The 56,208-nt window shown below is 59.4% G+C and carries 55 protein-coding genes (1 of these 55 only partly in view); 23 read left to right on the top strand and 32 right to left on the bottom strand.

Features of this window, described 5'->3' with window-relative positions; all coding sequences use genetic code 11:
- Together M5B43_RS00275 and M5B43_RS00270 are read left to right on the top strand one after the other, a co-directional pair.
- Positions 1 to 339: the 3' portion of a cytochrome c oxidase assembly protein gene (locus tag M5B43_RS00275; protein WP_248748275.1), read on the top strand. 213 nt of this gene lie to the left of the window's left edge; the window shows 339 of its 552 coding nt (coding positions 214-552); the start codon falls outside the window, past its left edge; it ends in the stop codon at positions 337 to 339.
- 35 nt (positions 340 to 374) lie between these two features.
- On the top strand, positions 375 to 1,262 hold the full coding sequence (locus tag M5B43_RS00270) for a cytochrome c oxidase subunit 3 (RefSeq protein WP_248748274.1): 888 nt from the start codon (positions 375 to 377) through the stop codon (positions 1,260 to 1,262).
- Positions 1,263 to 1,268: 6 nt separating this feature from the next.
- On the opposite strand, the gene M5B43_RS00265 is transcribed toward M5B43_RS00270, so the two are convergent.
- Complete coding sequence (locus M5B43_RS00265; RefSeq protein WP_248748273.1) at positions 1,269 to 1,472, bottom strand: twin transmembrane helix small protein; 204 nt, start codon at positions 1,470 to 1,472, stop codon at positions 1,269 to 1,271.
- A gap of 46 nt (positions 1,473 to 1,518) precedes the next feature.
- On the opposite strand from M5B43_RS00265, the gene M5B43_RS00260 reads away from it, so the two are divergent.
- From M5B43_RS00260 to M5B43_RS00240, 5 genes are read left to right on the top strand one after another with little or no spacing between them, the layout of a single operon-like run.
- On the top strand, positions 1,519 to 2,283 hold the full coding sequence (locus M5B43_RS00260) for an SURF1 family protein (RefSeq protein ID WP_248748272.1): 765 nt from the start codon (positions 1,519 to 1,521) through the stop codon (positions 2,281 to 2,283).
- Positions 2,249 to 2,833, top strand: coding sequence for a hypothetical protein (locus tag M5B43_RS00255; protein ID WP_248748271.1), 585 nt, complete (start codon positions 2,249 to 2,251; stop codon positions 2,831 to 2,833). Before M5B43_RS00260 ends, M5B43_RS00255 begins: the two co-directional genes overlap by 35 nt.
- A 10-nt stretch (positions 2,834 to 2,843) precedes the next feature.
- Positions 2,844 to 3,923: a COX15/CtaA family protein gene (locus M5B43_RS00250; RefSeq protein WP_248748270.1), complete on the top strand. Its 1,080-nt coding sequence runs from the start codon at positions 2,844 to 2,846 to the stop codon at positions 3,921 to 3,923.
- Entirely contained in the window at positions 3,911 to 4,810 is a 900-nt protein-coding gene (cyoE, locus tag M5B43_RS00245; protein WP_248748269.1) for a heme o synthase, read from the top strand. Before M5B43_RS00250 ends, cyoE begins: the two co-directional genes overlap by 13 nt.
- Positions 4,807 to 5,442 (top strand): SCO family protein, encoded by a 636-nt coding sequence (locus M5B43_RS00240; RefSeq protein ID WP_248748268.1) that lies wholly within the window; start codon positions 4,807 to 4,809, stop codon positions 5,440 to 5,442. Before cyoE ends, M5B43_RS00240 begins: the two co-directional genes overlap by 4 nt.
- 133 nt (positions 5,443 to 5,575) lie before the next feature.
- Here the strand turns inward: M5B43_RS00240 and M5B43_RS00235 are convergent, their stop codons facing one another.
- The 3 genes from M5B43_RS00235 to M5B43_RS00225 are packed head-to-tail and all read right to left on the bottom strand — an operon-like array spanning position 5,576 to position 8,081.
- Positions 5,576 to 6,349, bottom strand: coding sequence for a MetQ/NlpA family ABC transporter substrate-binding protein (locus M5B43_RS00235; RefSeq protein ID WP_248748267.1), 774 nt, complete (start codon positions 6,347 to 6,349; stop codon positions 5,576 to 5,578).
- A gap of 50 nt (positions 6,350 to 6,399) precedes the next feature.
- The gene (locus M5B43_RS00230; protein WP_060756501.1) at positions 6,400 to 7,074 is read right to left on the bottom strand and encodes a methionine ABC transporter permease; all 675 of its coding nucleotides are present in this window, start codon (positions 7,072 to 7,074) and stop codon (positions 6,400 to 6,402) included.
- Complete coding sequence (locus tag M5B43_RS00225) at positions 7,074 to 8,081, bottom strand: methionine ABC transporter ATP-binding protein (RefSeq protein WP_248748266.1); 1,008 nt, start codon at positions 8,079 to 8,081, stop codon at positions 7,074 to 7,076. The genes M5B43_RS00230 and M5B43_RS00225 overlap by 1 nt, the downstream gene beginning before the upstream one ends.
- 148 nt (positions 8,082 to 8,229) lie before the next feature.
- Between M5B43_RS00225 and katE the strand changes: the two genes are divergently transcribed.
- Entirely contained in the window at positions 8,230 to 10,488 is a 2,259-nt protein-coding gene (gene katE, locus M5B43_RS00220; protein WP_349292340.1) for a catalase HPII, read from the top strand.
- Between the two features lie 53 nt (positions 10,489 to 10,541).
- On the opposite strand, the gene M5B43_RS00215 is transcribed toward katE, so the two are convergent.
- The 4 genes from M5B43_RS00215 to M5B43_RS00200 are packed head-to-tail and all read right to left on the bottom strand — an operon-like array spanning position 10,542 to position 13,359.
- On the bottom strand, positions 10,542 to 11,261 hold the full coding sequence (locus tag M5B43_RS00215) for a PA5502 family lipoprotein (RefSeq protein ID WP_248748264.1): 720 nt from the start codon (positions 11,259 to 11,261) through the stop codon (positions 10,542 to 10,544).
- A gap of 37 nt (positions 11,262 to 11,298) precedes the next feature.
- A complete protein-coding gene (znuB, locus tag M5B43_RS00210) occupies positions 11,299 to 12,087 on the bottom strand; it encodes a zinc ABC transporter permease subunit ZnuB (RefSeq protein ID WP_058421933.1) in 789 nt (262 codons plus the stop codon).
- Positions 12,080 to 12,865, bottom strand: coding sequence for a zinc ABC transporter ATP-binding protein ZnuC (gene znuC / locus M5B43_RS00205; RefSeq protein WP_248748263.1), 786 nt, complete (start codon positions 12,863 to 12,865; stop codon positions 12,080 to 12,082). Before znuC ends, znuB begins: the two co-directional genes overlap by 8 nt.
- Positions 12,865 to 13,359, bottom strand: coding sequence for a Fur family transcriptional regulator (locus tag M5B43_RS00200; protein WP_248748528.1), 495 nt, complete (start codon positions 13,357 to 13,359; stop codon positions 12,865 to 12,867). Before M5B43_RS00200 ends, znuC begins: the two co-directional genes overlap by 1 nt.
- Positions 13,360 to 13,405: 46 nt before the next feature.
- Here M5B43_RS00200 and M5B43_RS00195 point away from each other — a divergent pair, with 46 nt between their 5' ends.
- Complete coding sequence (locus tag M5B43_RS00195; RefSeq protein ID WP_248748262.1) at positions 13,406 to 14,335, top strand: zinc ABC transporter substrate-binding protein; 930 nt, start codon at positions 13,406 to 13,408, stop codon at positions 14,333 to 14,335.
- A 58-nt stretch (positions 14,336 to 14,393) separates the two neighbouring features.
- Here the strand turns inward: M5B43_RS00195 and M5B43_RS00190 are convergent, their stop codons facing one another.
- Positions 14,394 to 15,347 carry a homoserine kinase gene (locus M5B43_RS00190; RefSeq protein WP_248748261.1) on the bottom strand — a complete coding sequence of 318 codons (954 nt, stop codon included), beginning with the start codon at positions 15,345 to 15,347 and terminating at the stop codon, positions 14,394 to 14,396.
- A 56-nt stretch (positions 15,348 to 15,403) separates the two neighbouring features.
- Entirely contained in the window at positions 15,404 to 15,694 is a 291-nt protein-coding gene (locus M5B43_RS00185) for a DUF2782 domain-containing protein (RefSeq protein WP_248748260.1), read from the bottom strand.
- A 74-nt stretch (positions 15,695 to 15,768) separates the two neighbouring features.
- Here M5B43_RS00185 and polA point away from each other — a divergent pair, with 74 nt between their 5' ends.
- Positions 15,769 to 18,564: a DNA polymerase I gene (gene polA / locus M5B43_RS00180; RefSeq protein ID WP_248748259.1), complete on the top strand. Its 2,796-nt coding sequence runs from the start codon at positions 15,769 to 15,771 to the stop codon at positions 18,562 to 18,564.
- A 268-nt stretch (positions 18,565 to 18,832) separates the two neighbouring features.
- Here polA and yihA read toward each other — a convergent pair whose 3' ends face one another.
- Positions 18,833 to 19,474 carry a ribosome biogenesis GTP-binding protein YihA/YsxC gene (gene yihA / locus M5B43_RS00175; RefSeq protein ID WP_248748258.1) on the bottom strand — a complete coding sequence of 214 codons (642 nt, stop codon included), beginning with the start codon at positions 19,472 to 19,474 and terminating at the stop codon, positions 18,833 to 18,835.
- A gap of 192 nt (positions 19,475 to 19,666) precedes the next feature.
- Here yihA and M5B43_RS00170 point away from each other — a divergent pair, with 192 nt between their 5' ends.
- The 6 genes from M5B43_RS00170 (at position 19,667) to M5B43_RS00145 (ending at position 25,233) form a co-directional block, all read left to right on the top strand.
- Positions 19,667 to 19,969 carry a c-type cytochrome gene (locus M5B43_RS00170; RefSeq protein WP_248748257.1) on the top strand — a complete coding sequence of 101 codons (303 nt, stop codon included), beginning with the start codon at positions 19,667 to 19,669 and terminating at the stop codon, positions 19,967 to 19,969.
- Between the two features lie 33 nt (positions 19,970 to 20,002).
- Positions 20,003 to 20,608, top strand: a complete 606-nt coding sequence (locus M5B43_RS00165) for a cytochrome c4 (RefSeq protein WP_248748256.1) — start codon at positions 20,003 to 20,005, stop codon at positions 20,606 to 20,608.
- Positions 20,609 to 20,776: 168 nt separating this feature from the next.
- Complete coding sequence (gene dsbA, locus M5B43_RS00160; protein WP_248748255.1) at positions 20,777 to 21,412, top strand: thiol:disulfide interchange protein DsbA; 636 nt, start codon at positions 20,777 to 20,779, stop codon at positions 21,410 to 21,412.
- Positions 21,413 to 21,422: 10 nt separating this feature from the next.
- Complete coding sequence (locus tag M5B43_RS00155) at positions 21,423 to 22,301, top strand: endonuclease/exonuclease/phosphatase family protein (protein ID WP_248748254.1); 879 nt, start codon at positions 21,423 to 21,425, stop codon at positions 22,299 to 22,301.
- Positions 22,298 to 24,367, top strand: coding sequence for a diguanylate cyclase (locus tag M5B43_RS00150; RefSeq protein WP_248748253.1), 2,070 nt, complete (start codon positions 22,298 to 22,300; stop codon positions 24,365 to 24,367). The genes M5B43_RS00155 and M5B43_RS00150 overlap by 4 nt, the downstream gene beginning before the upstream one ends.
- Positions 24,368 to 24,456: 89 nt before the next feature.
- On the top strand, positions 24,457 to 25,233 hold the full coding sequence (locus M5B43_RS00145; protein WP_248748252.1) for an N-acetylmuramoyl-L-alanine amidase: 777 nt from the start codon (positions 24,457 to 24,459) through the stop codon (positions 25,231 to 25,233).
- A 116-nt stretch (positions 25,234 to 25,349) separates the two neighbouring features.
- Here the strand turns inward: M5B43_RS00145 and M5B43_RS00140 are convergent, their stop codons facing one another.
- Both M5B43_RS00140 and algB read right to left on the bottom strand, forming a co-directional pair.
- Complete coding sequence (locus M5B43_RS00140; protein ID WP_248748251.1) at positions 25,350 to 27,137, bottom strand: ATP-binding protein; 1,788 nt, start codon at positions 27,135 to 27,137, stop codon at positions 25,350 to 25,352.
- A 10-nt stretch (positions 27,138 to 27,147) separates the two neighbouring features.
- Positions 27,148 to 28,494: a sigma-54-dependent response regulator transcription factor AlgB gene (gene algB / locus M5B43_RS00135; RefSeq protein ID WP_248748250.1), complete on the bottom strand. Its 1,347-nt coding sequence runs from the start codon at positions 28,492 to 28,494 to the stop codon at positions 27,148 to 27,150.
- A 392-nt stretch (positions 28,495 to 28,886) separates the two neighbouring features.
- Here algB and M5B43_RS00130 point away from each other — a divergent pair, with 392 nt between their 5' ends.
- From M5B43_RS00130 to M5B43_RS00110, 5 genes are all read left to right on the top strand, one after another.
- On the top strand, positions 28,887 to 29,171 hold the full coding sequence (locus M5B43_RS00130) for a hypothetical protein (RefSeq protein WP_248748249.1): 285 nt from the start codon (positions 28,887 to 28,889) through the stop codon (positions 29,169 to 29,171).
- 77 nt (positions 29,172 to 29,248) lie between these two features.
- Positions 29,249 to 29,413, top strand: a complete 165-nt coding sequence (locus M5B43_RS00125) for a DUF1328 domain-containing protein (RefSeq protein WP_003170804.1) — start codon at positions 29,249 to 29,251, stop codon at positions 29,411 to 29,413.
- Between the two features lie 2 nt (positions 29,414 to 29,415).
- Positions 29,416 to 29,883 (top strand): inhibitor of vertebrate lysozyme family protein, encoded by a 468-nt coding sequence (locus M5B43_RS00120; RefSeq protein ID WP_248748248.1) that lies wholly within the window; start codon positions 29,416 to 29,418, stop codon positions 29,881 to 29,883.
- A 727-nt stretch (positions 29,884 to 30,610) separates the two neighbouring features.
- Positions 30,611 to 31,942, top strand: coding sequence for a glutamate/aspartate:proton symporter GltP (gltP, locus tag M5B43_RS00115; RefSeq protein ID WP_248748247.1), 1,332 nt, complete (start codon positions 30,611 to 30,613; stop codon positions 31,940 to 31,942).
- A gap of 98 nt (positions 31,943 to 32,040) precedes the next feature.
- Positions 32,041 to 33,270, top strand: a complete 1,230-nt coding sequence (locus tag M5B43_RS00110; RefSeq protein WP_248748246.1) for a spore maturation protein — start codon at positions 32,041 to 32,043, stop codon at positions 33,268 to 33,270.
- Positions 33,271 to 33,359: 89 nt separating this feature from the next.
- On the opposite strand, the gene M5B43_RS00105 is transcribed toward M5B43_RS00110, so the two are convergent.
- The 19 genes from M5B43_RS00105 to M5B43_RS00015 form a co-directional block, all read right to left on the bottom strand.
- Positions 33,360 to 33,971, bottom strand: a complete 612-nt coding sequence (locus tag M5B43_RS00105) for an ABC-type transport auxiliary lipoprotein family protein (RefSeq protein WP_248748245.1) — start codon at positions 33,969 to 33,971, stop codon at positions 33,360 to 33,362.
- Positions 33,968 to 34,906 carry an MlaD family protein gene (locus M5B43_RS00100; RefSeq protein ID WP_248748244.1) on the bottom strand — a complete coding sequence of 313 codons (939 nt, stop codon included), beginning with the start codon at positions 34,904 to 34,906 and terminating at the stop codon, positions 33,968 to 33,970. The genes M5B43_RS00105 and M5B43_RS00100 overlap by 4 nt, the downstream gene beginning before the upstream one ends.
- Before the next feature lies 1 nt (position 34,907).
- Positions 34,908 to 35,711, bottom strand: a complete 804-nt coding sequence (locus M5B43_RS00095) for an ABC transporter ATP-binding protein (protein WP_248748243.1) — start codon at positions 35,709 to 35,711, stop codon at positions 34,908 to 34,910.
- Entirely contained in the window at positions 35,708 to 36,856 is a 1,149-nt protein-coding gene (locus M5B43_RS00090; RefSeq protein WP_248748242.1) for an ABC transporter permease, read from the bottom strand. Before M5B43_RS00090 ends, M5B43_RS00095 begins: the two co-directional genes overlap by 4 nt.
- Before the next feature lie 54 nt (positions 36,857 to 36,910).
- Entirely contained in the window at positions 36,911 to 37,942 is a 1,032-nt protein-coding gene (locus tag M5B43_RS00085) for a DUF5924 family protein (protein ID WP_248748241.1), read from the bottom strand.
- Between the two features lie 70 nt (positions 37,943 to 38,012).
- A complete protein-coding gene (locus M5B43_RS00080; RefSeq protein ID WP_248748240.1) occupies positions 38,013 to 39,395 on the bottom strand; it encodes an insulinase family protein in 1,383 nt (460 codons plus the stop codon).
- Positions 39,396 to 39,453: 58 nt separating this feature from the next.
- Entirely contained in the window at positions 39,454 to 41,112 is a 1,659-nt protein-coding gene (locus M5B43_RS00075) for a Na/Pi cotransporter family protein (protein WP_248748239.1), read from the bottom strand.
- Positions 41,113 to 41,323: 211 nt separating this feature from the next.
- The gene (locus M5B43_RS00070; RefSeq protein ID WP_248748238.1) at positions 41,324 to 42,091 is read right to left on the bottom strand and encodes a TerC family protein; all 768 of its coding nucleotides are present in this window, start codon (positions 42,089 to 42,091) and stop codon (positions 41,324 to 41,326) included.
- A gap of 68 nt (positions 42,092 to 42,159) precedes the next feature.
- Entirely contained in the window at positions 42,160 to 43,467 is a 1,308-nt protein-coding gene (locus tag M5B43_RS00065; RefSeq protein WP_248748237.1) for a CitMHS family transporter, read from the bottom strand.
- A 254-nt stretch (positions 43,468 to 43,721) separates the two neighbouring features.
- Positions 43,722 to 45,683, bottom strand: coding sequence for a DUF4105 domain-containing protein (locus M5B43_RS00060; protein ID WP_248748236.1), 1,962 nt, complete (start codon positions 45,681 to 45,683; stop codon positions 43,722 to 43,724).
- Entirely contained in the window at positions 45,680 to 46,000 is a 321-nt protein-coding gene (locus M5B43_RS00055) for a DUF2388 domain-containing protein (RefSeq protein ID WP_248748235.1), read from the bottom strand. The genes M5B43_RS00060 and M5B43_RS00055 overlap by 4 nt, the downstream gene beginning before the upstream one ends.
- A gap of 26 nt (positions 46,001 to 46,026) precedes the next feature.
- Complete coding sequence (locus M5B43_RS00050) at positions 46,027 to 46,335, bottom strand: DUF2388 domain-containing protein (RefSeq protein ID WP_248748234.1); 309 nt, start codon at positions 46,333 to 46,335, stop codon at positions 46,027 to 46,029.
- Between the two features lie 103 nt (positions 46,336 to 46,438).
- Positions 46,439 to 46,759 (bottom strand): DUF2388 domain-containing protein, encoded by a 321-nt coding sequence (locus M5B43_RS00045; protein WP_248748233.1) that lies wholly within the window; start codon positions 46,757 to 46,759, stop codon positions 46,439 to 46,441.
- 333 nt (positions 46,760 to 47,092) lie between these two features.
- The gene (locus tag M5B43_RS00040) at positions 47,093 to 47,308 is read right to left on the bottom strand and encodes a DUF1127 domain-containing protein (RefSeq protein WP_048721398.1); all 216 of its coding nucleotides are present in this window, start codon (positions 47,306 to 47,308) and stop codon (positions 47,093 to 47,095) included.
- 318 nt (positions 47,309 to 47,626) lie between these two features.
- Positions 47,627 to 49,120, bottom strand: coding sequence for an acetyl-CoA hydrolase/transferase family protein (locus M5B43_RS00035; protein ID WP_248748232.1), 1,494 nt, complete (start codon positions 49,118 to 49,120; stop codon positions 47,627 to 47,629).
- A gap of 179 nt (positions 49,121 to 49,299) precedes the next feature.
- On the bottom strand, positions 49,300 to 50,736 hold the full coding sequence (locus M5B43_RS00030; RefSeq protein WP_248748231.1) for an NAD(P)(+) transhydrogenase (Re/Si-specific) subunit beta: 1,437 nt from the start codon (positions 50,734 to 50,736) through the stop codon (positions 49,300 to 49,302).
- Positions 50,736 to 51,059, bottom strand: a complete 324-nt coding sequence (locus tag M5B43_RS00025) for an NAD(P) transhydrogenase subunit alpha (protein ID WP_017335806.1) — start codon at positions 51,057 to 51,059, stop codon at positions 50,736 to 50,738. The genes M5B43_RS00030 and M5B43_RS00025 overlap by 1 nt, the downstream gene beginning before the upstream one ends.
- A 15-nt stretch (positions 51,060 to 51,074) precedes the next feature.
- Positions 51,075 to 52,196 carry a Re/Si-specific NAD(P)(+) transhydrogenase subunit alpha gene (locus M5B43_RS00020; protein WP_248748230.1) on the bottom strand — a complete coding sequence of 374 codons (1,122 nt, stop codon included), beginning with the start codon at positions 52,194 to 52,196 and terminating at the stop codon, positions 51,075 to 51,077.
- A 452-nt stretch (positions 52,197 to 52,648) separates the two neighbouring features.
- Positions 52,649 to 53,548 (bottom strand): LysR family transcriptional regulator, encoded by a 900-nt coding sequence (locus M5B43_RS00015; RefSeq protein WP_248748229.1) that lies wholly within the window; start codon positions 53,546 to 53,548, stop codon positions 52,649 to 52,651.
- 157 nt (positions 53,549 to 53,705) lie between these two features.
- Here M5B43_RS00015 and M5B43_RS00010 point away from each other — a divergent pair, with 157 nt between their 5' ends.
- Both M5B43_RS00010 and M5B43_RS00005 read left to right on the top strand, forming a co-directional pair.
- On the top strand, positions 53,706 to 54,887 hold the full coding sequence (locus M5B43_RS00010) for an acyl-CoA dehydrogenase (protein WP_003187423.1): 1,182 nt from the start codon (positions 53,706 to 53,708) through the stop codon (positions 54,885 to 54,887).
- Positions 54,888 to 54,900: 13 nt separating this feature from the next.
- On the top strand, positions 54,901 to 56,121 hold the full coding sequence (locus M5B43_RS00005) for a CaiB/BaiF CoA-transferase family protein (RefSeq protein WP_248748228.1): 1,221 nt from the start codon (positions 54,901 to 54,903) through the stop codon (positions 56,119 to 56,121).
- Positions 56,122 to 56,208 lie beyond the last annotated feature (87 nt).

Genomic DNA, 56,208 nt, shown 5'->3' with positions numbered 1-56,208 from the left:
GACATGGTCTGGGAGTTTCACTCCAAGGCTGACGAGGTGGTGGTCAACCCCGGCGCGGTGACCGAGATGCTGTTCGTCGCCTACAACCCCACCGACAAAGTCATGACGGCCCAGGCGGTGCCGAGCATTTCGCCGGCTGAAGCGGCGAGGTACTTCCACAAGACCGAGTGCTTTTGCTTCACCCAGCAGGTGCTGCAGCCCGGCCAGCGTATCGAGATGCCGGTGCGCTTCATCGTCGACCGTGCCATGCCCAAGGATGTGAAGCATTTGACCCTGGCGTACACGCTGTTTGATATCACTGCGCGCCAACCGCCGGTGGCTGTCCACACCGGCGGCTAGCTACTGTTTGCCCGCTCAATCAGGAGAGCGAATACATGTCGACTCATGATACGTACTACGTACCAGCGCAAAGCAAATGGCCAATAATTGCTACCTTGGGCATGCTGACCACCGTGTACGGTTTGGCGGTGTGGTTCAACGACCTGAAGGCGGCGCGCCCGGAATCCCACGGCCCGTGGATCTTTTTCGTCGGCGGGCTGTTGCTGGCTTATATGCTGTTTGGCTGGTTCGGCGCGGTGATCAAGGAAAGTCGCTCCGGTTTGTACAGCCCGCAGATGGATCGCTCGTTTCGCTGGGGCATGACCTGGTTCATCTTTTCCGAGGTGATGTTCTTTATCGCCTTCTTCGGCGCGCTGTTTTATGTGCGGCACATGTCGGGCCCATGGTTGGGTGGCGAGGGCCATAAAGGCATCGCCCATATGCTGTGGCCGGACTTTCAGTTCACCTGGCCGTTGCTCAACAACCCAGATCCGAAAATGTACCCGCCACCGGAAGGCACCATCAGCCCGTGGGGCCTGCCGCTGATCAATACGATTTTGCTGGTGAGCTCCAGCGTGACCATCACCATCGCCCACCATGCCTTGCGCAAGGGCCATCGCGGCGCATTGAAGATCTGGCTGGCGCTGACCGTGCTGCTGGGTTGGGCATTCCTGGCCTTTCAGGCTGAAGAGTACATGCACGCCTACAAGGAGCTGGGGCTGACCCTCGGCTCGGGCGTCTATGGCGCGACCTTCTTCATGCTCACTGGCTTCCACGGAGCCCACGTGACCATCGGCACCATCATTCTGTTTGTGATGCTGATGCGCATCCTGCGTGGGCATTTCAATGCCGAGCACCAGTTTGGCTTCGAGGCGGCCAGTTGGTATTGGCACTTTGTGGATGTGGTGTGGATTGGGCTGTTTTTCTTCGTTTATGTACTGTGAGGCGCTCTACCACGGCACGTGAGAAACCAGTTGGCCGCTGAAAAAGCCCCAGGCGATCAAGCCCACGGTGATCGCGGCCAGTACGACACGCACGGTCAAGGCAGTGACGAGGCGGTTGGAGTTGCCCTCGTCCTTGACCAGAAAGAACAAACCGCTGAACAGGCTCACGACAGTCGCGATCAGCATCAGGGCAATGGCTGCTTTGAGCATGGTTCGGTTCCTGGCTTTGGTGGGCATTGAGGGAGATGGGCGGGCAATGAAAACAAGTATAGCCAGCGCCATAAAACGCTTTCGCCCCGGGCTTGCTCCGACGCTTGTCGTGTTGGTGCTGCTGCCGTTGATGGTGGGCCTGGGGTTCTGGCAACTGTCACGCGGCCACGAAAAGCAGTTGCTGGTAGACAGCTATGCCGAGCGGCGCGTTGCCGACCCGGTGAACAGTATGCAGCTCAGCGACATGGCTGATCCGGCCTTCCGTCGAGTGCGCCTTCGTGGCCAGTTCGACGCCGAACACAGCGTGTTGCTCGATAACCGTATGCGCGACGGCAGGGCGGGTGTCGAGCTGCTGCAACCCTTTCACGACCAGGCCAGCGGCTTGTGGCTGCTGCTTAACCGCGGTTGGCTGCCGTGGCCCGACCGGCGTACGCCACCGGTTTTCACCACCCCCGAACAACCGTTGAATCTGGACGCCTGGGTGTACGTCGCCCCGGGCGAGACCTTCCAGTTGCACGCCGACCCGGCTACCGCCCAATGGCCTCGCTTGCTCACCGCCCTTCACCCCGCGGCACTCTGGGCTGAGCTGGGTCGCAACGGTTTTGCCTACGAGCTGCGCGCCGAGCCGGGCCCCGGTACATACGACACCACTTGGACGGTGGTCGCCATGGGCCCGGAAAAACACCTGGGGTATGCCGTGCAGTGGTTCGCCATGGCGCTGGCGTTGCTTGCGCTTTACCTCTACCTCGGATGGCACAACAAAAAGGAGAAGTCCCATGGGAGCGGCCATGAATCCACCCAGCATGTCTGAGGTGCCTGACCGACGCAAAGGCCGTTGGCAGCTGATTTTGATCCTGATGATGGTGATCGGCCCGATGGCGCTGGCCACCTTCATGTACAAGCTGCAGTTCTGGGTGCCGGACAGCCGCAGCTACCACGGCGAACTGATCGGCAACGGCCAGACCCGCGCCGACATCGGCGTGCAGGCAGATGAAGATCGCTGGCAACTGCTGGTCACTGCGCCCACCGCCTGCGCTACCGATTGCCAGCAATTGGTGTACCTGGCGCGCCAACTGCAAATCAGCCTCGGGCGCGACGCCTCCCGCGCCAGTCATGCCCTGGCCAGCGCGCAGCCGGTAAGCCCCGAATACGAGGCCAAGCTCAAAGCCCAATACCCACAACTGCAGCGCTACCCGCTGGACCTGTCGACCTTCACCCAGGACGCCGCCGCCCCAGGTGATGTGCAACTGTGGATCGTCGACCCTCACGGCAACCTCGTGCTGCGTTACGACGCCAAGGTCAAGGGCAAGGATCTGCTCAATGACCTGCGTCTGCTGCTGAAACTGTCGAATATCGGATAAGGGCATCGTCATGGCCAAACCTGGATTTCGCCTCGCGTTGTTTGCCACCTTGCTTGCGCTGCTGGTCGTGCTGCTCGGCGCCTACACGCGCCTGACCCACGCCGGACTTGGCTGCCCGGACTGGCCGGGCTGCTATGGCTTTATCAGCGTGCCACAAAGCGAAGCCCAGCTTGCCCATGCCGAGTTGCATTTCCCTGACGCGCCGGTGGAGGCCGATAAGGGCTGGGCCGAGATGACGCATCGCTACTTCGCCGGCACATTGGGTTTGTTGATCGTGCTGCTGGCGGCGCGCTCGTGGAGCCATCGGCAGGATCCGGGCCAGCCGGTGAAATTGCCGCTGTTCGTGTTGGCGGTGGTGTTTGCCCAGGCGGCGTTCGGTATGTGGACGGTGACGTTGAAGCTATGGCCGCAAGTGGTGACCAGTCATCTCCTGGGCGGGTTTGCGACCTTGAGCCTGCTGTTCTTGCTGACGTTGCGGCTTTCCGGCGTACTGCCTGCGTTGATCGTGCCCAAGCGCCTGCAATATTGGGCGACTGCCGGGTTGGTGCTGGTCATCGGCCAGATCGCGCTGGGTGGCTGGGTCAGTTCCAATTATGCGGCGGTGGCGTGTATCGATTTGCCCACCTGCCATGGCCAGTGGTGGCCCACGGCGGACTTTGCCAACGGTTTTCACCTGACCCAGCACATCGGCCCCAATTACCTTGGTGGGCAGCTCGACAGTGATGCGCGTACGGCTATTCATCTGACTCATCGCATCGGGGCGATCATGGTGACCCTGGTTCTGCTGGGGCTGGCCTGGCAGCTGCGTGCGGTGGGCATGACACGTTTGGCGGGCCTGTTGTTGATCGCCCTGGCAGTGCAAATCAGTCTGGGTATGAGTAACGTGTATTTCCATTTGCCACTGCCGGTGGCCGTGGCCCATAACGCCGGCGGTGCGGCGTTACTGCTGACGCTGGTGCTGGTCAATTACCACGCGCGTACCAGCTTGGTCCGGGTGCGCAACCAGCTGCCGTTCGGCTGGCGCTTCATTCCGCGCAAGCACGTATCGGGCCTTATCACCCTTAAAGGAGAGATGCCATGGCGACCTTGATCGGCGCACATCGCGATCAGGCGATCTGGCGGGACTACCTGGAGCTGACCAAGCCGAAAGTAGTGGTACTGATGCTGATCACGTCATTGGTGGGCATGTTCCTCGCCACCCGCGCCGGGGTGCCGTGGACGGTGCTGGTTTTCGGCAACCTGGGCATTGCCTTGTGTGCGGGAGGCGCTGCGGCGGTCAACCATGTGGTGGATCGGCGGATTGATGCGGTGATGGCGCGTACCCACCAGCGGCCAATGGCTCAGGGGCGTGTATCGCCCACTGCTGCGCTGGCCTTTGCGGTGCTGCTTGCCGTGGCTGGCTTGGCTTTGTTGCTGGCATTCACCAACCCCTTGGCGGCTTGGCTGACGTTGGCTTCGTTGCTTGGCTATGCCGTGATCTACACCGGGTTCCTCAAGCGTGCGACGCCGCAAAACATCGTCATCGGTGGGCTTGCCGGCGCTGCTCCGCCGTTGCTGGGTTGGGTGGCCGTCACGGGGCATATCAGTGCCGAACCGCTGTTGCTGGTACTGGTCATCTTCGCCTGGACCCCGCCCCACTTCTGGGCCTTGGCGATTCACCGCAAGGAGGAATACGCCAAGGCCGACATCCCGATGCTGCCGGTCACCCACGGCGAGCAATACACCAAGGTGCATATCCTGCTCTACACCTTCGCCCTACTGGCGGTGAGCCTGATGCCCTACGTTATCCACATGAGCGGCCCCCTGTACCTGGTGTGTGCGCTGGTATTGGGCGGGCGCTTTCTGCATTGGGCCTGGGTGCTGTACCGTGGCAGCAAGCCGCACGCGGCGATCAACACCTTCAAGTACTCTATCGGGTACTTGCTGCTGCTGTTTATCGCCCTGCTCGTAGACCACTACCTATTGTTGAACCTATGACTCGAACTCAAAAAACCGTCTTTATCCTGGTGGCCATCGTCGCGTTGATCATGGGCCTTACCGTCAACAAAGTATTGAGCGGCAAAGGCCAGGGTGACCCTACGGCGTTGATCGACGCCGGTATCATCCTGCTGCCGCAAAGCCGTCAGTTGCCGCCGGTGACCATGACCAACCAGAACGGCCAGCCGGTGCTGGTCAATGAGTTGAAAGGCAAATGGAGCCTGCTGTTCTTCGGCTACACCTTCTGCCCGGACATCTGCCCGACCACCCTTGCCCAGTTGCGTCAGATCAAGAGCGAGCTGCCCAAAGAGGCTGTGGATAAGTTGCAAGTGATCCTGGTCAGCGTCGATCCGAACCGCGACACCCCGGCTCAGCTCAAGCAATACCTGGGCTACTTCGACCCACAGTTCGAGGGGCTGACCGGCGCTAACGTGGACGATGTGCAAAAAGTCTCGAACGCTGTGAGTATTCCGTTTATCCCGGCGGATACCAGCAAGCCCAACTACACCGTGGACCACAGCGGTAACCTGGCGTTGATCGGCCCGGACGGCACGCAGCGTGGGTTTATTCGTGCGCCGTTGAATAACCAAAAGCTGGTGGCGCAGTTGCCGGTTTTGCTACAGCGCAAGTAGGCCAGTCACCAACCTAACCCTTGCACAAATAACCTGTGGTTTTGTGCAAGGGTTGAGCGTCGAGTCAGAACTCTAGATCTTTCAATCAACACAAAACATTTTTGATCTTCGGTGTTGTGAAGATCGGGTTTGATCAGAACGCCGGCAGGATCGCGCCTTTGTACTTCTCAAGAATGAACGCTTTCACTTCAGGTGTGTGCAAGGCTGCAACCAGCTTTTTCACCGCGTCCGAATCCTTGTTGTCGTCGCGGGTCACCAGGATGTTCACGTAAGGCGAGTCGTTGCCTTCGATCACCAGTGCGTCCTTGGAAGGGTCCAGCTTGGCCTCCAGCGCGTAGTTGGTATTGATCAGCGCCAGGTCGACCTGGGTCAGCACGCGTGGCAGGGTGGCGGCTTCCAGTTCGCGGAATTTCAGCTTTTTCGGGTTGCCGGTGATGTCCTTGATGGTCGACAGGATGTTGGTCGGGTCCTTCAGGGTGATCAGGTTGTGCTTGGCCAGCAGCAACAGGGCGCGGCCACCGTTGGTGGCGTCGTTCGGGATCACGACATTGGCACCGTCAGGCAGATCTTCGAGTTTTTTGTACTTGCTGGAGTAGGCGCCCAGGGGTTCCAGGTGCACCGCGCCGACGCTTACCAAGTGAGTGCCCTTGGCCTTGTTGAACTCATCCAGGTACGGCTGGTGCTGGAAGAAGTTGGCGTCCAGGCGCTTTTCAGCCACCTGTACGTTCGGCTGCACGTAGTCGGTGAAGACTTTGACCTGCAAATCCACGCCTTCTTTAGCGAGTGCCGGCTTCACGAATTCCAGGATTTGCGCGTGGGGCACCGGCGATGCGGCAACCGTAAGGGTCTCGGCAGCGTGGGCGGAAAACGCGGCAACGGCGGCGAAAGCAACCAGTAGTTTTTTCATCCAACAAGCTCCTTGTTCGGGCATGTGCCGGCGGGGGCCGGCAATAGCCGTTATTTTCGAGAAAAGTGCACCACCAGCTTGTCGCCGACGGTTTGCAGAATTTGCACCAGGATCAACAACAGCACCACGGTGACTACCATCACGTCGGTCTGGAAGCGTTGGTAGCCGAAACGGATCGCCAGGTCACCCAGGCCACCGGCGCCCACCACGCCAGCCATGGCGGTGTAGGACACCAGTGTAATCGCTGTCACTGTAATCGCCGCGAAGATGCCGGGACGGGCTTCAGGCAGCAAAGCATTGGTGATGATCTGACGCGTACTGGCGCCCATGGACTGGGTGGCCTCGATGATGCCGCGGTCCACTTCACGCAAGGCGGTTTCCACCAGGCGCGCAAAGAACGGTGTCGCACCCACGACCAGCGGCGGAATCGCGCCTGCTACACCCAGCGAAGTGCCGGTGATCAGTACGGTGAACGGGATCATCACGATCAGCAGAATGATGAACGGCAACGAGCGCAGAATGTTCACGATCAGCGACAGCAGCGCATACAAGCCCTTTTGCTCGAACAACTGGCGCGGGCTGCACAGGAATAGCAGCACGCCCAGGGGGAGACCGAGCAGCACGGTAAAGAACAGCGAACCGAACAACATGGTCATGGTGTCGCCAGTGGCGAGCCAGATTTCCGACCAGTCGATATTAGCGAAGAAACTCAACAGGACTTCCATTAGCGCAGAACCTCCATGTGGACGTCTGCCGCGGTAAAGCGAGCGAATGCGGCGTCCATGTCCCCGCCGGTGACGGCGAGGGTCAGTTGGCCGTAGGGAATATCTTTGATGCGGTCGATGCGACCGGCGAGGATGCTGTAGTCCACACCCGTTTCGCGGGCGACGGTGCCCAGCAGCGGCGCGTAGGTCGCTTCGCCCTGGAACGTCAGGCGCACGATGCGACCAGGGACGTGAGCGAAGTCATCACGTTGTTCACCTTCGTCGACCTGCTCGGCTTCCTGAACGAAGCGCTTGGTGGTCGGGTGCTTGGGGTGCAGGAACACGTCGGCCACCGAGCCTTGCTCGACGATTACGCCAGCGTCCATTACGGCGACCTGGTCGCACACGCGGCGGATCACGTCCATTTCATGGGTGATCAACACGATGGTCAGGTTCAGCTCGCGGTTGATCTCGGCCAGCAGTTGCAGGACCGAAGCGGTGGTCTGTGGGTCGAGGGCGCTGGTGGCTTCGTCGCACAGCAGAATCTTAGGCTTGGTCGCCAAGGCACGGGCGATGCCGACGCGCTGTTTCTGGCCACCGGACAACTGCGCCGGGTACTTCTTGGCGTGGTCCGACAAGCCCACGCGGGCGAGCAACTCAGCCACACGCAGGTCGATTTGCTTACGCGACAGCTCACCGGCCAGGGTCAGCGGCAGTGCGACGTTGTCGGCAACGGTCTTGGACGCCAGCAGGTTGAAGTGCTGGAAGATCATACCGACCTGCTGACGGAAACGGCGCAGGCCGTTGGCGTCCAGGGCGGTGACTTCTTCGCCGTCGACGTTGATCTGGCCACCGCTGGGTTGCTCCAAGCGGTTAATCAGGCGCAGCAGGGTGCTTTTTCCCGCACCGGAGTGACCAATCAGGCCGAACACCTGGCCGTTTTCGACGCGCAGGCTGGTGGGGTGCAGTGCGGGGATTTCCTTACCGGCGACGCGGTAGGTTTTATGGACGTTATGAAACTCGATCACGTAGCGAACCTTGTGGGGCGCATGGAAAAGGGATCAGCGGTTAGCCGGGCGCGCATTTTAGCCTGTCCGTATAGCGTTTCTTAGCATTTATTTCGCATTCAACCAGCGATTTGGCAATAACGCGATCAAAGGTCATAAAAAAGGAACGGTGCAAAACCGCGTCAGTCACTACTTAAGCAACTCAATTTCCCAGGTGCCGTGCCTGGGGTTTTGCTCAAACGAGCCAGGGATCGCTCTGGCCACTTTGAATAAGGAGTTTTGTCTGATGAGTACCAAGAAGCCAGCCACCCCGCAGAAGAGTGAACTTGCGGGTACCGACACTCTGGACCGTGGCAACACCAACGCCAAGCTACAGGCCCTGGAAGAATTCCGTTCCGATGCGACCGGCCAGGCCTTGCGTACCAACCAAGGCGTAAAAATTTCTGACAACCAGAACACCCTGAAAGTCGGCGCTCGGGGGCCGTCGCTGCTGGAAGACTTCATCATGCGTGAAAAAATCACGCACTTTGACCATGAGCGTATTCCGGAGCGCATCGTGCACGCCCGAGGCACGGGGGCCCATGGTTACTTCCAGACCTATGAGAACCATTCGGCGCTGAGCAAAGCCGGTTTCCTGCGTGATCCTGGGCATAAAACCCCGGTGTTTGTGCGCTTCTCTACCGTACAAGGCCCGCGTGGCTCCGGTGATACGGTGCGCGACGTGCGCGGTTTTGCCGTGAAGTTTTTCACCGACGAAGGCAACTTCGACCTGGTGGGTAACAATATGCCGGTGTTTTTCATACAGGACGCAATCAAGTTTCCTGACTTCGTACACGCGGTAAAACCTGAGCCACATAACGAAATCCCTACCGGCGGTTCGGCCCACGACACCTTCTGGGATTTCGTGTCGTTGCAGCCCGAATCGGCGCACATGGTGATGTGGGCAATGTCCGACCGCGCCATTCCCAAAAGCCTGCGTGCCATGCAGGGCTTTGGCATTCATACCTTTCGCATGATCAATACCGAAGGTAAATCGAGTTTCGTGAAGTTCCACTGGCATCCCAAAGTCGGCACCTGTTCCCTGGTGTGGGACGAAGCGCAAAAGCTTGCCGGTAAAGACACCGATTATCACCGTCGCGATCTATGGGAAGCGATTGAGAGCGGCGACTACCCCGAGTGGGAGTTGGGTGTGCAAATCGTCGCCGAAGAAGACGAGCACAAGTTCGACTTCGACCTGCTGGACCCGACCAAGATCATCCCTGAAGAGCTGGTGCCGATCACACCGTTGGGCAAGATGGTGCTTAACCGTAACCCAGATAACTTCTTTGCCGAAGTGGAACAGGTCGCCTTTTGCCCAGGCCATATCGTGCCGGGTATCGACTTCACCAACGACCCGCTGCTGCAAGGTCGCCTGTTTTCCTACACGGATACCCAGATCAGCCGTCTCGGTGGCCCGAACTTTCATGAGCTGCCCATCAATCGGCCGGTCACGCCTTTCCATAACGGCCAGCGCGATGCCCAGCATCGCACTGTGATCGACAAGGGGCGTGCTGCGTACGAGCCGAATTCGATTGACGGTGGTTGGCCGAAAGAGACGCCGCCAGCTGCCCAAAATGGCGGTTTCGAGACCTACTACGAGCGTGTCGACGCCAACAAGGTGCGTGAGCGCAGTGAGTCGTTTGGCGACCATTTCTCGCAAGCCGCGCTGTTCTTCCACAGCATGAGCCACCACGAGAAAGAGCACATCATCGCGGCCTACAGCTTCGAGTTGGGTAAGGTAGAGCGCGAGTTTATTCGTGCCCGTCAGGTAAATGAGATTCTGGCCAATATCGACCTGGAGCTGGCCAAGCGCGTCGCGCAGAACCTGGGTTTACCAGCGCCGACTAAAGGCACGGTGCCGCCATGCAAGGCGTCGCTGAAAGAGTCGCCGGCGTTGAGCCAAGTGAACCTGCTATCGGGTGACATCAAAACGCGCAAAGTGGCGATTCTCGCGGCTAACGGTGTGGACGGCGCGGCCATTGCTGCGTTGAAAAAGGCGCTGGAGGCCGAGGGTGCACATGCCAAGCTGCTAGGGCCGACTTCGGCGCCGGTGAAGACGGCCGATGGCAAGAGCTTGAAGGTGGATGCGTCGATGGAGGGTATGCCGTCGATTGCGTTTGATGCGGTGTTTGTACCGGGTGGCAAAGAGTCGATCAAGGCGCTGAGCGCTGACGGTGTAGCGCTGCACTTCCTGTTGGAAGCGTACAAGCACTTGAAGGCGATTACTGTCGCCAACGACGCGAAGCCACTGCTGGACCTGTTGAAGCTGGAAACGGATGCGGGGTTGATCGTAGGCGCGGACGCCAAGGCGTTCAAAGCGTTCTTTGCGGCGATCGCGCAGCACCGGGTCTGGGATCGTGAGCCGAAGGCCAAGGCGATTCCGGCTTAAGTTATGGGTTGTTTTCTAAACTGCCATCGGGAGCAAGCTTGCTCCCGATGGCTTTATTGCGCCTTGCGCGGAATTAAAACAACCTGCGCCGGGATATTCTTTACGATCTGCCGGTGAATCTTCAGGTCATACCCCGAATCAATTCGCTTCACCCTCTTGGTCAGCAGCGTAGCCAGCCAAGGGTAATCCTGAGTGCGCGGCGCCTGGATGCTGACATCACACTGGTAATTCACCACGTCGGTGGCGATGGCATCCAACTGATGGCGCAGCTCTTCGATATCGGTGAGGTTCAACGCCACGGTAGTGCTGGGCGCGGCAGGGTCGATGACCCTGGCAGGCGGCTTGGCTTCGGCGGCCTTGAGGGCCGCTTCGGCGTTATCCAGTTCGACTTTGCGCGCGTGGCTGATGGCGCTGTTCACGCCGCCGGTCAGTGCTGGCGCCTTGGGCATCAGAGCGCGAGCGCGGCTCAGGGCTGTAGCGGCGGCGTTGACGTCACCTTTTTGCAGCACGATCTGGCTGCGCTGCAGGTAGGCTTCGGCCAGTTGGCGCTGGTAAGGCTCCAGCGTCGGGTCGTTGGGCGATTGCGCCTGCAGTGCGGCAAGCTGGTCTTCGGCGGTTGCCAGCTCACTGCTGGCCAGGTTTTGTTCCAGCTGCGCGATGGCCGCAGCGCGTGCGTCCGGTGCCTCGGGGGCAGCGGGCGGTGTGCTTTGACAGGCGCCCAGCAGCAGTGAAAATGCGGCAAGGAGCAGATAACGGGAGGTGAACGGCTTCATTCCTGCGACTCTCTATTTGCGCAAAAAGCGAGCAAGTCTACACCCCTCGACGGGGCAGAACAAAACTCAGCAGAAACAGGGCAGCCGCCGTAACCACAATCGACGGCCCCGCTGGCGTGTCCTTGAACCAGGACAAGGCCAGGCCCCCGCACACGGCGAGCATACCCAACAGGCTGGCACCGATCGCCATCTGCTCCGGTGAGCGGGCATGACGCTGGGCGGCGGCTGCGGGAATGATCAGCAGCGACGTGATCAACAATACGCCGACAATCTTCATCGCGACAGCGATCACCACTGCGATCAACAACATCAGGGTCATGCGCAGCGCTGGCACGGGCAAACCTTCCACCGTGGCCAGCTCTTCATGCACGGTAATCGCCAGCAACGGGCGCCACAGGGTCACCAGCAGGACCAGCACCGCAGCACTGCCGCCGAGAATCCAGGCAAGGTCGGTGGGGCTGATCGCCAGCAGGTCGCCGAACAGGTAGGCCATCAGGTCGATGCGCACTTCATGCATGAAGCTCAGCACTACCAGGCCCAGGGACAAGGTGCTCGGTGCCAGGATGCCCAGCAGTGTGTCGGAAGCCAGTGGCTGGCGCTGTTGCAGGGTCACCAGCAACACCGCCAGTAACAGGCAGCCCACGGTCACGGCGATGGTCGGGCTCACATCCAGCAGGAAGCCCATGGCCACGCCCAGCAGCGCCGCATGGGACAGCGTGTCGCCAAAATAGGCCATGCGTCGCCAGACCACGAACGAGCCCAATGGGCCCGCCACCAATGCCAAAGCCAAGCCTGCCAGCAGGGCGTAGAGCAGAAAATCAGCCATGCTTGCAGCTATCTCCATGAACATGAGGGTGGGGTGCGGCGGGGTCTTCAACCACGGCGCCATGCAAATCATGGGCGTGGTCGTGATGATGGTGGTAGATCGCCAGGCTCTGGGCGTTTTTGCCGAACAGCTCGACGAACGCGGGGTCTCCGCTGACCTGTTCCGGATGGCCTGAGCAGCATACGTGGCGGTTGAGGCACACGACTTGGTCGGTAGTGCTCATCACCAGATGCAGGTCGTGGGAGACCATCAGCACGCCGCAGCCATGGCGGTCACGCAGGCGGGTGATCAAGCTGTACAGCTCGGCTTGGCCAGCCACGTCGACGCCTTGCACAGGTTCGTCGAGCACCAGCAGTTGCGGCTCGCGCAGCAGGGCGCGGGCCAGTAGCACGCGCTGCATTTCACCGCCGGAGATGCTTTGCACCGGGCTGTCGATCACTTGTTCGGCGCCGACTTCCTTGAGCGCAGCCTGGGCGCGGGCGCGGTCTACGCCGGGCACCAGGCGCAGGAATCGCAGCACTGACAGCGGTAAGGTCGGGTCGACGTGGAGTTTTTGCGGCATGTAGCCGACGCGCAGCTTGGGCTTGCGCCATACACTGCCGCTGTCGGGTTTGAGCAGGCCGAGCACGGCGCGAACCAAGGTGGTCTTGCCTGCACCGTTGGGGCCGATCAGGGTAACGATCTGCCCAGGCTCCACGCTCAGTGCGATGTTCTCCAGCACGTTTTGCCCGGCGAATGTGACCCCTACCTGCTCCAGGCGGATTAACGCGTCGCTCATCAAGCCCCCTGGCAGCCCGAGCAGAGACCGACCACTTCGACTGTTTGCCCTTCGACCTTGAAGCCGACCTCGGCAGAGCTTTGGATGATGGCGTCACTGATGCTTTTTTGTTCAAGCTCGATGGCGGCGTGGCATTCGCGGCAGATCAGGAATTGACCTTGGTGCGCATGCTCTGGGTGGCTGCAGCCGACAAAGGCGTTGAGCGAGGCGATACGGTGTACCAGGCCGTTTTCCAGCAGGAAGTCCAACGCGCGATACACGGTTGGCGGCGCGGCGCGGCGGCCGTCCTGTTCACTGAGCACGCCAAGAATGTCGTAGGCGCCCAGGGGTTTGTGGCTCTGCCATACCAGTTCCAGAACCCGGCGGCGCAGGGCGGTCAGGCGCAAGCCTTTCTGCGTGCACAGGGTGTCGGCCTCTGACAGCGCGGTATGCACGCAGTGAGAGTGGTCATGGGGACGGCTGGCAAGCGGTGTTTTAGGCATGAGCGGCGACAGACATTTGATAGAGACGTTATTATGTTACCCGTTCCTACGCCATTGAGTGGTCATCGTGTCCCGACTTTTTCCCGTTTTTGTCGTATTTGTCACCAGTTTGTTCATTGCGGGTGCCGCTCAGGCTGAGGTCAAGGTACTGACCAGCATCAAGCCGTTGCAGCTGATTGCCGCCGCTGTGCAGGATGGCGTGGCGATTCCAGAGGTGTTGTTGCCGCCGGGTGCATCGCCGCACAACTACGCGTTGCGCCCATCCGACGTACGGCGGGTGCAGTCGGTCGACCTGCTGTACTGGATCGGCCCGGACATGGAGAGCTTCCTGCCGCGGGTGCTCAAGGGGCGTAGCCTGCCAACCGTGGCGGTTCAGGATCTTGCGGGAATGAAACTGCGTCGTTTCGCCGAAGATAGCCACTCCCATGCCGATGATGCCGACGAACATGATCACGACCATCGCCCTGGCAGCCTGGATGCGCACTTGTGGCTGTCAACGGTCAATGCACGAGTGATTGCGGCACGCATGGCCTCCGACCTCAGTGCGGTCGACCCGACCAATGCTGCGCGTTATCAGAGCAACGTGAAGGCGTTCGATGAGCGTTTGGATGCGCTGGATGCGCGGCTCAAAGCACGTCTGGCGAGTGTTGGCGACAAGCCTTACTTCGTGTTCCACGAAGCGTTCGACTACTTCGAAGACGCCTACGGGCTCAAACACACCGGCGTGTTCAGTGTTGCCGCCGAAGTGCAGCCCGGGGCCCAGCATGTGGCAGCGATGCGCACGCGTTTGCAGGAAGTGGGCAAGACGTGCGTGTTCAGCGAGCCGCCGTTGCGTCCGCGTTTGGCCGAGACGCTGGTGGCTGGCTTGCCGGTGAAATTGGCTGAGTTGGATGCATTGGGTGGTTATACGCCGGCGACCGCTCAGGGTTATGAGCAAGTGCTGGAGAAGTTGGGGAATGACTTGGCTGGGTGCCTGGAGTCACTCTAACCATCGCCGCATAATCAATGTGGGAGGGGCAAGTCGAATCGCCGCCCCTCCCACATGTTTAGAGCGCGAACGGCAGGTGAACATTGACCTGCTGACGCTGCGCCAGTCGATGCTCGAACTCCGCCGGATCATGGATCAACACATCCTGCCCGGCAAATGACTCGGCGGCGATCAGCCGTGACAACCAGAACCGCACGCACGCTACGCGTAGCAAGGTCGGCCACAGTTCGGCTTCTTTGGCGGTAAACGGTCGTAGGCCCGCGTAGGCACCCAATAGCGCGCGGGCGCGTTGCCCGTCAATCACGCCATCCGCGTCCGAACACCAGTCGTTCAAGGCGATCGCCACGTCGTAGAGCATTGGTCCGGAACAGGCGTTGTAGAAGTCGATCAGGCCCGTCAGGTGGGTGCCTTCAAACATCGCATTGTCGCGAAACAGGTCGGCGTGCACGTTAGCGCGCGGCAGGGCAAGGATGTGGGCCTTGTGGGCTTGGATCTCAGTCAATGCATCTTGCAGCAGGCGCTGCTGTGCGTCATTCAGGTGCGAAATAAGCTGTGCGCCTTCACTGAGCATCCAGTCCAGGCCACGATCGGTCTTGCGCTCCAGCACCTTCTCCCCCTGAGTCGCCAGGTGCAGATGGCCGAGCAGTTCGCCGACCTGGGCGCAATGCTGGGCGTTGGCATCCTTGATGTGCTTGCCGGCCAGGCGCGGTTGCAGCAACGCCGGTTTGCCGGCCAGTGTGCGCAGGGCGATGCCGTCGGTGGTGCGCAAGGCGTAAGGGACAGGCAGGTCGGCGTCGTGGAGCACGTCGAGCAGTTCGATGAAGAACGGCATTTCTGCGACGGGGCCGCGTTCAACCAGGGTCAGGACAAACTCACCTTGCTCCAGGCTGATAAAGAAATTGGTGTTTTCGCTACCAGCGGCAATCCCCTGGAAATCAAGCAGGCGGCCGAGCCCGTAAGGGGCGAGAAAGGTTTCCAGCTCGGGCCGAGCCAGGGGGGTGAACACAGACATGGTTAAAACTGCCATTACGGGCGCTGCCGTGGGCAGCGCCGATTAAAGTTAAGAAATCATTTCCATTCGAAGATCTTCCATGACGGGATCAGCATATCCGGCTGGTCAGAACGGATGAAGTTCGCATCGGTTCCGTCCGCGCGCACTAGAAAATACGGCGGAAAGCCTTTTTGCGTCACCTTGATCGCGTACAGGAAGCCATTCTGGCGGTATTCCTGAATGGTCTTGTCGCCTTCCGTGCGAATGGTGACTTCCGGATCAGCCGACGGGGCAGTATCTGCCGCCATGGCCATCATCGGAGTGAGTGCAATCAAGCCGGTCAACAACAGGCGATTTACTGTACGCATGATAACCTTGTCCCTTTGTCGTCATTGGTCCGGCTATTCTAGCGCCTGACCCGCCGAAAAGGTTGATCCTGCTCATGAGCCAAGCCCCCCTCGTCCTGGTGGACGGTTCTTCTTATCTGTACCGCGCGTTCCACGCGCTGCCACCGCTGACCACTTCCAAAGGTCTGCCGACCGGTGCGGTCAAGGGCGTGTTGAACATGCTCAAAAGCCTGCGCAAGCAGTACCCGGACAGCCCATTCGCAGTCGTGTTCGATGCCAAGGGTGGGACCTTTCGCGACGAGATGTACGCCGAGTACAAGGCCAACCGCCCGAGCATGCCCGATGACATGCGCCTGCAGATCGAACCGCTGCACCAGAGCGTGATTGCCCTGGGGTTCCCGCTGCTGTGCGTCGAAGGTGTCGAGGCCGATGACGTGATCGGCACTCTGGCCCGTAGCAGTGCGGCGGCTGACCGCCCGGTGGTGATCTCGACCGGTGACAAAGACATGGCGCAGCTGGTGGATGGGCACATTACCTTGGTCAACACCATGACCGGTAGCTCGATGGACATCGAGGGCGTAAAGGAGAAATTTGGCGTCGCTCCGGAGCAGATCATCGACTATCTGGCGTTGATGGGCGATTCGTCCGACAACATCCCGGGCGTTCCGGGCATTGGTCCGAAGACCGCCTCCGGTCTGCTGGTGGGCGTGAATGGCGGCCTGAAAGAGCTTTATGAGCAGCTGGATATTGTGCCAACCCTGCCAATCCGGGGTGCCAAGACGCTGCCAGCCAAGCTGGAAGAGCATAAGGAAATGGCGTTTCTGTCCTACCAGCTAGCGACGATCAAGGTTGATGTGCTGCTGGACGTGGGCCTGGATGATTTGCACTTGATCGAGCCGGATCGTGAAAAGCTGCTGGAGCTGTATACCCTGCTCGAGTTCAAGAGCTGGTATGAAGAGATCCAGCGTGATGCCAAGCGTGTCGAGCTCAAGGCTTCCACCGAGGCTGCACCCGCTGTCGAGGAAACCGTTGTGGCTGCGGTTGAGGTGCCTGTAGAGGCGACGTACACCACCATCCTCGACCAAGCGACCTTCGATGCCTGGTTGAAAAAACTCAACAACGCGAAGTTGTTCGCCTTCGATACAGAAACCACCGGGATCGACGCTCAACAGGCTCAGTTGGTGGGGGTTTCCTTTGCCGTGCAGTCTCACGAAGCTGCTTACATCCCACTGACCCACTCCTACATTGGGGCGCCGCAGCAGTTGGATCGCGATACCGTGCTGCTGGCCCTGAAACCTTTGCTGGAAGACCCCACCAAGCTCAAGGTTGGCCAGCATGCCAAGTTTGACATGAACATCCTGGCTAACTGCGCCATCGGCGGTGACCCGGCGCAAGGCATTACGGTGCGTGGTATTGCCTTCGACACCATGCTCGAATCCTATGTGTTGAATTCCACTGCCACCCGGCATGACATGGACAGCCTGGCGAAAAAGTACCTGGATTACGACACCGTCAGCTTCCAGGACATTGCCGGCAAGGGCGCCAAGCAACTGACATTCGACCAGATCCCGCTCGAGCAGGCCGGCCCTTATGCAGCCGAAGATGCGGACGTGACGCTGCGTTTGCACCAGGCGCTGTACGCGCAACTCGCGGCCATTCCGAGCCTGGCCAGTGTGCTGACGGATATCGAGATACCCTTGGTGCCGGTGCTGGCACGCATCGAGCGTCAGGGTGCGCTGGTGGATAAGGACTTGCTGGGTATCCAGAGCATCGAGCTGGGTAACAAGATGGTTGAGCTGGAGCGCCAGGCATTCGAGATCGCCGGCGAGGAGTTCAACCTGGGTTCACCCAAGCAGCTGGGGGCAATCCTCTACGAGAAACTGGGCTTGCCGGTATTGAAAAAGACCGGCAAGGGCCAGGCGTCCACGGCGGAGGAAGTGCTGGCTAAACTGGCTGAAGACGATTTCCTGTTGCCCAAGGTACTGATGCAGTACCGCAGCATGAGCAAGCTCAAAAGCACTTACACCGACCGCCTGCCTGAGCAGATCAACCCGCGTACCGGGCGTATTCACACGTCGTATCACCAGGCGGTGGCGGCTACTGGGCGTTTGTCCTCCAGCGACCCGAACCTGCAGAACATCCCGGTGCGTACCGCTGAAGGGCGGCGGATCCGCCAGGCATTTGTCGCGCCCAAGGGGTACAAGCTGCTGGCCGCGGACTATTCGCAGATTGAGCTGCGGATCATGGCGCACCTGTCCAAGGACGAGGGATTGATGAATGCCTTCCGCAACAACCTGGACGTGCATACGGCCACGGCAGCCGAGGTATTCAAGGTTGAGCTGGATGACGTCACGTCGGATCAGCGCCGCAGCGCCAAGGCCATCAACTTCGGTCTGATCTACGGCATGGGCGCCCAGAAGCTTGGTAAGGACATTGGCGTCGATACCAAAACTGCCAAGGCTTATATCGATGTGTACTTTGCTCGCTACCCGGGCGTTCGCGAGTATATGGAGCGCACGCGTGCTCAGGCTGCCGATCAAGGCTACGTAGAAACCTTCTTCGGCCGTCGTCTGTACTTGCCGGATATCAATTCCAATAAGCCTCAGGAGCGAGCGGCCGCCGAACGCACGGCGATCAACGCACCGATGCAGGGCACGGCAGCGGACATCATCAAGAAAGCCATGGTGTTGGTGGACAACTGGCTGACCGAGTCGGGCCTGGATGCCAAGGTTATCCTGCAGGTGCACGACGAATTGGTGCTCGAGGTGCGTGAGGACCTGGTTGCCGAAGTCAGTGAAAAGATCCGTGAGCACATGAGTGCTGCGGCGCAGTTGGATGTGCCGCTGGTAGTGGATGTGGGCGTAGGCGATAACTGGGACGAAGCACACTGATCTCCAGGCTCCGCCGCCACTGCGTGGGGTGGCGGAGTGCTTTAGAGCGGAAAACACTGACGGTTATTTCCAATAGTTTTTTTAACCTGCCGGAACTTAACCCGTGAACAGCTACTCAGAGTTACTGAATGGGTGGTGAAGCCCTTCAATGCTCCTATGTTGTGTTAAGTGTTGGCAGATATCTGGACCCCGCCCTAGCGGTCCGGAACTTGGACCCCGAACTTCCCTCCCCATACGAAGTCCGGGGTTTTTTTTGCCCGCAGGAAAGTTACTCGGTAACTTCCGTGCCCTTGTCAGCCAATTCCATCCAACCGGCCAGCACGGTGTAAGCCTCTTCCAGGCCCATGCGCTTGGGTGCCGAGAACAACTGGATGGTGATGGTGTCGCCCCAACCCTTACGGATCTCGGACTGCACTTTGAGCAGGGTGTTCTTGGCCGCCCCGTAGGTCAGCTTGTCGGCCTTGGTCAGCAGGATATGCATCGGCATGCCGCTGGCGACGGCCCAGTCCAGCATCAGCAGGTCGAAGTCGGTCATTGGATGACGGATGTCCATCATCAAGATCAAGCCCTTCAAACTCTCCCGGCCACCCAGGTAAGCCTCCAGGTGACGCTGCCAGTGCAGCTTCAGCGGGATAGGTACTTTTGCGTAACCGTACCCCGGCAGGTCGACCAGACGCCGATCATCGTCTAGCTTGAAGAAATTGAGCAACTGCGTGCGGCCCGGGGTTTTCGAGGTGCGCGCCAGGCTGGCGTGGGTCAGAGTGTTCAGCGCGCTGGACTTACCGGCGTTGGAACGGCCGGCAAAGGCGACTTCAAAGCCTTCGTCATCGGGGCATTGGTCCACTTTGGCGGCGCTGAGCATGAATGTGGACTGTTGGCACAGGCCGAGGATGGGGTTCTTGAGTTGCATGAGATTTCCGATGTGGGCGGTGCCGAAAAAGGGTGCGGCAAGCGGTGTCGTTTCCGTTTCAGTAGCGCCAGTATATAATGCCGCAGATTTTGTGTGTGCTTTGTCCCAGCGAAGGATGACGTTCACGGGAGCGATAGACCTTTATTGCGCATTAGAACGCAAAACGCTCTCAAACCCTGAAAAGGTCGATGTATGACCAGATGGTTGCTCGCTGTCGGTGTCCTGATTCCGCTTTACGGCGCTCAGGCTACACAGGATCCGGAAGCGGTGTACAACCGAGTTTGCGGAGCTTGCCACGCCGGCCAGCTGCCGAACGCCCCCAAGCGGGGTGACCAGGCAGCCTGGGCGCCAAGAATGGCGCAGGGCATGGACACGCTGGTGCAGCACGTGACTCAGGGTTTCAAGGCAATGCCGCCGCGTGGTTTGTGCATGGACTGCAGTACTGAGGATTACCAGGCCATCATTGAGTTGATGGTGAGTAAACCCGGTAGATAACTCTTAAACCCTTAGCCGTAGTTGGATTAGCTGATGAACAAACTGATCGTGAGTCTGCTGTTGACCTTGGGCATCACCGGTGTTGCCCATGCTGCAGGCGACGCTACAGCGGGCCAGGCGAAAGCCGCCGTGTGTGGTGCTTGCCATGGACCGGATGGCAACAGCCCGGCACCGAATTTTCCCAAATTGGCCGGCCAGGGTGAACGTTACCTGACCAAGCAGATGCACGACATCAAGGATGGCAAGCGCACAGTGCTGGAAATGACCGGCTTGCTGAGCAACCTCAGCGATCAGGACCTGGCGGATATCGCGGCGTACTTTGCCAGCCAGAAAGGCAGTGTGGGAGCTGCTGATCCGAAGCTGGTGGCACATGGTGAAGAACTGTTCCGCGGTGGTAGCCTGGAAAAAGGCATGCCTTCCTGCCTCGGCTGTCACTCGCCCAATGGTGCCGGCCTTGCTGCTGCAGGCTTCCCTCACTTGAGCGGCCAGCACGCTCAGTACGTCGCCAAGCAACTGACGGACTTCCGTGAAGGCAATCGCACCAATGATGGCGATACCAAAATCATGCAAAGCATCGCCGGTAAATTGAGCAACAAGGACATCGAAGCGGTTTCCCAGTACATCCAGGGCCTGCACTGATTCAGGTCGTACGTTAACGCTCGATTAATCCATCGATGCAAGCATAAAAAGGGTGGCTTAGGCCGCCCTTTTTTGTGGCCGGTGCCGTTACACTAACGAACTCATGCCCGCGTAGACCTGTCACAACAAAGGTCGCGTGAGGCGACTTTATTTGTCCAGGAGTAAAGCATGCGTAATCTGATCCTCAGCGCCGCTCTCGTCACTGCCAGCCTCTTTGGCATGACCGTACAAGCTGCCGATGTGCCGCTTGAAGCCGGTAAAACCTACGTGGAACTGGCCAACCCGGTGCCGGTTTCGGTGCCAGGCAAGATCGAGGTGGTGGAGCTGTTCTGGTATGGCTGCCCGCATTGCTACGCTTTTGAGCCGACCATCAACCCGTGGGCTGAAAAGCTGCCTAAGGACGTTAACTTCCGACGCATCCCCGCCATGTTTGGTGGCCCATGGGACGCTCACGGCCAACTGTTCCTGACCCTGGAAGCCATGGGTGTTGAGAACAAGGTCCACAACGCCGTGTTCGAAGCGATCCAGAAGCAAGGCAAGCGCCTGACCAAGCCGGACGAAATGGCTGACTTCGTTGCCACCCAGGGTGTCGACAAGGAAAAATTCCTGGCCACCTTCAATTCGTTCGCTATCCAAGGCCAGATCAAGCAGGCCAAGGAGCTTGCGCAGAAGTACGGCGTGCAAGGTGTTCCAACCATGATCGTCAACGGTAAATACCGTTTCGACCTGGGCACCACCGGTGGTCCTGAACAGACTCTCAATGTTGCCGACCAACTGATCGCCAAAGAGCGCGCTGCCAAGTAAGGGGCTCGCCATGCGCCGCTGGGGCACTGAACGCGTCGTTGGCCTGCACGACCCGCAGGTCAACGAACACCACCTGGAGTCCACCGGCCTGCCGGCAGACAGCCGCTTGCGGCTGCTCAGCTTCAATATCCAGGTAGGCATCAGTACCGAGAAGTATCGGCACTACCTCACCCGGGGTTGGCAGCACCTGCTACCCCACAATGGTCGGGCCGGTAACCTGCAAAAAATCGGCAACCTGCTCAACGACTTCGACCTGGTCGCCTTGCAGGAGGCCGACGGCGGCAGCATGCGCTCCGGCTACGTCAATCAGGTGGAACATCTTGCCCAATTGGGGGCCTTCCCCTATTGGTATCAGCAACTCAATCGCAACCTTGGGCGACTGGCGCAGCACAGCAATGGTGTGCTCAGCCGCTTGAAACCAACCGTCATCGAAGATCACCCATTGCCGGGTCCCAAAGGCCGTGGGGCGATCCTCGTGCGCTTTGGTGATGGCCCGGAAGCCTTGGTGGTGGTGATGATGCACCTGGCGCTTGGAGGGCGTACGCGCAACCTCCAACTGGCCTATGTGCGTGAGTTGATTGGCAACTACAAGCATCAGGTGCTGATGGGGGACATGAACACCCATGCCAACGACCTGTTGCAGAATTCCCCGCTGCGAGACCTCGGGTTACTGGCGCCGCAAGTCGAGGCCACGTTTCCCAGCTGGCGCCCGCAGCGCTGTCTAGACCATATCCTGCTCAGTCCGAGCCTCACACTGGAAAGTGTGCAGGTGCTGGCGCAGCCCATTTCCGATCACCTGCCGGTCGCGGTAGAGATTCGTCTGCCGGGTTCGCTCACGGCTGATGCATTACCCGCGTTGAGCCCAGGCACCAGCGGACCCCTTGCATGAGCGACGACGCCCAGCGCTGGAAAGAGAAATACCTCAAAAGCATCGAACAACAAGACAAGCTTGAGCGCCGCTGGGCTGCCCGTCTCGACCTGCTACGCCGGGGGTTGGTACGCAGCACGCTGGCCGCCGAGGGCACAGACCGCGCAGTCGACCAATGCATGAAGGAAATGCGGGATGTCGTGCGTACGGACGATATGGATGCCGCCCTCGCCGCCTTGCTACCACGCCTGGAAAAGGCCGTGCTGGATTCTGAGCAGCGCCGCGAAACGCGGGTCGACCAGATCAGCACCGCGCTCACGGCCCTCGTTGCTCAGTTACAAAAGCTTCCGCTGCCCCGCGAGGTGGCCCGACCGCTGAAAACCTTCGCCAAGCAACTCGACGGTCGAGTGGGACAGGCTCGGGAGATACCGCTGCTGCTCAGTGAGCTGAGTAGCCTGCAGGGACAGGCGCTGAACAATCTGGAGCCTGATAGCGAGACCACGCGCCCAGGCCCCGGCCTTCTGCAACGCCTGTTTGGCGCCAGGGATGTCTTGAGTGACGCATCGGTGGTCGAGACTGCGCCACTGCCAGTACCAGAGTCGGCTGCGCCAAAACCCGCTGCACCCAAGCCTGCACTCGAGGCTCAAGAGCCCGCGCAATCTGAAGAACTGGCACAAGCCTTACGCGCTTTTGCACCGTTGCCAAAAACGCCGGTCGCGTCGCCACCTGAGCCTGTAGCGCCTGCCAAAGTGGTGGATGTCGCCAGCGAAACGTTTGTGTACGAGGCCCCGGCTCCAGCTGAACCCGTGGTCCTGCCGGCCGAAACACCTGCGCCCCAGGCGCATGAGCCACCGATAGAGGACGCCGTCCCCGAAAGCGCACTCGCCGCCCTTATCGAATCGCCGCAGGTTGTAGTCGATACACCTGATGAAACCGTTATTGGCAGTCTCTCGCTCCCTCCCGTGCTCGAAAGCCCCGAGCCCGATCCAGATGCACCGCAATCGGACAGTCTCTACGCCCTGCCCGACTCGCCAGAGCCCTCTTACAGCTCCGTCGCCAAGCACATTGAAGATACTTTGCTCGGCCTGTTGGAAGACCTGTGCCTGCCCGAACGCCACCGGCCCCAGGCCGAGGCGATGCGTGAGCGTCTCGCCCATGGCTTGAATTGGTACGAACTGCTGCCGATCCTCGATGACTTGGCGGTGCTGATGCTGGCGATCACCGACAGCGGCCAGCATGAGTTCGAGGCTTATCTCAAGCAGCTCAACGAGCGCCTCGAGACGTTTCAGGGCCATCTGCAGGTCGCCAGCGAGGACCACGCCGATAGCAGCCTGGCTGCGAGGGAACTGGATACGCAGATCCGTGAACAGGTCGATGGGCTGCAAAGCAGTGTGCAGGACGCCGCCGACCTGAACAGCCTCAAACACGTGCTTGAAAGCCACCTCGAAGGCTTGCTCGGCACCATGAACGAACACCAGCAGCAACGCGACCAGCGCGAACAGGAAGTGGCCGCGCGCCTTAAAGGCTTGGCTGAGCGGGTGGCCCATATGGAACAGGAAGCCCTGGGTTATCGCGAGCACTTGGAGGTACAGCGCCAGAAGGCCTTGCGTGATCCGCTCACCGGTCTGCCCAACCGTGCGGCGTGGAGTGAGCGCCTTGATCATGAGGTCAACGCCTGGCATCAGTGCGGCAACAGTCTGTCGCTGGCCATGCTCGACCTGGATCACTTCAAGCGCATCAACGACGGCTACGGCCACCTGGCGGGCGACAAAGTGTTGAAGATCATCGCCAATGTGTTGAGCAAGCGGCTGCGACCAACCGACTTCATCGCGCGCTTCGGCGGCGAAGAGTTCGTGCTGCTGATGCCCGACTCAACCTTGGCGGATGCCTTGGCCGTGGGAGAAGTGTTGCGTGCGGCCATCGAGGCTTGCCCTTTCCACTTCAAGGGTGAGCCGGTGACGATCACGGTGTCCATGGGCGTGGCGCAATTCCAGCCGGGTGAGCGCAGTGACCTGGCACTCAAGCGTGCCGATGAGGCGCTCTATAGGGCGAAGGCGGCAGGAAGGAACCAAGTACAGGCGGCATAAAAGATGTTCCATTTTGTAATTTGACCGCCAGGACATTTACGTTACGTTACACTGTTGCATTATCGTCTTTCAGTGTAATGCCTTCTGCCATGAAATCTTTGTATATCGCTTTTGTATTTCTTCTGCTCGCCGGCTGCGCCAGCGGCCCACGCCTGGATACCAGCCACCCTTCGGTGAATCACGACAACCGCGTGCAATTCGTCATCGTCCATTACACCTCCGCCAACCTTGAGCGTTCACTGGCGTTGTTGACCCATGGTCAGGTGAGCAGTCATTACCTGATCAGCGATGATGGCTCAGGCACTATCTACAAGCTGGTGGATGAAAGCCAGCGGGCCTGGCATGCAGGGGAAAGCGAATGGATGGGGCGTACCTGGCTCAATTCCAGCTCCATCGGCATCGAGATCGTCAACCCGGGGTATCGCGATACGCCGACGGGCCGCGTGTGGTACCCGTACTCCGAAGCGCAGGTGAAGTCGCTGGTGCTGCTGCTCAAGGACATCGGCAAACGCAATGGCATCGACCCCAGGAACATCATTGGCCATAGCGATATCGCACCGCAGCGCAAGCTGGACCCGGGCCCGTTATTCCCATGGAAACGCTTGGCCGATGAAGGGTTGGGGGTCTGGCCGAATGCGCAGGCAGTGGCTCGATTCAAGGTGCAGTACGCTGCTGGTCTGCCGAGCGTCACTTGGTTCCAGGAAGAGCTGGCCCGACTTGGCTACCAGACGCCGCAGACCGGTGAGTTGGATGTTGCCACGCGTCATGTGATTGCGGCGTTCCAGATGCACTTCCGCCCATCGTTGTTTGATGGCACCCCGGATGCTGAAAGTGCCGCAATCCTGCGGGCCTTGAACCAACGTTAAATGTGACTGTAGGCGCGAGCGGGCTGTGGCCAGGGAGTTCTCCCGCTCACTGCGCGGCGGTCTCCGGCTTGTTGGGGACGCTTCGCACCCCGGCGCAAACCAGCGGGTTCGCGACACTATAAGGGTAAGGCCATATAGAACTGCGTCCCCTGCCCCGGTCGTGAATACACGCCCATGCGGCCACCGTGCAATTGCACGATTTCCTTGCACAATGCCAACCCCAGGCCGGCGCCGCCTTTTTTGCGGCCGACCTGGACGAAAGGTTCGAAGATTCGCCCCTGTTGGCCATAAGCAATGCCTTCGCCGTTATCCTCGACGCTGATAATCACCCGCTCGCCATGACGTCGGGCCTGCAGGCGAATCTGCCCGCCCTCGGCGGTGTGCCGCAGGGCGTTACCGAGCAAATTGTCGAGTACACGCTCAAGCTGTACCTGGTCGGCATACAACCGCGGCAGCTCGGGCTGGGCTTCTACCAGCAACTCTATATGTTGCGCATTCGCGGGCTCCGCGAATCGCGCCCGGGCGTGCTCCAGTAGATCGGTGACATCGCACGGGCCCAGCGTAAGTTTTTGCAGGCCGTTCTGGTAACGCGAGAAGTTGAGCAAGTCGTTGATCAACTGCATCAGGCGCTGCATTTCTTCATTGACCGTATCCAGCAGGTCCGCTTCACGGGATTCCGCCGGGAACTTGGCTCGTTCGCGAAACAGGCCGAAGGCCATGTGCATGCCGGTCACCGGTGTGCGCAGCTCATGGGAGGCGCGCAATACGAACTCGCTGCGCACTCGCTCGAACGCGCGCTGTTCGGTGACGTCGTGCAGCACCATCACGGCGCCCAGAATATGCCCCTGTGTGTGGCTGACAGGGGTCAGGCTGTAGGTCAGCAGGCGTAGCTCGCCCTCGACTTCGACCTCCAGATCTTCCGGTGCCCGCTCCAGATTGCCGCCGCGCAGCACCAGCTGCAGTTGTTCATCCATTTCCGGGCGGCCCAATGCCTCGCCCAGGCCTTGTCCAAGTCGCTCTTCGTCCCAGCCCAACTGGCGCTGGGCGACGGGGTTGAGGTGCTCCAGGCACCCTTGGCGATCAATCATCAGCAAGCCGTCGTCGATGCTGTCGAGCACTGCTTGCAGTCGCTGCTGGCCGGCCAGCAGCTCATCGATATTGGTTGCCTGATGCTGGCGCAATGCTTCGGCCATGATGCCAAACCGACGAGTCAACTGGTTCATCTCTGCAGCTGAGGAGATGGGCAGTGTGACTTCGAAATCGCCCTGCCCGATCTTGTCGGCGGCCTTGGCCAGGGCTTCGATTGGGCCTCCGAAACGTCGAGCGATGCCATGCGCGGTGATGAAGCCGATGATCAACACGGCCAGGCCTACCAGCCCCAGGAGGCCGGCGATCAACAACGCGCGTTCGCGCGATTTATGCTCGCTGGTGCTGATGTTCTCCAACGCCAGTTTGTGGTCGAGGATCAGGCCATTGCGCAGCACATTAAAGGTGTCGGTGAGTTTTTCCTTACTGCCCGGTGGCGGTGAGGCTTGCTGTGATTCGTCAAACGCTTCCAGCAGGTTTTGATAGTCGGTACGAGCCTGACTGAAGCCTTGGCTGCTGCCGTCTTGCTGCTCATGGGCGATGCCTTGGTCCAGCAGGTCGAAATAGTTGCGCTTCGAGGCTTGCAGGGCCTCGGGGTCGGGTTGTTTCTCCAGCATCATGATCAACTGATCGCCCAGGCTCTGGCGCAGTTTGAGCCCCAGGTCCAAGGTGATGAAGTTGCTGCGGATCAACGACTCCTGAGTCTTGGCCATTTGCATGACGCTGACCAAGCCCAGGATCAACCCCAGCAAGGCGACGGTAATCAGCGCGGAGATACTCAGGAATAACCGAGTGCGCAGCTTCATCGCAAGCTTCATAAGGTACGGCTCACAGGTTGTACTGTTTGCGTTTGCGGTACAGGGTCGACGCGTCGATGCCGAGGGTACGGGCCGCTTGGTCCAAGGTATCACTGGTGGCGAGTACCGCGCCGATATGGGCTTTCTCCAGCTCATCCAGACTCAATGCCGCACCGATGCGTGGCGCATTGTTGGCCGGTTGTTCAGCCATCCCGAGATGGCTGATCTCCACCTTCTCTTGAGGGCAGATAATGCTGGCACGCTCCACTACGTTGCGCAGCTCGCGGATATTGCCAGGCCAGCGATAATTGAGCAGCGCCTCGCGGGCGTCATCACTGAAACCGCGAGCCGGCCGGGCGTATTCCTTGACGAAGCGCGCGAGGAAGCGGTCGGCCAGGGTCAGGATGTCTTCACTGCGCTCGCGTAGCGGCGGCAGATGCAAGGTGATGACGTTCAGGCGGTACAGCAAGTCTTCGCGAAAGCGGCCGTCACGCACCATGTCTTCCAGGTTCAGGTTGGTGGCTGCGAGGATACGCACATCGGCGCGGCGCGTGACGGGGTCGCCCACACGCTCATATTCCTTGTCTTGAATAAAACGCAGCAATTTCGGTTGCAAGGTGAGGGGAAAGTCGCCGATCTCGTCGAGAAACAGCGTACCGCCGTCAGCCTGGTTAACGCGTCCCAACGTGCTTTCACTGGCGCCGGTGAACGCGCCACGGCTGTGGCCGAACAGTTCGCTCTCCATCAACTCAGCCGTCAGCGACGGGCAGTTGATGGTGACGCAGGACTTCTTCGAACGTTTGCTCCAGCCATGAATGGCCCGAGCCAATTCACCTTTACCTGTACCCGACTCTCCCAGAATCAAGATATTGGCATCAGTGCCTGCCACTTGGCGCGCGGTCTCCAATACCACCATCATCGCCGGGCTGTGAGAGTCGAGGCCATCCTTGGGCTGGCGCACTTCGCCTTCCAGCGCTTCAAGACGTGCCGAGAGCTGACGCACTTCCAACTGTTTGGCGGTGGCCAAGCGCAGTTGGTCTGGGCTGCAAGGCTTGACCAGATAGTCGGCGGCACCGGCCTGGATCGCGTCCACGGCGGTATCCACGGCAGAGTGGGCCGTGACGATCACTACCCGCATCCATGGCGCCTGGATACGCATTTGAGCCAACACGTCCAGGCCGTTGTCTTCTCCCAGTCGCAGGTCGAGGAAGCACAGGTCGAACACTTGGCGTTGCATCAGTGCGTCGGCTTGGGCGGCGCTGTTGGCGGTGGCGACGGTGTAGCCTTCATCTTCCAGGCAATAACGGAAGGTACGCAGGATTGCGGATTCGTCATCCACTAAAAGAATGCGGCCTTGAAGTTCCTTGGCTGATTCCATCTGTCCCGCGCTCCTTAAACTATGAATTGATGGTGTTTAGTCCCGGAATAATCGGGCAAGTTGCATGGTTTATTCTGATTCATAAAAGGCATCTTCGTGCAGGTATCTGAGTGCCTTCCTACAAACACGCCGGTTGATGGCGTTTTCATGCCTTCTTGCCACTTCGGCAACTCTATCTCCGTATTCGATCCATCGAGCCGACCGTTGGCCATCGTGCATTTCGCACGGCCTGCATAGGTGCATCGTGCAGGATGCTGGGCGGTCGTACGACGGTGTTCTTTTAAGATATTGATTTTATTGGGTTTTATTTTGCAATAAAGCTGGCATGCGCCCTGCAATACCTCTCCCAAGAGCGTCATGAACGAATAATCAGAATGCGGGAGAAATGCAGCATGACTCGCCAAAGCTTTAGCCCATTGCGTGTATCACCCCTGCACCTGCAGCAGGGCTTGTTCGCCAGCCTGGCCTTGATGGTCACGTTGATTGCCGGGCAGCAGATGCAGCATTGGCAGCAGGGCCAGCAGCGAACCCCGCAATTCGAGCGCCCGATGATGACCCAGTCCCACTTCCGTTCCATTGGCAGCGCAGCCGCTGATGTAACCACCCCGCAATTGAGAGTGGCTGGCCAGGACTCCACCCTGGATGAGCTGCCGGCCCAAGAACGTTGGGTGTTTTAGGCAAGAAAAAGTCGCTTGTTGTAAGCGGCTGCACGGCACTACCGCTGTTACCCCTATAAAGCGTAAGGAGAATCACCATGTTGAGTTGGGCAATCACATTTCTGATCATCGCCATTGTGGCTGCAGTCTTGGGCTTCGGTGGTATCGCGGGCACCGCCACGGGTATCGCCAAGATCCTGTTTGTCGTCTTCCTGGTGATGTTCATCGCTTCGTTCTTCTTTGGTCGTCGCGGCCGAGGCTGACTATGACCACTTTGTCTCTCAACGCTATGGCTGCCGCCCTGCTTCTGGGCGGTAGCGGTCTGGTGATGGCCGCCAATGACGGCCAATCCCGGGCCAACGAATTGCTCAGCGCGGACCCGCACTACCGCGAAACCTGGCAAGGCGTGGTGAAAAAAGAAGAGCGCCTGCCGGATTGGGTGATGAACCTCTCGGGCACGGCGGAACAAATGAATGCCGTGGAGGAAGGTGGTGACCAGTACTTGGTCGGGCCGCTCTGCGAGACTGCAGAGACCTGCCTGAATAAGCGTCTGATCGTTGCCTTCAGCTACGACAAGAAAGAAGCCTACGCCATGTTGGTACAGGTTCCGGCCGGGTTGCCGGCGGACAAGTCTCCGACGCGGCATGCCGATTACCGCTTTCTCGGTAAGCCGGATGAAGGCATGCAAAAGCTGCTGATGGAGCAGCTGAAGAAAGATCCGAATTGGTACTAGGTTCCTGGTGCATTTCGTGTCAACGGAGCCGGCGTCCATAGAAAGAAGCCAAGTCGCTTCTTTCTGTTTGCATCGCTCGCCCAGGGCGATGCATGACCAGGGGGCCGGGTTGCTCTGATCGATCGAGATCGGCGTGACCTACGGGTACAGGGAGTGCCTGCGCAAGGGCCGGGTCAGGCGAAAAGCTGCGGCGCAAGTTCACAAGTTCTAATGCTTGCTGAACTTGCGGCGGGCTTATCACTCTCATGACGCGCGCTTCATACCGCTCATAGCCGATATTTTCTTTTTTGCCTCCGGCTAACCATTACTGGGTGTGTCGGCGTGACCATCTATCGAGAAAATTTTGTTCCCGCTAGAGGACATTTCTGACGCTAGGCGTTGGATTTCTCAGGTGTTTTTGCCAATCACTTCAAGTCGTCCAGCATCTCTGAGCGAGCCTGATTTGGCAGGTTAACGGCATATTCGCCCGCCCAAATGGCGGATTCGAACTGACCGTTCAGACAGTTATTTTCAAAAAAAGCCATGCCGATTCGGCATAGGGTAGGCGTTTACGGCATTAGACGTCGCTCCCTTGCATCGGAATAGTTGCGCCTTTTTTCGCCTGCCAGCAAGCCATTTCGGCCACGCTGCGGTGACCTTCTACGGAGGCAGATGCACACACTTTTTCGCTTTCGAGCGTTCCAGCTGGCGCATTTGCCTTAAGTCCACTTGAAGTAAGGGTAATGACATGAAGAAGGCAAAGCTAAGCCTCGCCTGGCAGATCCTCATCGGTTTGGTACTCGGGATCGCAATCGGTGCAGTGCTCAACCATTTCAGTGCTGAAAAGGCCTGGTGGATCAGCAATGTGCTGCAGCCAGCGGGCGATATCTTTATCCGCCTGATCAAAATGATCGTGATCCCGATTGTGATTTCTTCGCTGATCGTCGGCATTGCCGGGGTAGGCGATGCGAAAAAGCTCGGTCGGATCGGCGTCAAAACCATCCTTTACTTCGAAGTGGTCACCACCATCGCTATCGTGGTCGGTCTGTTGCTGGCCAACCTGTTCCACCCGGGTGCGGGCATCGACATGAGTACCCTGGGTACCGTCGATATCTCCAAGTACACCGCCACCGCTGCCGAGGTGCAGCATGAGCATGCGTTCATCGAGACCATCCTCAACCTGATCCCATCGAACATTTTCGCCGCTGTCGCGCGTGGCGACATGCTGCCGATCATCTTCTTCTCCGTGCTGTTTGGCCTGGGCTTGTCGAGCCTCAAGCCTGACCTGCGCGAGCCGCTGGTGACCCTGTTCCAGAGCGTGTCCGAGAGCATGTTCAAAGTCACCCACATGATCATGAAGTACGCCCCTATCGGCGTGTTTGCCCTGATCGCGGTGACCGTCGCCAACTTCGGCTTCGCTTCCCTGTTGCCGCTGGCCAAGCTGGTGATCCTGGTTTACGTCGCCATCCTGTTCTTCGCCTTTGCCGTACTGGGCTTGATCGCGCGCCTGTTTGGCTTCTCGATTCTCAAGCTGATGCGCATCTTCAAGGATGAGCTGGTGCTGGCCTACTCCACCGCCAGCTCCGAAACCGTGCTGCCGCGTGTGATCGAGAAAATGGAAGCCTACGGCGCCCCCAAGGCGATCTGCAGCTTCGTGGTGCCGACGGGTTATTCGTTCAACCTCGATGGTTCGACCCTGTACCAGAGCATCGCGGCGATCTTTATCGCCCAGCTGTATGGCATCGACCTGTCGATCGGCCAGCAGCTGATGCTGGTACTGACCCTGATGGTCACGTCCAAAGGTATCGCCGGTGTCCCGGGCGTATCCTTTGTGGTGCTGCTCGCCACCCTGGGCAGCGTGGGCATCCCGCTGGAAGGCTTGGCGTTCATCGCCGGTGTCGACCGTGTGATGGATATGGCGCGTACCGCGCTGAACGTGATCGGCAACGCCTTGGCCGTACTGGTTATCTCCCGCTGGGAAGGCATGTACGACGACGCCAAGGGTGAGCGCTACTGGAACTCGCTGCCGCACTGGCGCAGCAAGGAAGCGCTGCCAGCCGGCGAGATCGCTCGCGGCTGATAGCCTGATTGCTCTGACACAAGCCCCGGATAATTCCGGGGTTTGTCGTTTCAGCCAGCCCCGTTATCATTCGCCCCATCTTTCGGGGGATTCAACTGATGCTCAATGGCCTGTGGCTTGGCTTCTTTGTCGTGGCAATGGTGTCAGCACTGGCGCAATGGCTGGTGGGGGGTAACGCCGGAATTTTCGCGGCGATGGTGGAAAGTATTTTCGCCATGGCCAAATTGTCGGTGGAAGTCATGGTGCTGTTGTTCGGTACCTTGACCTTATGGCTGGGCTTTTTACGCATCGCCGAAAAAGCCGGGATCGTCGATTGGCTGGCCAGGGCCCTTGGCCCGTTGTTTCGCCGCCTGATGCCGGAGGTGCCTGCTGGCCATCCCGCCATCGGTTTGATCACCCTCAATTTTGCCGCCAACGGCCTGGGCCTGGATAACGCCGCTACGCCCATCGGCCTGAAAGCCATGAAGGCGCTGCAGGAACTCAACCCCATCCCCAATACTGCCAGCAATGCACAGATCCTGTTTCTGGTGCTCAACGCGTCTTCACTGACGCTGTTGCCGGTGACAATCTTCATGTACCGCGCCCAGCAAGGCGCAGCCGACCCGACGTTGGTATTCCTGCCAATCCTGCTGGCCACCAGCGCGTCGACCCTGGTGGGCCTGCTGTCGGTGGCGGTGATGCAGCGCTTGCGGTTGTGGGACCCGGTGGTGCTGGCTTATCTGATCCCCGGCGCCTTGATGCTGGGTGGCTTTATGGCGTTGCTGGCGACCCTGTCCGCCACGGCGTTGGCCGGGCTGTCGTCGATTCTCGGCAACCTGACGCTGTTTGGGCTGATCATGCTGTTCCTGGTCATCGGTGCTTTGCGCAAGGTCAAGGTGTACGAGGCGTTTGTCGAAGGCGCCAAAGAAGGCTTCGACGTTGCCAAGAATCTGTTGCCCTATCTGGTGGCGATGCTGTGCGCCGTGGGGGTATTGCGCGCGTCCGGCGCCCTGGACTTCGGCCTGGAAGGGATTCGCCATGTGGTGGCCTGGACCGGGTTGGATACGCGTTTTGTCGACGCGCTGCCCACCGCGATGGTCAAGCCATTCTCTGGCAGCGCCGCGCGGGCGCTATTGATCGAGACCATGCAAACCAAGGGTGTGGACAGTTTCCCGGCGTTGGTGGCGGCAACGATCCAGGGCAGTACGGAAACCACTTTTTATGTGTTGGCGGTGTACTTCGGTTCAGTGGGCATCCAGCGAGCGCGACATGCCGTTGGTTGTGCATTGTTGGCGGAGTTTGCCGGTGTCGTGGCGGCTATCTCGGTGTGCTACTGGTTCTTCGGTTAAACCTTGGATTGCTATCGGGGCTAGCTCCCTCCCACAGTTTGATGTGTGAACATCGTCAAATGTGGGAGGGGCTTGCCCCGATGAGGCCCTCAGTGTTTCGGCGCTGCGTTGCCCTGCTGCACCACCCAATCCACCACCTGCCTATTCAACTGATCCCCCGCCTGCCCAAAGGCCGCCACCACCGCTGGCACCTGGGTGTCACTTACCGGCTGCCTTACCTCAAACCGTCGGCTGGCGATAATTCGCTGATCACGCCCTCGCACCAGTCGTGCGTCGAGGCGAATCACGACTTCCACCGCAGTGCCTAGGTACTCACTCTGAAACGCCTGCAACTGCCCGCCGAGTTCATAGTCGGCTTGCAGGTTGGTTTCGTCGGTACTCAGCAGTGTCACCCGCCCATCGCGCTGGAAGCCGTCCATAAACCGATTGCGCAGCAGTACTGGCGTCGGATCGCTCCAGCGTGAGTTTGCATAGCTGCTGATCAAATTGCCGTTCGGCACCACGGCGATGCGTGGGCTGTCGAGAAACTCGCTGGTCTGCGGTTTGGTCACGCGCAGTGACCAGCTTACCGGCGCGCCTTGGGTGGTCGTCTGGGCCGAAGCCAGGCGGTATACGTTAGAAGGGTCCGGCTTGGGCAGGATCGAACACGCGCTGACGAGCGCCAAGGCCATAGGGACGATCAGTTGGTAAGCACGCTTCATGGCGTGAACTCCTTGTTCTTGTCGCTGCCCAGCAAGTAACCGCTGGGGTTGGCCTCCAGGCGACGGGAAATGGCGCGCAGCGAACCGAGGGTCTCGCGCAGTTCGCGCACGGCCGGCGCCAGTTCGTTAAGACCTTGCATGCCGCTGTTCACCGAGTCCTGGTTGTTGGTCAGCAAGGTGTTGATGGTCGCGGTGCTTTGCTCAAGGGATTTCATCGCCTGCTCGGCGCTGCCAAAGGCTTGCTTGCCTTGCTCGTTGAGCAAGCCATTGGCGCTGCGCATCAGCACGGTGGTTTGCTCCAGGGCTGCACCGGCCTGTTTGCTCACCTGCATCAATTGCTGCATCACCACCTTGATATCGCCGCGCTGTTCGGCGATGGCTCCAGTGGTTTGTTGCAGGTTATCCAAGGTGTTGCTCAGGCGTTCGACGTTTTCCCGGGAGAACATACGGTTGGCGTTGTGCAGCAGCAGGTTGATGCTGGTCATCAAGTCGTTGCTGTTATTGAGCAGGCGGGCGATCGGTGAGGGCGATGCGATAATTTCCGGCAAGTTACCGTCCTTGCCCCTGAGTTCCGGGCTTTGCGGGGTGCCGCCGCTGAGCTGGATGATCGAGGTGCCGGTAATCCCGGTCAGCGCCAGTTTGGCTTGGGTGTCTTCCTTGATGGGCGTTTGCCCGGTCAGGCGGATGCGTGCGAGTACGCGGCGTGGGTCTTTGGGGTCCAGGCGCAAGCTGGTGACGTCGCCTACCTTGATCCCGCTGTACTGCACTGAACTGCCCTGGGAGAGGCCGCTGACGGCCTCGTTGAACACCACCTCATAGTCCTGGAAGGCGCTGTCGACGCTGGACTTGGCCAGCCATAGGCCAAACAGCATCGCGCCGACCACCACGATTACGCTGAACAGTCCGATCATCACATGATGGGCTCGGGTTTCCATGTCATACCTCGTTGAGCGATTGAGCGGCATCCAATGCCGCGCGGCCCCGAGGGCCGTGGAAATATTCATGAATCCAGGCGTCGTCCGTTTCCGAGACGACATCGATGGCATCGGCCACCAGCACTTTCTTCTGCGCCAGCACCGCCACGCGGTCGGTGATGGTGTACAGCGTGTCGAGGTCATGGGTGACCAGGAACACGCTCAAGCCCAGCGCATCGCGCAGGGTCAGGATCAGTTGATCGAATTGCGCCGCGCCAATCGGGTCGAGGCCGGCGGTCGGCTCATCGAGAAACAGGATGTCCGGGTCCAACGCCAGTGCGCGGGCCAGGGCCGCGCGCTTGATCATGCCGCCGGACAGTGACGCCGGGTACTTGTCGGCCGCCGACAGCGGCAATCCGGCCAACGCCAGCTTGACGGCGGCCAAGTGCTCGGCGTCGGCACGGCTGAGGCCGGCGTGCTCAATCAACGGCAGTGCGACGTTCTCGGTGACGGTCAGCGAGGAAAACAGCGCGCCCTTCTGGAACAGCACACCAAAGCGTCGCTCGACCAGCGAGCGTTCATGCTCGGGCAGGCTCGGCAGGTTCTGGCCGAACACCCGCACTTCGCCGTCGCTGGGGCGGCGCAGGCCGACGATGCTGCGCAACAGCACCGACTTGCCACTGCCGGAACCACCGACCACCGCGAGGATCTCGCCCTTGTACAAATCCAGGTCGAGGTTCTCGTGCACGCTCTGGCTGCCAAAGCGGTTGCACAGGCCGCGGACCTCAATCACCGCCTCGGTGGGCGCACGGTGTAGACGACTCACCAGCCCATTTCCATGAAAAACATCGCGGCGACCGCATCCAGCACGATCACGACAAAAATCGATTGCACCACGCTGGAGGTGGTGTGGGCGCCAACCGATTCGGCGCTGCCGCTGACCTTGAAGCCTTCCAGGCAGCCAATGGCGGCGATCAGGAAGGCGAAAATCGGTGCCTTCACCATGCCCACCAGAAAGTGCTGTACGCCAATATCCGATTGCAGCAGCGAGAGGAACATCGCCGGTGAAATATCCAGGGCCACGGCGCACACGACACCGCCGCCGACAATCCCGGAGAGCATCGCCAGGAAGGTCAACATCGGCAGCGCCACCAGCAGTGCCAACACCCGTGGCAAAACCAGCAGCTCCATCGGGTCCAGGCCCAGGGTACGGATCGCGTCGATTTCTTCGTTGGCCTTCATCGAGCCGATTTGCGCGGTGAAGGCACTCGCGGTACGGCCGGCGATCAGGATCGCGGTCAGCAGTACGCCGAACTCTCGCAGGAAGGAGAACGCCACCAGGTCCACGGTGAAAATCGTCGCGCCAAAGCTTTTGAGTACCGTGGCGCCGAGAAACGCCACCACGGCGCCGACCAGAAAGGTCAGCAAGGCTACGATCGGCGCGGCGTCGAGGCCGGTTTGTTCGATATGCGCGACCATGGGTGTCAGGCGCCAGCGCTTGGGACGCAATACGCCTCGGGCGAAGGTCTCGAGGATCAGGCCGATAAAGCCCAGCAGTTTCATGGCGTCTTGCCATACGGTGTCCACGGCACGGCCGATGCGTGCCAGCACTTGGATGCCAGCGGCTTCTTCCGGCTCTTTGACCGGCACACAAAAATCATTGAGTGAGCGGTAGACCGTCTTGAGCAGCGCCCGGTCGGCGGCCGACAGGCTGCAATCGGTTTGCTCGGCAGAGTGTTCGATACGGTCGGGCCCCAACAGCTCCACCAGCAGCGAGGCACCGGCAGTATCCAGTGCACCGAGGCCGTTAAGGTCGATGCGGGCACCGGCGTCGTATTGGCCGTCGAGTTTGTCCGATAGCTTCTTCAGGTTTGCGTAGTGGGCAAGCGTCCAGTCGCCCGTAATCCTGAGCAACGGCGGGGTGATGGACGTATCAAGGTGGGCTGCGCCGGCCGTTGTACGAGTGGTCATAAGCTCCGAGCTTGTTTGGCTATCCGCAATTCCTACGTAATAGCATGATACGGCCTACTTTGGGTTGTCCGTTTGTGCTGAGTCAGTGACGTTGAAGCGCAGTACACCAATGACTTGCCCATCTTCGGTCAACACTTGCACTTGCCAACGACCCACCGCGTCCGCCGGGAAATTCTGCTTGTGGGTCCAGGCGCGGTAGCCCTCCTGGCGCCCGCCATGGATATCCAGGGCAATGCGGTCGACTTCCTGCCCATTGAATTTCCACACATGGTAGATCCGCTCATCCAGCCCGCGTGGGGCGTTGATCGCGGTGTAGGCGTACAACCCATCGCTGCGCAATTGGGCGGCGGTGACTTCCTTGAGGTCATCACCCGGTGTGCGATCTTGCAGTTGGGTGCTGATGGCCACTTCGGTCATCCACAGCGTGGCGGGTGGTACCCAACTGCGCAGGAACCAGCCGGCGCAACCAATGATGGCCGTCACCCCAAGCAGCATCGCCCAGCCCTTGACGCTGCGCAGCGGCAGGCTCACGGCCAGGCTTGGGATAGACAGCACCATGGCGACGCCCAGCGCCAACTTGTAACTCTCGGCCGTGGTCAGGTGCAGGATGATCGGCAGCGCGGTGAGCAGCGCGGCGAACAAGGTCAGGGTGTGCAGTGCCAGGAACAGCGTACGCTTGGGCGCCAGCCATTTGTAGTAAAGCGGATCGGTGATCGACACCAGCGCTGCAGCGCCGAGCAGGCCGGTGAACACTGATTGGCCGCTATTCCAGGCCGTGGTGACGAAAAAGAATGGCAGCACAAAAAACAGACTTTCCTGGTGGATCATCTGGGTGGCGTAGCGCAGCAGCGGCTCGGGAATTTCGCGCTTGAAGACTTTGGCGAACAGCTGATTAAAGCTGTTTTCCAGCATCAACCACAGCCAGCTCACGAGCATGATCACCGCGATCCAACTGGCCATGCCCTGCTGGCGATCTACCAAGATGAAGCTGCACACGCCTGAGATGAAACCGCCGAGTGCAATCACCCCGGGGTAGCGCTTGATCAGTTCCAGGATGCGCTGGATAAGGGGCGGCAGGTTCGGCATGGGCAATTCACAGTTGGTGTAGGAAAAATCCCAGATAGAATAACGTCTTAGCCGCGTGTCCGGTGCCTGATTACGCGATCCGTTTGCGATAACGTCGCAGACCGATCATCACTGTGGCGATCAGCCCAAGCACGCCTGCGCCGACCCAGGTCAACATGTCGTAGCTCAGCAGCGGTTTTTCGACGCGCCAATAGCCCGGCTGGTTGAACATCTGGCGCATGGCTTTGTTGGTCTGTGCCAGGTTCACGGCCTTGATGCCTTTGGCCGGGTCGCTGAAGTGGCCATCGGCGTAGTCGCCGGAGGCGCTCCAGTAATAGTCGGCCAGCGCACTATCGCCCTGCACCGCCCAGGCTTGGCGCGCAATGGCGGCTTGTTGCAGGCGGGCGAATACCGCCGGGTCGAGGCCATCCTTGAGCAACTGTGTCTTCAGGTCTTGCAGGACCTGTTCGGCTTTGGGGAGGTTGTCTCGTTCAAGGTCGGCATTCAGGCTCAGGAAACCGACGCCGCCGAGTACTTCGCGCTCGCTCCATGGGCCGTAGGACAAGCCGTGCTTGAGGCGCAGCTGCCGGTACAACGCCCAGTCGAGATAGTCTTTGAGCAGGCCGTAGGTTTCATCGTGCTCATCATCCAGTACCGGTTCCGGGAACAGCCAGTGCAGCTTGGCGCTATTGCCGACCCAGCCGTGGATCAGGTCGCGTTGGCTGGCGGCGCTGTGCTGGATTTGCGGTAGCGGCAGGTGCTCGCTCGGCTCGACCGGTTCAAGTTGGCCATAGGTGCGTTCCAGGTAGGCGGGCAACAGTTTGTCGAGGTCGCCGACGATGATCAGGGTCATGTTATTCGGGGCATACCAATTTTTGCGCAGCGTCTCTAACTGGTCGCGGGTCAGGTGGCTGACCTCGGCGCGTTCGGCGCATTTGAGGCCCAGCTCGACGGCCAATTGATTACTGGCGCTGTGGCCGAGGTCCTGGCGGTCCAGCAAGCGTTGCAGGTGTGAGTAATGGCCACCGTCTTCGCGCTCGACCACCTGCTTGGCAGCATTGATATTGGCGTCGGTCAGTTGCGTGCGGGTCAGGATCGCCAGCAGCAGGTCCAGCACCTTGCGTTGGTTGTGCGCCGGCGCCTCGATGACGAAGGTGGTATCGGCATTGCTGGTGTAGGCATTCCACTCACCGCCCAAGGCTTGCATGCGGTCTTCGAGGCCGCCTTCTCCACCGCCATCGATACCGCTGAACAGTAGGTGTTCAAGCAGGTGCGGCAGCTCCTTTTGTTCGCAAGTGAAGTCATCCAGACCTACGCCAACCACCAGGCGGATGGCGACATGCCCGCGTTCGGTACCTGGCTTGAGCAGCAGTTGCAGGCCGTTGGGCAAGGTGTAGCCCTCGACTTGCAGGCGGTCAAAGGCAAAGGTGTACGCCGAACCCATGAGCAGGCAGGCGAGTAACAGGCAACGCATAACAGGCTTCCTGGCGAGTGAGGTCCACTGTTAACTGACTTCACTCGCCGTCGTACGTTCAGGGCGAATGGGTAATGTCGGCAATATCTTCGGCGGAGAGTGCGCCAGTGTCAGACGTTTCCAACACTACATAGGCACTGCTGCAAAACAACGAGTTCAAGCGCTTCATGTCGGCAATCAGCTCCAGGTGCAGGGAACTGGTTTCCAGGCTCTGCACGATCTTGCGTTGCAGGCGGCTGACATGGGCATGGGCCAGGCGGCGCTCCTGGGCGCGAAAACGGCGCTTCTCGCGCAGCAATTGGCGGGCGCTTTCCGGGTCACCGCTGAGGAATACCGACAGGCCCAGGCGCAGGTTGGCGATCAACTGATTGTGCAGGCCGCTGAGTTCTTCCAGGCCCACTTCGGAGAACTGACGACGTTGCGAGGTTTTCTGCTGCTGGACTTTGCGCAGCATGCGTTCGATCAGGTCACCCGCCAGTTTCAGGTTGATCGACAGTTCGATGATTTCGGCCCAGCGGCGGCTGTCTTGTTCACTGAGGTCTTCGCGAGGCATTTGCGCCAGATAGAGTTTGATCGCGCTGTAGAGTGCTTCGACGTCATCGCTGAGGCTGCGCATCTCCTGGGTGATAGCGGTCTGTTTGCCGCGTAGCACCGCCTGCATCGAGGTGAGCATGTTATCGATCAGGTCGCCCAGGCGCAGGGTTTCGCGGGCGGCATTGGCCAGGGCCAGGCTTGGCGTATCCAGCGAGGCCAGGTCCAGATGGCGTGGCTTGGCCTTGCCATTGAGTTCGGGACGCTCTGGCAGCAACCATTCGCACAAGCGTGCCATCGGGCCGATGGTGGGCAGCAGGATCAGGCAACGGCTGACGTTGTAGAGCAGGTGAAAGGTGATGACCATGCCCTGGGCGCTGTAGTCCAGGCCGTCCATCCAGCGTACGAGTGGGTCAAGCACTGGAATGATCAGCAGCAGGCCGATCAATTTGTACAACAGGCTGCCCAAGGCGACTTGGCGACCGGCAGCGTTCTGCATGCTGGTGCTGAGGAAGGCCAGCACGCCGCTGCCGATGTTGGCGCCGATCACCAGGCCGATGGCCACGTGCAAGCCGATCACACCGGCGCCGGCCAGCGTTGCCGTCAGCAGTACGGCGGCCAGGCTGGAGTAGGAAATCATCGCGAACAATGCACCGACCAAGGCGTCCAGCAAGATGTCACCGGTCAGCGAGGCGAAGATGACTTTGACGCCCTGGGCGTGGGTGATCGGCCCGGCGGCTTCGACAATCAACTGCAGTGCCAGAATGATCAGCCCCAGCCCGATCCCGACTCGACCCATCTGCCCTGCTCGCGTTTGTTTGCGCGACAGGAAGAAAATTACCCCGAGAAAGATCAGCAGTGGTGACAGCCAGGACAAGTCGAAGGTCAGCACTCGGGCCATCAACGCCGTACCGACATCGGCACCGAGCATGGTCGCTAATGCAGGCGTGAGGCTCATCAGGCCCTGGCCGACAAATGAGGTCACCAGCATGGCCGTGGCGTTGCTGCTCTGCACCATGGCCGTCACCAGGATACCGGCGACAAAGGCCAGCCAGCGTTTGGACATGTTCTGCCCGATGACTTGGCGCAAGTTGGAACCGTAGACCCGCAGGATGCCGGTACGGACGATATGCGTGCCCCAGATAAGCAGGGTCACGGCGGAAAGCAGATTGAGCAAGGTCAGCATGCTCGGCCCCCCGTGTGGGTGTGCTCCAAAAGGAGCAAATGAGAATTGCCGCGTGCCGTTCTACGTCTTGTACTTAAGCTGTAGTTGGCGAATGGGCTCTGCGCCAGCATCGCATAGCTAAAGTGGGGATTGAAACAAAACTGTCATGAAATCAATTTTTTGCAGATGAAAAAGGGGCCTCTAAAAAGCCCCTTTGTTGTCTGGCATGGGTTTATTGACCCGGAATGTCCTTGCGCAGTTTCACCGGGTCCTGCTGTTTCTTCTTTTTCGCGATGGCAGTACGCATCTTGATGTTGATCGCTTCCACGGCCAGGGAGAACGCCATGGCGAAGTAGACGTAGCCTTTTGGTACGTGTACGTCGAAGGATTCGGCGATCAGCACGGTACCTACCACCAGCAGGAACGACAGCGCGAGCATTTTCAGCGACGGGTGTTTGTCGATGAATTCGCTGATGGTGCCGGCGGCCATCATCATCACCAAGACCGCGACGATGATCGCGGCAACCATCACCGGTACGTGGGAAACCATGCCGACGGCGGTAATGACCGAGTCCAGGGAGAACACGATGTCGATGATGGCGATCTGGATGATGGTGTAGATGAATTTGCCACCGGCGCCCTTCGGCTCGTCTTGGGTTTCATCTTCACCTTCCAGGGCGTGGTACATCTCCTGGGAGCTTTTCCACAGCAGGAACAGGCCACCGAAGAACAGGATCAGGTCGCGGCCGGAAATGCCCTGGCCAAAGACCACGAACAGGTCGGCAGTCAGTTGCATCACCCATGTGATGGACAGCAGCAACAGGATGCGTGTGACCATGGCCAGGGCCAGGCCGAAGATCCGGGTACGTGCCTGCATATGCTTGGGCATGCGGCTGACCAGGATCGAAATCATGATGATGTTATCGATGCCCAGGACGATCTCGAGGGCCGTCAGGGTGAAGAAGGCAATCCAGATTTCCGGATTGGTCAGCCATTCCATGTGTATTCCTTTGAGCAAATGTTAAACCGCGCAAGCTGCAGCGCCGCGCGGTGAGTGAGTCGGTAGGATTATAGAGTGCTGAAGAGTGGGAAAATCCCCAACAGCAATGCGGCGAACATTATGCACAGGCACACCAGCACTGCCCACTTGAGGGTGAAGCGCTGGTGATCGCCAAACTCGATGCCCGCCAGTGCAACCAACAGGTAGGTCGAGGGTACCAGCGGGCTGAGCAAGTGCACGGGCTGGCCAACGATGGACGCGCGGGCCATTTCCACGGCGGTGATGCCATAGTGGCTGGCGGCTTCGGCCAACACGGGGAGTACGCCGTAGTAGAACGCATCGTTGGACATGAAGAAGGTAAACGGCATGCTTACCAGGGCGGTGATCACCGCCAGGTACGGGCCCAGCGCGTCGGGGATCACGGCCAGCAGGCTCTTGGACATGGCATCGACCATGCCGGTGCCCGACAGGATGCCGGTGAAGATACCCGCAGCGAAGATCAACCCCACCACCGCCAATACGCTGCCGGCGTGGGCGGCAACGCGGTCTTTCTGCTGTTGCAGGCACGGATAGTTGACGATCATCGCGATACTGAACGCCACCATGAACAGCACTGGCAGCGGCAGCAGGCCCGCGATCAACGTGCACATCAGCACGAAGGTCAGGGCACCGTTGAACCAGATCAGCTTCGGACGGCGGGCGTCGGGGTATTGCGACACGCTGATTTCACTGTGGTCGATCTCATCGCCCTGCAGGTGCAGTTCACCGAGACGGGCGCGCTCGCGCTTGCCGTACAGGTAGGCGATGACGAGGATCGCCACCACGCCGACGGCCATGGCGGGGATCATCGGCACGAAAATATCCGATGGGTCCACATGCAACGCGCTGGCGGCGCGGGCCGTCGGGCCACCCCAGGGGGTCATGTTCATCACGCCACCGGCAAGAATGATCAGGCCGGCCATGATCCGCGGGCTCATGCCGATGCGTTGGTAAAGCGGCAGCATGGCGGCCACGCAGATCATGTAGGTGGTGGCGCCGTCACCGTCGAGGGACACCACCAGGGCCAGCACAGCGGTGCCGACCGAGACTTTCAGCGGGTCGCCCTTGACCATCTTGAGGATCTTGCGCACAGCCGGGTCGAATAGGCCGGAGTCGATCATCAGGGCAAAGTAGAGGATGGCGAACATCAGCATCACGCCGGTCGGCGCAAGCTTGGTGATGCCTGCCAGCATCATCGGGCCGATCTCTGGCGCAAAGCCACCAAACAGGGCGAACAGGATCGGCACGATGATCAAGGCGATCAGCGCGGACAGGCGCTTGGTCATGATCAGGAACATGAACGTTATGACCATGGCAAAGCCAAGGAAAGTCAGCATAGGAATACTCCAGGCGTAGCGCGGCTAGGGAATGGCGAACCGAATGAGGGTCAGCGCAGAACGAAAGGCACTAGGCGTACGGGTGGAGTTGGGCAAAACAGGCGGGTACGAGCGGACATCGGGAATCACCATTGTTGTTGTTAACAGCCGGTCTGTTGCCGACAGTGGGGGCGATCCTAGACGCAGAAGCTTTCAGCCAGCTTTCGCTGAGCAATCAGATGACGATAGGTCTGTAGACTTTTGTGTGAGGTGAGTCAGGGCAGTTCCAAACCACCCGCTGCTTTGTGCAGTGCGCGCAGGTGTTCACCCATCTGCTTGAGGTTGGCCTCGCAGGCAGCGATCTCGGCGGCGCGGGACGGATCAAGCAGCGCCCTCACCTCTTTATCCAGGTCGCCGGTCAACGACTGCAGTTGTTTCTGGCGCTCGGCACTTTCGGACTCCAGGCGTTTGGCTTCCGAAGGCTGTGGCAGGCCGTAGCCGCCGCTGCCCAGCAACTCAGCCGGGCGACTGAGGAAACCGCTGTTGGCGAGGATTTGTTGCAGTGTGTTGTTGGCTTTTTCCATGCCGCCGTTTTTCAGCTCGCGAGCGCTCAGGTAGCGTTGTTTGACTTCGTCCTGGGCGAGCATCAGTTGTTTGCGATAGCTGGCCTGTTCCAGCAGCAGCAGCGCGGCGCTGGTACGCAGGTCGGCCTGGCTGAACCATTGGCGGCGCTCTTGCGCACTCAGGGACAACCAGTCTTCGACCTGTGTCTGTTTGATCGGCAGGTGCTTGCGCAGTACGTCGAACATTGCCTGATAGCGTTCGCGGAACGAATCGAAGTGATACCCCAGGCGCAGCGCTTCGCGCTTGTCGTTCAGTACGCTGATGTCGGCCAGCCCGCGTGCACTGAGGACTTCCAGCAAGCCGTTGGGCGTGATGTTGTCCAGGCCGGTCAATTGCGGGTTGGCACTGCCACTGCGCAACAGTTTCAGGCTCTCCACGGCGCAGTTATTGGAGATGAAGAAGTAGTTGCCGTCGTAGCTCCAATGCATTTCGGCGGCATGTTCGACGGTGTCGTTGATTTCCTGGCGGCTGAGCTTCAGCGGTACCGACGCCAGGCCACGCAGTTCGGTCTTGGTGTATTCGTCGATCACTTGGGCCAGCGGCAGTACGAACAGCCGTGACGGGTACTTGCCCACAAGGCCATCCCAGCTCGACAGTTGTACGTCACCGACGAAGGCGCGGTAGGACAATACCAAGTGCTGGTCCAGGTCCAGCCGGCAATCCGGGCCACGAGGGCGCCCTGGCGCGCAGATGACCAGGCGTAGCATGCTGTGGCCCCAACGACTGACCAGGTTCTGGTTGGCTTCGGCGAGCAGGTAGTCGATTTCATACACGCGCTCCGGGTCGATCTGGCCCAGCGGCGTCTTGGCGAAATCGTTGCCTGCATTCAGGAAGGCATAGGTCTTGGCGCAGGTGTCCTGTTCAGGCGGCGCCCAGCCGAAGTGTTCCTGGTAATAGCGAAACAGCGCGGGACGGCGGCAGGCGTAGCTGGGGTCAAGGAGGAAGTACTCCATGTTGACCGCCACAAACTCCAGTGGGCTGGTGGTTTCGTAGATGTCCGGGCTGCGGGCAACCTGGTGGTTGTGCTGTTCACGTTCGCCGCGACGGCCGACGTATTGTGGCCAGCCAGCGAGGTCCAGCAGGCGTGGGTCATCACTGAGGGTGAAGCGGCGGTCGTTCTGGCCACGGCATTGATCGGGCAGGCCGATCAAACCGGTGATGTTGTTCTGGCGGCTGCAACGTTGGATCAGTGTGCGGTCATCCTTGGACCACAGGCGCGCACGGTCGTAGATGTGGGTCAATTCATGCAGCACAGTGGCGAGCATTTCCCGGCGAACCGTACCGTGGGGGCGGTTTGTCTTCTGGGTGGCGGCGCTGCCGTCGGTCAGGCTGGCGAGCAGGTTTTGGTTGAGGTCCAGCTCGGACACCAGGGAGGCCTGACCATAGGCATTCTCGGGCATTTTGTCGGTCCAGCCGACATCGATACGCCGGTCCAACTGCTCGACAAAGCGTGGCGGCAAGGCGCGCATCGCTTCATCGAGCAACGCCTGGCTGGCCTGCTGTTCGGCCGGGCTCAAACCCTCGGTCTTGAGCCGCAGTTGCAGGCTGGCCTGGGCTGCGCCGGCACAAAGCAGCACAGTCGCGGCCAGTAGCCAGGCGGCGAGGCGCCTCACAGAGCGAGGATAGCTTCGGCGAGCGTCTGGTCACTGGCATCGCGGGCTTCCGGCACACGGGTGCGCAGGGTATCGAACGCGGCTTCGAGCTGTGCACCACGGATCTCACCATTGCTGGCAACGAAACTGGCGGCGTCATCGTGGGCTTCGCGTACGATTTTGGAGTCGCGGATAGAGGTGGTGGTATCCGAGGTGAAATCAAGGGTGCGGGCCGAGGCGCGGACGATGATGTTACTGGTGGCCTTGAGGGTTTGCGCGTGGGCAACATCAGTCAACAACAGCAGGCCGAGAGCGGCGGCGATCAGCGGGCTACGCATGGAATAACTCCGAAATACAAAGATGATTATTGGACGAGAATTGCTTGCGCCAGTTCAAGGTCGCTGGCGTTAAGTTTTGGCTGGGTACGGCGCAGGTAATTCAACGCAGATTCCAGACGAGCGCCCCGCCATTGGCCGTCAGTGGCAATAAATGCGGCAGCGTCATCCTGGGCGGCCAGTACCAACTTTCTGTCAAAGGGTGCTGACGTCACCTTGCTGGTGGCGTATGCACTGATGACGGTGCTCTGGGTGCTCACGTCAAAGGCCGAAGCGAGTGACGACCAGCAGGCAAAAAACAACACGGGAACGATCAACAGGCGGTATGAAAATGCCATGGGACTCGACAACTGAAAGCGAGCGCCAAGGCTAGCGCAATGCCCCGGCGAGAGCCAGCGCCGAGGAATGGGAGCGGCTGGCGCTCCCACCTTGTGGCTGCAATCAGATCGCCAGAATCGCCTGCGCCAATTGAGCGTCAGTGGCGCTGTTCAATTGCGGCGCTTGTTGGCGGATGTGCGCCAGGGCGCTTTCGAGTTTCACGCCACGGATGGCACCTTCGCTGGCGACAAAGCTGGCGGCGTCGTCACGGGCAGCCTGCACTACTTTGTGGTCGCGCAGGGAGGACGTGGCATCGGAGCTGGCATCGGAAGTGGCTTTCAGTGCGCCGACGATCGAGTCGGTGGTCACTATAAGGCTGCTCGCGTTGGCATTGGCAGCCATGGCCAGTAGGGCGGCAGTGCACAGCAGGCGAAGACGGGACATGGGATAACTCCTGTAGATAAACAAATAGAGTGGCGCGAAGCGTCCACTGTGAAACGGACATAGGGGGCTGTTGAGCATCAGACGTACGCTCTACAGGGTTCGCCACGTGGTGACAGGATATTAAGCCTCCGTTTGTCTGTTCGGAAGTCTGAGATTCAATTGTGCTGGTTAATTTATGTTTTATGAAAACTGTACTGGTTGCCTGAATTCTGCCCGCGTAATTCAATGATACGAAAACGACAAAGCCCGCCTCCGGTTTCCCGGGGCGGGCTTTGCTTTGACAAATCAGAGTGCTGGCGGTGGACCCGGTGGGTCAGGGCCAGCGGGCGCCAATTAGCGCCAGAACGGCTTGCTCAGCTCTTCGTAGCGTTGAGCTTCGCTGATACCGGCGTCAGCCAGCAGGCGCGAATCCAGACGAGCCAGTTGGTGGCGGCTGGAGATGCGGCGCTGCCACAACATCAGGTTGGCGAGAACGCGCAAAGGCATGGAAGCCTGGGTGTTTACAGCTTTTTCTTCGAAGAACAGATCGGAACTGAGTGTACGTTCCATGATGACATCCTTCCGCTTGTGGCGGGATTAGGTAGTGGTTTAACTGATGCCAATGATCCTCCTCCGGCGCAAGACTCTCTAGATACAGTTCACCTGTATTGTGAGGGGCCAGTTAACTGTTTATAGGTGCTGTACTGTACGGAATTGGGGCAACTGTACCTGTCCGCACTTAAATGGGGCGAAATAGGCATTTTCGAGGAGGCGCGTGGGACGTTTCGGTAGGAAATGACCGGTACAGCAGTACAGTTTTTGTCGGTAACTACTCGAGTCGTGTCAGGCTGATGCAACTGTATTTGCATCAGCCTGGATCTGTATCAATCAAGCCTTGAGCATGTGGCCGGTTTCTTCCAGGTTGATGTGCCAGCTCAGGGCTTCGCGCAGGATATGCGGGGTGTGCCCGCCGATGGCACAGGCGGCATTGAAGTAACTGTTCAGCGCCTCGCGGTACGCCGGGTGCACACAGTTGTCGATGATTACCCGCGCCCGCTCCCGAGGCGCCAGGCCGCGCAGGTCTGCCAGGCCAACCTCGGTGACCAGGATGTCGACGTCATGCTCGGTGTGGTCCACATGGCTGACCATCGGCACCACGCTGGAAATCGCACCGCCTTTTGCAATCGACTTGGTCACGAAGATTGCCAGGTGCGCGTTGCGCGCAAAGTCCCCGGAGCCACCAATCCCGTTCATCATCCGCGTACCGCAGACATGGGTGGAGTTGACGTTGCCATAGATATCGAACTCCAGCGCGGTGTTGATACCGATGATGCCCAGGCGGCGCACCACTTCAGGGTGGTTGGAGATTTCCTGCGGGCGCAGCACCAATTTGTCTTTGTAGTGCTCCAGGTTGCCGAACACGTCGGCATTGCGCCGCTGCGACAAGGTGATCGAGCTGCCGGAGGCGAAGCTCAGTTTGCCAGCGTCGATGAGGTCAAACGTCGAGTCCTGCAGCACTTCCGAATACATGGTCAGGTTTTCGAACGGTGAATCGATCAGGCCGCACATGACCGCGTTGGCGATGTTGCCGATCCCGGCCTGCAGCGGGCCGAGCTTGTTGGTCATGCGCCCGGCGTCGACTTCTTGCTTGAGGAAGTTGATCAGGTGATTGGCGATGCCTTGGGTGTCGCTGTCGGGCGGCGTCACGGTAGAGGCGGAGTCGGCCTGGTTGGTGATGACGATGGCGACAATCTTTTCCGGTGGGATCGGAATCGCGGTGCTGCCAATACGGTCGTCGACTTTCACCAGTGGGATCGGCGTACGGGTGGGCCGGTAGGTCGGAATATAGATGTCGTGCAGCCCTTCCAGATTCGGGTTGTGCGCCAGGTTGATCTCCACAATCACCTGCTTGGCGAAAATCGCGAAACTGGCGGAATTGCCCACGGAGGTCGTGGGCACAATGTGCCCTTGCTCGGTGATTGCTACCGCCTCGATCACCGCAATGTCCGGCAGTTTGAGCTGGTTGTTGCGCAGTTGCTCAACGGTTTCCGACAGGTGCTGGTCGATGAACATCACTTCGCCGGCATTGATTGCCTTGCGCAGGGTGCTGTCGACCTGGAAAGGCATACGCCGGGACAGCACGCCGGCCTCGGTCAGTTGCTTGTCCAGATCATTGCCCAGGCTGGCGCCCGTCATCAGCGTGATTTTGAGGGGCGAAGTCTTGGCGCGTTCGGCCAGGGCGTGGGGGACGGCCTTGGCTTCACCGGCACGGGTGAAGCCGCTCATGCCGACGGTCATGCCGTCCTCGATCAGTGCGGCGGCATCTGCCGCGCTCATGACCTTGTTCAACAACGAAGGCAAGCGGATACGATCACGGTACATGAATTGTTATCTCAGGCTACGGAAGCAAGGTGGGCAGTGTAGTGATTTCAAAAAAATTCGGCCCGCTACCATGGTCGAATGCCGGGCAGCGATTTAGAGCCTTTGGTCGGGTTTCATCCTGCAATAAAAAACCCCAGCCTACTGGAGGCCAGGGTTTCGGGTATTGCGCTGGCGCAGTGTTATTCGACGGCCTTGACCATGTCTTCGATGACCTTCTTGGCATCACCAAAGACCATCATGGTCTTGTCCAGGTAGAACAATTCATTGTCCAGACCGGCATAGCCGCTGGCCATCGAGCGTTTGTTGACGATGATGGTCTTGGCTTTGAACGCTTCCAGGATCGGCATGCCGGCGATCGGTGAGTTCGGGTCGTTCTTGGCGGCCGGGTTGACCACATCGTTTGCGCCCAGTACCAGCACCACGTCGGCCTGACCGAACTCGGAGTTGATATCTTCCATCTCGAACACTTGGTCGTAAGGCACTTCAGCCTCGGCGAGCAGCACGTTCATGTGCCCGGGCATGCGGCCGGCCACCGGGTGGATAGCGTATTTCACGGTCACGCCGCGGTGGGTCAGTTTTTCGGTCAGTTCTTTCAAGGCATGCTGTGCACGGGCGACCGCCAAGCCGTAGCCCGGCACGATGATCACCGTGTCGGCGTTGGTCAGCAGGAAGGTCGCGTCGTCGGCCGAACCGGACTTTACCGGGCGTGCCTCTTTCGAGCCCGCCGCCGCACCGGCGTCTGCCGTATTGCCGAAACCGCCCAGTAGTACATTAAAGAAGGAACGGTTCATCGCCTTGCACATGATGTACGACAGAATCGCACCGCTGGAGCCCACCAGGGAGCCGGCGATGATCAGCATCGAGTTGTTCAGCGAGAAGCCGATACCCGCCGCTGCCCAGCCGGAGTAGCTGTTGAGCATCGAAACGACAACTGGCATGTCGGCGCCGCCAATCGGGATGATGATCAGCACGCCGAGCACAAAGGCCAACGCCAGCATCAGTGCGAATGCGCTGAGGTTGCCGGTGAACATGAACGCGAGGCCCAGGCCCAGGGTGGCCAGGCCGAGCACCAGGTTCAGCTTGTGCTGGCCGCCGAACTGTACGGGAGCGCCCTGGAACAGGCGGAATTTGTACTTGCCTGAGAGCTTGCCGAACGCAATCACCGAACCGGAGAATGTGATGGCGCCGATGGCTGCACCGAGGAACAGTTCCAGGCGGTTGCCGGCGGGGATCGAATCACCCAGGTGTTTGACGATGCCCAGGGACTGTGGCTCGACCACGGCAGCAATCGCGATAAATACCGCCGCCAGGCCGATCATGCTGTGCATGAACGCCACCAACTCCGGCATCTTGGTCATTTCTACGCGCTTGGCCATGATCGAGCCGGCGGTGCCGCCGATCAGCAGGCCAACGATCACATAGCCGATGCCGGCTGTAGCCAGCTCGGCGCCGAGCTTATAGATGAGGCCCACGGTGGTGAGTACGGCCAATGCCATGCCGAGCATGCCGAACACGTTGCCGCGCCGTGACGTGGTGGGGTGCGACAGGCCCTTGAGGGCCTGTATGAAGCAGATCGACGCGATCAGGTAGAGCGTCGTGACGAGATTCATGCTCATTACTTGGACGCCTCTTCTTTCACTGCTTTCGGGGCTTTTTTCTTGAACATCTCAAGCATCCTGCGAGTCACCAGGAAGCCACCGAACACGTTCACCGCCGCCAGCGCTACCGCGAGGGTGCCCATGGTTTTACCCAGTGGCGTGACGGTCAGCGCCGCTGCCAGCATGGCGCCGACGATCACGATCGCCGAGATCGCGTTGGTCACCGCCATCAAGGGCGTGTGCAGTGCAGGTGTAACGTTCCAGACCACGTGATAACCGACATAAATCGCCAGCACAAAGATGATCAGGTTGTAGATACCGGGGGAGATAAGCTCTTCCATCGTCTGAATCCCTGCTTAGGCGTTTTTGCGGATGACTTGGCCGTCGCGGCACATCAGGCACGCGGCGACGATGTCGTCTTCGAGGTTGATTTCAAACTGCCCTTCCTTGGTGAAGACCAGCTTCAGGAAGTCCAGCAGGTTACGTGCGTACAGCGCCGACGCGTCGGCGGCGACGGCACCGGCCAGGTTGGTCGGGCCACAGATAGTCACGCCGTTTTCCACGACCACCTGGTCGGCGACGGTGAGTGGGCAGTTACCCCCCTGGGCAGCGGCGAGGTCGATGACCACCGAGCCGGGTTTCATCTGGGCGACGGTCTCGGCACTGAGCAGTGTCGGTGCTTTGCGGCCTGGGATCAGCGCGGTGGTAATCACGATGTCGGCCAGCTTGGCGCGTTCATGCACGGCCAGGGCCTGGCGCTGCATCCAGCTGGTCGGCATCGGGCGGGCGTAACCACCGACACCGACGGCGCATTCACGCTCTTCATCGGTTTCGTAGGGCACGTCGACGAACTTGGCGCCGAGGGACTCGATCTGCTCTTTTACTGCCGGGCGCACATCAGACGCCTCGATCACGGCACCCAGGCGTTTTGCCGTGGCAATCGCCTGCAGGCCCGCAACACCCGCGCCGAGGATCAGCACACGGGCCGCTTTTACGGTCCCGGCGGCGGTCATCAGCATTGGCATGAAGCGCGGGTAGTGATGGGCCGCCAGCAGCACAGCTTTATAGCCGGCGATGTTGGCCTGGGAGGACAACACGTCCAGGCTCTGGGCGCGCGAGGTACGTGGTGCGGCTTCGAGTGCGAAGGCAGTAATGCCGTGCTCGGCCAGCTTGGCGATGGTTTCGTTGCTGAACGGATTGAGCATGCCCACCAATACGGTGCCGCTTTTGATCAGCGCCAGTTCGCTGTCGCTGGGGGCAACCACCTTGAGAATCAGCTCGGCGCCAAATGCATCGCCGGCACTGCCAATGGTTGCGCCTGCCGTTTCATAGGCACTGTCGACGATGCTGGCGTTAATACCTGCACCGCTTTGTACAGTGACCTTATGGCCCTGGCCGATCAGCTTCTTGATGGTTTCCGGGGTGGCAGCCACCCGCGTTTCACCGGTCTGGGTTTCGAGAGGAACACCAATGTGCACGTCAAATCTCCTGCATGATCTTTTTGCTTTTGATCTTTTTGTAAAAAGGCCAGTGCACCGTGAGTGGCGCAGCTGGGGCGGCCGATCAGCACGATCCCGCTGAAATGACAGCGGGGCGCGGCATTTTGCAGGCGAACTTTACGGCCTTCAAGAGATTATGACGGGTGACGAAAAATTAACTACAAGTCACCCTGTGACTGATTGTCGCAACACTATGAAATAACCTCTTTAAATACAGGTCTTTATAGCTTTAAAGGCACTGGATGCGTTTTTTTCCATCGCGGATGTGAATAGTCGGGCATTGATCGGTAATAGTCGCTACACGCCATGAAAATCAAGGCTTTTAGCCCTGTTGTTGCCGGATAAGTACAGTCTGCTTAAATGCGACATATATGTACATCTGTAGGATTTGAATTTATTTGACTACAAAGTCAATAACTTTGGTTTGTCCTTTAAATGCTGGGGTTGTAGCGCTGTGACTGGTCGATCAGCCAGTCCCTGAAGGCATGCAGTGAGGCGGATTCGACTTTTCTATCGGGAATCATGAGGTAGTAAGCCTTCTCGCTGCCTAGCGCTTCGGTACTGGCAATCACCAGTTGTTGCTCTCTCAACTCTCGCTGGATGAGGAAGGGGGGGATCAGCGCGATGCCCATGTCATGCATGGCTGCCTGGGACAACATCGAGAATAGCTCGTATCGAGGGCCTGTCATGTCGCGAGGGACATTCAACTGTTGGGCGTTGAACCACTGACGCCATGCATAGGGGCGCGTCGTTTGTTGCAGTAGGGGCATTTGCGCGATTTCTTGGGGGGTAAAGTGCGCGCGGGTACCGAGTAAGCGTGGGCTGCATACAGGGATGGGATTTTCGCCCATCAGTCTGTGGGATTCTGTCCCAGACCAGTCGGCATCGCCGAAGTAGATCGCCGCGTCGAACTCAGTGTCGGCAAACAGAAAAGGGCGTGTGCGGTTGGTCAGGTTTACCGTCACTTCTGGGTGCTGGTGTTGAAAGTCCTTGAGGCGCGGGATCAGCCATTGGGTGCCAAAGGTCGGAACTACGGCTAACTCGATGACGTTGGCGCCCTGCTGGCCCATGACTGACAGCGTGTCGCGCTCCACGGCATCTAATTGTGTTGCGACTCTGCGGCTGTAGGACAGTCCCGCTTCTGTCAGCTTTACCCCGCGTCGTGAGCGTCGAAACAGTTCGACACTTAAAAAATCCTCGAGGCTGGCGATCTGTCGGCAGATCGCGCCCTGAGTGATGGAAAGCTCGTGCGCCGCCTTGGTAAAGCTCTCATGGCGGGCCGCTGCTTCAAAGCTGATAAGGGCGGTAGTGCTGGGGATTTTTCTGCGCATGTACATTGTTCTCACATGTAAGGCGGGTTATTGGCCTTATTGAGCAATACGAAGTGAGAAATTAGCACAAGCCTATGCGGAAACCTCGTTTGCCCTCTGCGCTAGCCCGGCCTAGTCTGCATCCACGACTTCTGATTTTTTCCGCGAGGACTTATTCATGGCTGGCAAGGCAAGCTTCAACTGGATCGATCCACTGCTGCTGGATCAACAGCTCACCGAAGAGGAGCGCATGGTGCGTGACAGTGCCGAGCAGTTTGCTCAGGACAAGCTGGCGCCTCGCGTACTTGAAGCCTTCCGGCATGAAAAGACCGATCCCGCGATCTTCCGTGAGATGGGGGAAACCGGATTGCTGGGGGCGATGATTCCCGAGCAGTACGGTGGCAGTGGCTTGAACTACGTCAGTTATGGGTTGATTGCGCGCGAGGTCGAGCGTGTCGACTCTGGCTATCGCTCAATGATGAGTGTGCAATCCTCACTGGTCATGGTGCCGATCAACGAGTTCGGCACCGAGGCGCAAAAGCAGAAGTACCTGCCGAAATTGGCTTCTGGCGAATGGATCGGCTGCTTCGGTCTTACTGAACCTAATCACGGCTCCGACCCAGGCGCGATGATTACCCGTGCGCGCAAGGTGGATGGCGGCTACAGCCTGACTGGCGCGAAGATGTGGATTACCAACAGCCCCATCGCGGACGTGTTTGTGGTGTGGGGCAAAGACGATGCGGGTGATATCCGCGGTTTTGTCCTGGAGAAAGGTTGGAAAGGTCTCAGCGCCCCGGCAATTCACGGCAAGGTCGGTCTGCGGGCGTCTATTACCGGTGAGATCGTCATGGATAACGTGTTCGTGCCAGAAGAGAACATCTTCCCGGATGTGCGGGGTTTGAAGGGCCCCTTCACTTGCCTTAACTCCGCTCGGTACGGGATCTCCTGGGGGGCGTTGGGCGCCGCGGAGTTTTGCTGGCATACCGCTCGCCAGTACACGCTTGATCGCCAGCAGTTTGGTCGACCTTTGGCCGCAACCCAGTTGATTCAGAAGAAACTGGCCGACATGCAGACCGAGATAACCCTGGCCCTGCAAGGCTGCTTGCGTCTGGGGCGGATGAAGGACGAGGGTACGGCAGCGGTTGAGATCACATCGATCATGAAGCGTAACTCGTGTGGCAAGTCCCTGGATATCGCGCGCATGGCGCGAGATATGTTGGGCGGCAACGGTATCTCCGACGAATTCGGGGTGGCGCGTCACCTGGTCAACCTGGAAGTGGTCAACACTTATGAAGGTACCCATGATGTGCATGCCTTGATTCTGGGGCGCGCGCAAACCGGTCTTCAGGCGTTCTATTAATAGGAGCATGGGCATGGGCGCGCTTTCGCATCTGCGTGTACTGGATTTGTCGCGAGTGCTGGCGGGTCCTTGGTCCGGTCAGATTCTCGCCGACCTTGGGGCGGAGGTGATCAAGGTAGAAAGGCCGGGTAATGGTGATGACACTCGCGCCTGGGGACCGCCCTTCCTTAAGGATGCTTATGGCGAGAACACCAGCGAGGCGGCGTATTACCTTTCGGCCAATCGTAATAAAGAGTCGGTGACCATCGACTTCACGAAGCCGGAAGGGCAAAAACTGGTGCGTGATCTGGCCGCCAAGTCGGACATCCTGATCGAGAATTTCAAAGTGGGCGGGCTCGCGTCCTATGGGCTGGACTATGAGTCGCTCAAGGAGATCAATCCGGAGTTGATTTACTGCTCTATCACGGGCTTCGGCCAGACAGGGCCCTATGCGGCACGCGCCGGCTATGACTTTATGATCCAGGGGTTGGGCGGCCTCATGAGTCTGACCGGGCGACCAGAGGGTGATGATGGGGCGGGGCCAGTAAAGGTTGGTGTGGCGTTGACCGATATCCTGACGGGGCTTTACTCGACCGTTGCGATCTTGGCGGCGCTTGCTCACCGCGATCATGATGGTGGTGGGCAGCATATTGATATGGCGCTATTGGACGTGCAGGTAGCTTGTCTGGCCAATCAGGCGATGAATTACCTGACAACAGGTTCATCGCCAAAGCGCCTGGGTAATGCTCATCCTAATATCGTGCCTTATCAGGACTTTCCCACGGCCGACGGAGACTTCATCCTCACGGTAGGTAATGACGGGCAGTTTCGTAAGTTTGCTGAAGTCGCCGGGCAGTCACAGTGGGTGGATGATCCTCGTTTCGCTACTAATAAGGCGAGGGTGGCCAATCGGGCCGAGCTGATTCCTCTTATCCGCCAGGCTACGGTCTTCAAGACGACGGCTGAGTGGGTATCGCAGTTGGAGCGGGTGGGCGTGCCGTGCGGGCCGATCAATGACTTGGCGCAGGTGTTTTCTGATCCTCAGGTGAAGGCTCGCGGGCTGGCGATGGAGTTGCCCCATGCGCTGGCCGGGAAGGTGCCTCAGGTCGCTAGCCCGATACGTTTGTCCAAGACACCTGTGGAATACCGTAATGCGCCACCCTTATTAGGGGAGCATACGGTTCAGGTGCTGCAGAGGGTTCTTGGGTTGGGGGCCGCTAATGTGGCCGCTTTAAAGGAGGCTGGTGTCATTTGAGTCTTCTCTTCTATATAGAGAGGCTCTCGCCAGATAGGGTTGTTTTTTAACCAACCCTAACTAATTGATAAGAAAGCAGAATTAAGA

It is taken from the genome of Pseudomonas sp. MWU15-20650 (assembly GCF_023242475.1).
In the GTDB taxonomy this organism is placed as follows: domain Bacteria; phylum Pseudomonadota; class Gammaproteobacteria; order Pseudomonadales; family Pseudomonadaceae; genus Aquipseudomonas.
Note: the sequence above shows the minus strand (reverse complement) of the source record. Positions and strands in the feature narration are given on the sequence as shown.

Excerpts from the sequence above, each read along its gene's own strand:
- M5B43_RS00270 (WP_248748274.1), top strand. The coding sequence starts at position 375 with ATGTCGACTCATGATACGTACTACGTACCAGCGCAAAGCAAATGGCCA.
- M5B43_RS00265 (WP_248748273.1), bottom strand. The coding sequence starts at position 1,472 with ATGCTCAAAGCAGCCATTGCCCTGATGCTGATCGCGACTGTCGTGAGC.
- M5B43_RS00260 (WP_248748272.1), top strand. The coding sequence starts at position 1,519 with ATGAAAACAAGTATAGCCAGCGCCATAAAACGCTTTCGCCCCGGGCTT.
- M5B43_RS00255 (WP_248748271.1), top strand. The coding sequence starts at position 2,249 with ATGGGAGCGGCCATGAATCCACCCAGCATGTCTGAGGTGCCTGACCGA.
- M5B43_RS00250 (WP_248748270.1), top strand. The coding sequence starts at position 2,844 with ATGGCCAAACCTGGATTTCGCCTCGCGTTGTTTGCCACCTTGCTTGCG.
- cyoE (WP_248748269.1), top strand. The coding sequence starts at position 3,911 with ATGGCGACCTTGATCGGCGCACATCGCGATCAGGCGATCTGGCGGGAC.
- M5B43_RS00240 (WP_248748268.1), top strand. The coding sequence starts at position 4,807 with ATGACTCGAACTCAAAAAACCGTCTTTATCCTGGTGGCCATCGTCGCG.
- M5B43_RS00235 (WP_248748267.1), bottom strand. The coding sequence starts at position 6,349 with ATGAAAAAACTACTGGTTGCTTTCGCCGCCGTTGCCGCGTTTTCCGCC.
- M5B43_RS00230 (WP_060756501.1), bottom strand. The coding sequence starts at position 7,074 with ATGGAAGTCCTGTTGAGTTTCTTCGCTAATATCGACTGGTCGGAAATC.
- M5B43_RS00215 (WP_248748264.1), bottom strand. The coding sequence starts at position 11,261 with ATGAAGCCGTTCACCTCCCGTTATCTGCTCCTTGCCGCATTTTCACTG.
- znuB (WP_058421933.1), bottom strand. The coding sequence starts at position 12,087 with ATGGCTGATTTTCTGCTCTACGCCCTGCTGGCAGGCTTGGCTTTGGCA.
- znuC (WP_248748263.1), bottom strand. The coding sequence starts at position 12,865 with ATGAGCGACGCGTTAATCCGCCTGGAGCAGGTAGGGGTCACATTCGCC.
- M5B43_RS00190 (WP_248748261.1), bottom strand. The coding sequence starts at position 15,347 with ATGTCTGTGTTCACCCCCCTGGCTCGGCCCGAGCTGGAAACCTTTCTC.
- M5B43_RS00185 (WP_248748260.1), bottom strand. The coding sequence starts at position 15,694 with ATGCGTACAGTAAATCGCCTGTTGTTGACCGGCTTGATTGCACTCACT.
- polA (WP_248748259.1), top strand. The coding sequence starts at position 15,769 with ATGAGCCAAGCCCCCCTCGTCCTGGTGGACGGTTCTTCTTATCTGTAC.
- yihA (WP_248748258.1), bottom strand. The coding sequence starts at position 19,474 with ATGCAACTCAAGAACCCCATCCTCGGCCTGTGCCAACAGTCCACATTC.
- M5B43_RS00170 (WP_248748257.1), top strand. The coding sequence starts at position 19,667 with ATGACCAGATGGTTGCTCGCTGTCGGTGTCCTGATTCCGCTTTACGGC.
- M5B43_RS00165 (WP_248748256.1), top strand. The coding sequence starts at position 20,003 with ATGAACAAACTGATCGTGAGTCTGCTGTTGACCTTGGGCATCACCGGT.
- dsbA (WP_248748255.1), top strand. The coding sequence starts at position 20,777 with ATGCGTAATCTGATCCTCAGCGCCGCTCTCGTCACTGCCAGCCTCTTT.
- M5B43_RS00155 (WP_248748254.1), top strand. The coding sequence starts at position 21,423 with ATGCGCCGCTGGGGCACTGAACGCGTCGTTGGCCTGCACGACCCGCAG.
- M5B43_RS00150 (WP_248748253.1), top strand. The coding sequence starts at position 22,298 with ATGAGCGACGACGCCCAGCGCTGGAAAGAGAAATACCTCAAAAGCATC.
- M5B43_RS00145 (WP_248748252.1), top strand. The coding sequence starts at position 24,457 with ATGAAATCTTTGTATATCGCTTTTGTATTTCTTCTGCTCGCCGGCTGC.
- M5B43_RS00140 (WP_248748251.1), bottom strand. The coding sequence starts at position 27,137 with ATGAAGCTTGCGATGAAGCTGCGCACTCGGTTATTCCTGAGTATCTCC.
- algB (WP_248748250.1), bottom strand. The coding sequence starts at position 28,494 with ATGGAATCAGCCAAGGAACTTCAAGGCCGCATTCTTTTAGTGGATGAC.
- M5B43_RS00130 (WP_248748249.1), top strand. The coding sequence starts at position 28,887 with ATGACTCGCCAAAGCTTTAGCCCATTGCGTGTATCACCCCTGCACCTG.
- M5B43_RS00125 (WP_003170804.1), top strand. The coding sequence starts at position 29,249 with ATGTTGAGTTGGGCAATCACATTTCTGATCATCGCCATTGTGGCTGCA.
- M5B43_RS00120 (WP_248748248.1), top strand. The coding sequence starts at position 29,416 with ATGACCACTTTGTCTCTCAACGCTATGGCTGCCGCCCTGCTTCTGGGC.
- gltP (WP_248748247.1), top strand. The coding sequence starts at position 30,611 with ATGAAGAAGGCAAAGCTAAGCCTCGCCTGGCAGATCCTCATCGGTTTG.
- M5B43_RS00110 (WP_248748246.1), top strand. The coding sequence starts at position 32,041 with ATGCTCAATGGCCTGTGGCTTGGCTTCTTTGTCGTGGCAATGGTGTCA.
- M5B43_RS00105 (WP_248748245.1), bottom strand. The coding sequence starts at position 33,971 with ATGAAGCGTGCTTACCAACTGATCGTCCCTATGGCCTTGGCGCTCGTC.
- M5B43_RS00100 (WP_248748244.1), bottom strand. The coding sequence starts at position 34,906 with ATGGAAACCCGAGCCCATCATGTGATGATCGGACTGTTCAGCGTAATC.
- M5B43_RS00090 (WP_248748242.1), bottom strand. The coding sequence starts at position 36,856 with ATGACCACTCGTACAACGGCCGGCGCAGCCCACCTTGATACGTCCATC.
- M5B43_RS00085 (WP_248748241.1), bottom strand. The coding sequence starts at position 37,942 with ATGCCGAACCTGCCGCCCCTTATCCAGCGCATCCTGGAACTGATCAAG.
- M5B43_RS00080 (WP_248748240.1), bottom strand. The coding sequence starts at position 39,395 with ATGCGTTGCCTGTTACTCGCCTGCCTGCTCATGGGTTCGGCGTACACC.
- M5B43_RS00075 (WP_248748239.1), bottom strand. The coding sequence starts at position 41,112 with ATGCTGACCTTGCTCAATCTGCTTTCCGCCGTGACCCTGCTTATCTGG.
- M5B43_RS00070 (WP_248748238.1), bottom strand. The coding sequence starts at position 42,091 with ATGGAATGGCTGACCAATCCGGAAATCTGGATTGCCTTCTTCACCCTG.
- M5B43_RS00065 (WP_248748237.1), bottom strand. The coding sequence starts at position 43,467 with ATGCTGACTTTCCTTGGCTTTGCCATGGTCATAACGTTCATGTTCCTG.
- M5B43_RS00055 (WP_248748235.1), bottom strand. The coding sequence starts at position 46,000 with ATGCGTAGCCCGCTGATCGCCGCCGCTCTCGGCCTGCTGTTGTTGACT.
- M5B43_RS00050 (WP_248748234.1), bottom strand. The coding sequence starts at position 46,335 with ATGGCATTTTCATACCGCCTGTTGATCGTTCCCGTGTTGTTTTTTGCC.
- M5B43_RS00045 (WP_248748233.1), bottom strand. The coding sequence starts at position 46,759 with ATGTCCCGTCTTCGCCTGCTGTGCACTGCCGCCCTACTGGCCATGGCT.
- M5B43_RS00040 (WP_048721398.1), bottom strand. The coding sequence starts at position 47,308 with ATGGAACGTACACTCAGTTCCGATCTGTTCTTCGAAGAAAAAGCTGTA.
- M5B43_RS00035 (WP_248748232.1), bottom strand. The coding sequence starts at position 49,120 with ATGTACCGTGATCGTATCCGCTTGCCTTCGTTGTTGAACAAGGTCATG.
- M5B43_RS00030 (WP_248748231.1), bottom strand. The coding sequence starts at position 50,736 with ATGAGCATGAATCTCGTCACGACGCTCTACCTGATCGCGTCGATCTGC.
- M5B43_RS00025 (WP_017335806.1), bottom strand. The coding sequence starts at position 51,059 with ATGGAAGAGCTTATCTCCCCCGGTATCTACAACCTGATCATCTTTGTG.
- M5B43_RS00015 (WP_248748229.1), bottom strand. The coding sequence starts at position 53,548 with ATGCGCAGAAAAATCCCCAGCACTACCGCCCTTATCAGCTTTGAAGCA.
- M5B43_RS00010 (WP_003187423.1), top strand. The coding sequence starts at position 53,706 with ATGGCTGGCAAGGCAAGCTTCAACTGGATCGATCCACTGCTGCTGGAT.
- M5B43_RS00005 (WP_248748228.1), top strand. The coding sequence starts at position 54,901 with ATGGGCGCGCTTTCGCATCTGCGTGTACTGGATTTGTCGCGAGTGCTG.